The sequence below is a fragment of the Streptomyces sp. NPDC052109 genome (assembly GCF_040680195.1).
Classification (GTDB): domain Bacteria; phylum Actinomycetota; class Actinomycetes; order Streptomycetales; family Streptomycetaceae; genus Streptomyces.
Map to the genome: position 1 here is coordinate 1 of NZ_JBFAWF010000003.1, position 56826 is coordinate 56826.

A 56826-nucleotide genomic window follows, 5' to 3' on the forward strand; every position below is an offset into this window, starting at 1 on the left:
GGACCTGCTGTCCAACAACCCCGACAAGGCCGAGCAGCTGCGGGCTCTCGGCGTCACGGTCCGGGACCGGGTGCCGACCGGCGTCTTCACCACGGCCCACAACGTCCGCTACCTCCGTACCAAGGTGGTCCGCACTCAGCACACACTGCCGCTGACGGAACTGACGGCGGGCTGAAAGCCGATTCGGCCCTCGGCAGCGGGCGAGCACGGCAGGCGCTTCACGGCCGGTCGGTCGACGGACCGGGCGCCACGTCCACCGTGAGGTCCTCCTGGCCTCCGACCAAGCCGCGGAGGCCGACCTCGACGAGACCGAGACCGAGCGTCTCGCGGCCGACCCTGACGTCTCGGTCCTGAAGCGGGCGGACGAGATCGTCGTCTGCGTCCACCAAGGCGACGGGGTCGCAGCCGTGACGCGAACCCTTCAGGTAGGCCACCGCGACGAAGGCTTCCGGGGGAGAGTTCCCGGCACCCGCTCTCTGCCGGGGGAGTGGGGCGTCGACGCGGGTGACGCCGCCCTCGACGGCGACGACGGTATGGGCGACGCCGAGGGCGAGGCTGTGGGGGCGTATGCCGATTCGGGCGACGGCTGGAGGACGTAGCGGTCGGCGCGGACGCGCTCGCGTACCCCGTCCATGTGAGGCGGCCGTCGGAGTCGTTGACGTAGACGCGGTTCGCGCCGTCCGACTCCATGAGCGCGGCCTGCCGGGCGAGTTCGGCTCGTTGGGCCATGTGGGACGTCTTGCGGAAACCGGAGACGTCCATGCCCAGTTCACGGGCCGTGCCGATGTGCCGGGACGAGATGTCGGCCTCCGTGCAGTGCGTGGCGACGGGCACCGGGCGGATGCCGAGGGGTACCGGACAGTGAGCATTTTCAGCGTGGCCACTGATCGGGTGACGGTGGCAGGGTGAGAGCGAGGTCCGCGACGGACAGGGCTTCCATGCCGTTGAGCTGTCCGGCAGAGCGCTGAGGGTGTTCAGCGCTGCGGCAGCGTGCGGGGCCGGCAGTCGCCAGGCCGACCACGTCGGCGGGTCCTCGGGGGGCGCCGGTCTCCCCGGCGGCTTCTGCTGCGGCCTTCAGCAGGCGGGCGGCCAGTTCCGTACAAGCCGGCAGGTCCGGGCCAGGTGCCGGGCGGCTGATGTCGCGTACCAGCGAGTGCAGCCGCGCGACCGGCAGCGCGTCCAGCCCGGCCGCGTAGTGCCAAGTCAGCTCGGCACTTCCTCCCGTCGCCGGTCATGGCCGGCTGTGGCGGGGATGGCGTTGTCGATGAGGACGGCGGCGATGGCGGCGGCGGTGGGGAAGGCGTCGGCGTTGAGCACCCGCGTGCGGGCCGCGGCGCCGTCGAGGAGCAGCGCGAGCTGCTCGCCGAGTTGTTCAGGGTCGGCGGCGCCGGCTTCGCGGGCGGTATCGGCGAGCCGCGCGGCGACGGCTTTCTTGTATTCGCGTGCGTACTGGGATGCGGGGTGCTGGGGGTCGTGGAGTTCGACGGCGGCGGCGATGTAGGGGCACAGGGGAGTGGTGGGGGGGATGTCGAAGGCGGCGAGGAGCCGTTCGCGGGCCGTGAGGTCGGTGCGGTCGAACACGCCGGACAGAACGGAGGGGTCGAACCGGCGCAGGTATTCGGCGACGAGTTCGTCCTTGCCGGTGAAGTGCTGGTAGGCCGTGCGCTTGGACACCTCGGCCGCCGCGCAGAGCTGGTCCATGCCGGTGCGGTTGATGCCCTGCTCGCGGAACAGCTGCTGGGACGCGCTGAGGATGCGCTCGCGGGCGCCCCGGCCGCGGCGGCGGCCCGTGGGGCCCTTCTCCAACTCCGTCATGGGTCCATGCTACCCCGGCCGGGTAACGACCGGTGTACATAGTTTGCGCCCCGGCCGCCCGCCCCGTACGGTACGTACACAGGGCGGTGTACATAACACCGTCGTCCCAGGTGCACACGGCACCACCGACCCAAGGGAGCGACCATGGGAAAGCTCGACGGCAAGGTAGCGGTCATCACCGGCGGCACCACCGGCATGGCGCTGGCCGGCGCGAAGCTGTTCGTCGACGAGGGAGCGCACGTCTTCATCACCGGCCGCCGCCAGGACGCCCTGGACGAGGCCGTGAAGCAGATCGGCCGCAACGTCACCGGCGTCCGGGGCGACGCCGCCGACCTGGACGACCTGGACCGCCTGTACGACATCGTCAAGCGGGAGAAGGGCAGCCTTGACGTGCTGTGGGCCAGCGCCGGCGGCGGCGAGCCCGCCCCGCTCGGCGAGATCACCGAGGCCCAGTTCGACACCTGGTTCGGGCTCAACGCCCGCGGCACCCTGTTCACCGTCCAGAAGGCCCTTCCGCTCTTCAACGACGGCGGCTCCATCCTCATGACCGGCTCCAACGCCTCCCTCGGCGGCTTCCCCGGCTGGAGCGTCTACGCCGGCAGCAAGGCCGTCCAGCAGGCGTGGGCCCGCATCTGGCTCAACGAGCTCAAGGACCGCCGCATCCGCGTCAACGTCCTGACCCCCGGCCAGGTCGCCACCGCCAAGCAGGAAGAACTGTTCGACGAGGCCACCAAGCGCCAGTTCGAGTCCCTCATCCCCCGCGGCCAGATGGGCCGCCCCGACGAAATCGCCACCGCCGCCCTCTTCCTCGCCTCCGACGACTCCAGCTACGTCAACGGCATGGAACTGGTCGCCGACGGCGGCACCACCGCCATCTGAACCGGACGACACACAACCAGGGCAGGGCATCTCATGAGCAACATCAGCATCATCGGCACCGGAAACATGGCCCGCACCATCGGCGCGCGGGCCATAGCGGGCGGCAACACCGTCGAGGTCATGGGCCGCGATCAGTCCAAGGCCGTTGACCTGGCCAAGGCCCTCGGCGACGGCGCCACGACCGGAGAATGGGGCACCGCCCCGGCCGGGGACATCGTCATCGTGGCCCTGTTGTACAACGGTGTCGTGCCGGCCGTCGCCCAGTACGGAGACGCTCTCGCGGGCAAGGTCATCGTCGACATCAGCAATCCCTTCAATTCCGCGTTCGACGGGCTGGCCCACCGCGAGGAGACCTCGATCGCGCAGGAAGTCGCCAAAGCGGCCCCGGCCAGCGCCAGCGTGGTGAAGGCGTTCAACACGATCTTCCGTCATGTCCTGGCGAAAGGCCGGCCCGACGTCTTCATCGCTGGCGACAATGCGCAGGCCAAGGCACGTGTGGAGGCGTTCATCGAGAGCCTCGGGCTGCGCCCGCTGGACGTCGGCGGCCTGAAAATGGCGCACTGGCTCGAAGGAGCGGGCGTGGTCACGGTAGGCCTCGCCAACCACGGGGTGGGGAACTTGGACTTCGCCCTCAGCATCACCGAACTTCCTGTCTGAGCGAACGGTTGATGGCGCCTTTTCAGAGCGGCCACCGATCGGGGGACGGAGCCGGCGTGAGCCGGGGCGCAACGGACAGGGCTCCCGTGCTGTTGAGGGAGGTGTTCGAAGTCTCAACTCAGCAGCACAGGAGCCCTGTCGGTTCCCCATCCTGCCGCAATCGACCTCCCACACGCCTTGGCCGAGTGGACGATGCTCATCGTCACCCATGAGGGTGACCGGCGGTGCGAACTCGCGCCGCATTCCCGTGCGTTGGTGACACTCGTGTACCTGCGCCGCCACGACACCCTCGAGAGGATCGCCACGGCCTTCGGGATATCCGTCGGCACCGCCCACGCCTACGTCACCGCCGTCACCGGCCTGCTCGCCGACCGGGCCCCGGGCCTGCTGAAGACGCTGTGCGACCACGAGCCCGAGTTCGTCCTTCTGGACGGCACCCTGGCCGAGTGCGACCGCGTCGGCGACAGCCGCGCCGACTACTCCGCCAAGCACCGCCGCCACGGCGTGAACGTCCAGCTCGTCACCGATCCGACCGGCGAGGTTCTGTGGATCTCGCTCGCACTGCCAGGCCGCACCCACGACCTGACCGCGGCCCGCACCCACACGATCATCCGGATCTGCGAACGCCAGGGCGTCCCCGTCCTCGACGACCGCGCCCACACCGGTGCCGGCCCGCACGTCACCACTGGCCTGAGACGTCCGCCCGGCGGGGAACTCACCCCCACCCAGCGCACCGCGAACCGTGCCCTCGCCCAGGCCCGAGCTCCCGTCGAACGCGGCATGGCGCGACTGAAATCCTGGCAGATCTTCCGCAGATCCCGCATCAGCCCCAACCGCATGACCGTCATCGCCAAGGCCGTCCTCACCCTGGAGAGGCAACGCTGAAAACGCTCAGTCCGTCGCCGTGGGTGATTCCGATGGCGGCCACGTCCGCGGCGTCCAGTGCGCCGGCGACGGTGCGTGGCCTTTTCCGAACACACAGGTCGCTGCGGCCACCTGGCCACGCTCCCGATGCCCGACATCGCCGCCGCGACGGCCGAGGCAGCTCGCGCTCCGGACGGACTCGACGCAGGCGCCTCGATTTGCCGGCCGACAATAAGGGCAGCTACGTCGGCAGCGCCGGGCAGCCCGGACTGCGGCAGTGCTTCGACGAGCGCGGCAAGGAACCACGGCGTTCGCCGTTACCCCGGAATCCGGTTCGTCCTCAGCCGCGCCGGCGGTTTCGTCCCCAGCGCGTCTCACCGCACGGCCGTCGCCATTGCCGGTGAGACCGGCCGCAGCATGCTGGCCGTGGTGGACCCGCCACACGCCTCCGCCACTGCGCCCGGCGGACCGCCGTCCGCGCGGTCTTCAAGCTAGTCCAGCCGGGCTCGGCCGCGGCTTGCGCTGATTGCATGCCAGTTCCGAGACAACAAGATCACGGTGGTGGATCACCCGATGGGTCCTGCTGTTTCGCTACTGCCACTCCCGGGCGGGCGGGGCCTCAGTCCCGTGATCCAATTCGTCGCACGAGTGCCGACTTTCCGCGAGGGCTTCGAACCCTACGCCGCTCCGTTGTCATCAGGAATCGAGGTGATTCCATTCCGTGCGGCAACTCCCGCCTTCACTTTCCATACGACGTATGTTCTACTGGTGAGAGGTTCCATACGGCGTATGGAACCTTGGGGTGCAGTCGTACCGACAACGCGCGAGGCGGAGCCGCCACGTCAGCTCCTGATCGGCCTGATCGGCCTGATCGCTGATACGGAGATCGCCTTCGTCCGGTAATCGATGCTGTGGTCCCCGGACATCCCCTACCTCTGTCCAGCCTCTTCGATTTCGACGACAGCCCTTCCAGTGGCCGTTCGCGTATGACTCGAGGCACTAGGAGTAATACCGATGAAGTCATCGAAAACCGTGGCACGGGGGCTCCCTGTGCAGCTTGTCGTTTCGAGCGAGGCGTCGTTGTCACTGACCATGAGGCTCCGATATGACCCCAGTGATCCATACGTTGTCCGCGCCGCATTCACCATTCTCGACAGCGACGAGGCGGTGGAATGGATCATCGGGCGAGATCTTCTGGCTGATGGACTGACGGGACCGGTCGGTGAGGGAGACATACGGGTATGGCCCGTCGGCGACGGTGAGCTCTGTGACGTGTACATCCTGCTCAGCCCGCCCGCTGGTACGGCTTTGCTCCAAGCTCCGGCGCGGGAGGTCAGCGCATTCCTGCGGGAGACGGAGGAGCTGGTGCCCAGAGGGGCCGAGACCGGGCACGTCGACCTGGACGCTTCGCTGGCACAACTCCTCGGTGACGGATGAAGGGACCGGTTTCAATGCTTCCGCTGATGACCATGGCTCTTCGAAATCAGCCCTCGCCGATTTCGGACGCGGGAGCCATATCGCTCTGCGCACTGATCTTCACCATCTCGTCTTTCTGGTGGATCAACGCAAGGCAGGGGTGCCTGGAGTCGTGGGAGCCTCAATCGTTTGCGGCGATCGTCCATTGCTCCCTGACTCGCCTGCGGCTTCCGCTCGTCCTGCACAACACCGGTGCCAAACCGATAGTCGTGCAAGATCTCAGGATGACCTTTCCTGATGAGCCAGCTTCTCATCTGCCACTTCTGTGGATGTCCTCGCCGTCCCGCCTCCGGCCTGGGCTGGACGAGGAGCCGAAGTTGCCGGCAGGGTTCGCCGTGGCGGGCAGGGAAGCTCAGCAGCTCTTCATGGAGTTCGAGGCACCGTTTGCGGGCTTCGTTCTCGAGCCCCGTGACTACAGGGTCCAGATGCAAGTGAGAGTCGGTCATCGGAAAGGGTGGCGCCCACTACTGACGTTCACCTTGAGGGCCGCCAACATCATTGATCGCGACCGATACACCGTTTACAGCAACGCACCTGTCGAGCTGACGAGAGAGGACAGGCAGAAGGCGGACGCCGCCCTCCGGGAGCTGCTGGACGAGCAGGAGAACCTGCCCGCTCTCGGCGAGGGGAAGAGGTGGGACCCTTCGGACGACTGACCCTCGCCCCGCCACGGGTCCGCGACGGCGCGCTCGACGACACAGATCCGAACCGGATCGTCGCTGCGTTCGGCGTCACGTGTGAGCGTGTTCCGGCCCACCGGTGGGTGGACAGCGGGTCCGGATGGGCCGTGGTCCGGTTCGCTACCGTCCCGACCGCGATGGCCGGTTCGAGAGAGGCGCACCTTCGCCCCCGGCGCCGGTGTGCCTGAGGACCCCGCGCGCGGCAGCGTGAACGCGCCTCGGGCAGGGGCTCACCGTCACCGGCGCCGCGCCCTCCGCCTCACGGGTCTCCCGGGGTGCGCGTCGGGGACGGGACGCCACTGTCGAGATCACGGCCGATGCGGGCGGCACCGTCCGGGTCAGCGGCGCCGCCGGACTGCTCTGCAGCGCGTCAGGACCGTCGCGCGCCCGGGAGAGCAGCCGGGGCGGGCCCGGGGCCGTCATGTGGTGTCGGGGGAGAGCGTCTTCATCATGACGTAGCTGGTCACCGTGGCCACGCCGGGCAGGCCGGCCAACTGGTTGGCGTGGAAGTCCTCGTAGGCGGGCAGGTCGGCGACCTCGACCTGGAGCAGGTAGTCGTAGTTTCCGGTGACATGGTGGCTGTGGACCACCTCGGGCAGTCGGGTGACCGCACGCTCGAACGCGATCACCTCCGTGCGGGCGTGCCGCATCAGCCGCACCCCGGCGAACACGCGCAGGCCGCGGCCGACCGCGGCGGGATCGATCAGCGCCCGGTACCCGCGGATGACGCCGACTTCCTCCAGCCGGCGCACGCGCCGCAGGCAGGGTGACGGCGACAGGCCGACCCGGGCGGCGAGTTCGGCGTTGCTGATCCGACCGTGCTTTTCGAGCACGGCCAGGATCGAGCGGTCTACCTCGTCCCTCGCGGCAGATTATCGCTCGCTGACTTCTCCTATCACAATCATCTGCCTCGAATCCCCCGCAATTTGCTGCCAAAGTTGCTGGGATTCGCTCGCTTCGGCATGCCCGTCGGTCACGCTTCACGGCGTCACATCCCGATGATTCACGGAAGGGGAACCACCATGCCGGGCAGCACCACGGTCACCGTTCACTCCGATCGCGACGTCCGTCCCAGCCGCGCGGTGGCTCCGCCCATCCACCGGACGGCGGCGTTCCGGGCCGAGGAGGCGGAGACGTTCGCGCAGGTCGCGGTCGAACCGCGGGGCAAGGACTTCCACACCCGCTTCGGCAATCCGAACCACGCACAGGTCGCGGCCGTGGTCGCCGAACTGGAGCACACCGAGGCAGCCATGGTCACCGCATCCGGTATGGCCGCGCTCACCACCGCCGTACTGGCCCTGGTGTCTGCCGGTGACCACGTCATCGGGCAGAAGTCGACGTACGGGGGCACGGCATCGGTGCTGCCGAACCTGCTGCCGCGCCTCGGCGTGTCGACCACCCTGGTGGACCAGGCCGATCCGGAGGCGTTCGAGAAGGCGCTGACCCCGCAGACCCGCCTGATCCCGGTGGAGTCGCCGGGCAATCCGATGCTGCAGATCACCGACCTGCGCGCCGTCGCGGTCCTGGCCCGTGCGCACGACGCGCTGACCATGGCGGACAACACCTTGGCCACCCCGCTGAACCAGCGACCGGCGGACTTCGGCATCGATCTGGTCCGGCACAGCGCCACCAAGTACCTCAACGGCAATTCCGACGTGTCCGCCGGAGTGCCGGCCGGCCCGGCAGAGGTCCTGAACCGGATCTGGGGGCGTCGTCCTGCCCACCGGTGCCACGCTCGGCCCGATCGATGCGTGGTTGCTGCTGCGCGGCATGCGCACGCTGCCGCTGCGTGTGCCGCGGCACAACGCCAACGGTCAGGCGCTCGCGGAGGCGCTGCGGGACCGTCCGGCCGTGAGCCGGGTGTACTACCCCGGCCTGGCGACCGACCCGCAGCACAAGCTGGCGGCGAACCAGATGGGCGGTTTCGGCGGGGAGCTCGGCATCGAGTTCGCCGGCGGTTTCGAGATGGCGGACGCGTTCCTCGGCCGGCTGCGCTACCCCCGCCGCTCGGCCGGCCTCGGCGGCGTGGAATCCCTGGCCGTGCACCCGGCGCCCATGTGGCGGGGGATGCTCAGCGAGGATCAGATCGCCGCATCGGTTCCGCCGGGCCTGGTCCGGCTGGCCGCGGGCACGGAGGACACTGCCGACCTGGTTGCCGACACGCTCGCCGCGGCCGACGCGGTCCTCGTCCCGGCGACGACCGCCTGAGCGGCCGTACTCCGCCCGATTCCGACGGAGGCCGCAGCGTCCCGCTGCTGAGAGCGATTCCCTGCGGCGGCGGCAACGCCGGACAATTCAAGTGATGTTGGACCGATCGAGAGTCTTCGTGGAGGAACTCCCATGAGAACGCTGCTCACTGGCGGCACCGTGGTCAGCATGGACCGGACCGTCGGCGATCTCGACCGCGGCGACGTGCTGATCGAGGACGGCGTGATCGTCGGGGTCGCCGAACGGATCGACGCGCCGGACGCCGATGTGATCGACGCGGCCGACCGGATCGTGCTGCCCGGCTTCGTCGACACCCACCGGCACACCTGGCAGACGGCGTTCCGCGGCGTCGGCGCCGACTGGACGTTCGCCGAGTACCTCGCAGCGGTGCACGGAACGTTGAAGCCCCACTACCAGCCGGAGGACGTCTATCTGGGCAACCTGCTCGGCCGGCTGGAGGCCCTGCACTCCGGCGTGACCACGATGCTGGACTGGTTCCACTGCGCGCAGAGCCCCGACCACGCCGACGCCGCCGTCGCGGCCCTGCGGGACGCGCCGGGGCGGTCGATCTTCTGCTACGGCGCGGGATGGGGCACCACTGCCACGATCGACGCCGAGATCCGCCGTGTCCGGTCCGGACTTCACGAAGACGGCCTGGTCACCATGGCGCTCGGGCTGCGCGGGCCGGAACTGACCTCCATGGACACCGTTGCCGAGGAGCTGGGGCTGGCGACCGAGCTCGGGCTGCGGACCAGCGTGCACATCGACTCCGGCGCCACCCGCCGCACGATCGCCGAACTCCATGAGCACGGCCTGCTGCGGGACACCACGACCTTCGTGCACGCCAACAAAGCCGACGACGACGAGCTGTGGATGCTCGCAGACGCCGGCAGTTCGGTGTCGATCAGCCCGGACGTCGAGCTGAAGATGGGTATGGGCTGGCCGGAGACCGGCCGGATGCTCGCCGCCGGCCTGCGTCCGACGCTGTCCACGGACGACGCTCCGTCGGCCGGCGGCGACATGTTCTCCACCATGCGCACCGCCTACGCCGTACAGCGCGGCCTGGACGGTGGCCTGAGCTCACGGGACGTGCTGGAGTTCGCCACCCTCGACGGGGCCCGGGCATGCGGGCAGGTCACCCGAACGGGCAGCATCACGCCTGGCAGGGACGCCGACGTGATCCTGCTGCGCGCCGACGACCTGACCGCGTTCCCGGCCACCCGTCCGGCCGGCACGATCGTCACCGCCGGCCATCCCGGCCTGGTCGACACCGTTCTCGTCGCCGGCCGCGTGGTCAAACGCGACGGTGTCCTGGTGGACGTGGACCTGCCGGCGCTGCGGACCCGACTGCTCGAGTCACGCGACCGGATCGCGGCGGCCGCCGGCATCCCGCTCGACGGGACATGGCGTCCGCAGGCGGCGTCGCAGTGAGCGCATTCGGCTGCGAGGGCAGTCTGCGGCGCTTCCGCTCCACCACCGGTGGCGTAACGCGCCGCCCCTGGCCCGCCGGCGAACGCCGGCATCGCCGCGCAACGATGCGGGCAGCGGGGCCGCACGAAAACCCTGTGACCCCCAGGCCAAGATCATGAGGGATCCTCAGGCTGCGGGGGCGGGTGGGGTCCGTCCCGGCGTTGTCCTGCGGTCTTCGCCCCGGTGGTCGACCTGCCTGGTGAGCGTCTCACTGATCTCACGCAGCTGCTCCAGCTGCGCAGGGGACAGACGGTCAAGGAAGCGCGAGCGGACACACGCAAGCTGGAGCGGAGTTGCCGCTTGCAGGGCGTCTTTCCCCGCTTCGGTCAGTCTGGCGAGGACGATACGACGCTCCACAGGATCCGGTGCGCGCTCCACCCAACCGTGTTCCCGTGCGCGATCCACCAAGTGGGAGAGCCTGCTTGTCGATATCCCCATCCGCCGAGCCAACTTGGTCAGGCCCAGTTGCCCGTCGGGCGCTTCCGACAGCCAGGAAAGCATCTCGTAGTGGATCTGCCACATGCCGGTCCCACGTCGGAACTCATGCCCGACCTGCTCGGTGAGCCAGCGTGCCGCACTGCTGAAGGCGCGCGCAGACCGCTGCATGTCAAGGTTCGTCGCTGATTCCGTTCTCATCACAGGGACTCCCTGACTTCGAAGATGCGGACGAGGTTCAGCCCCCGTTGACCGCCCAACGCCCCCCGGTACTGCGGTCGCCTGGATCACTGGGCGAGCACACGTCAGGCCGCTCTACCGCTCGGGGACCAGGCCCGGCCGTGCGAGGAGCACTCGGGTCATCAGCCCGCTGAAGACGCCGAGGCCGACGGCTGCGGCTGTCCACCATGGGGCCCAGGGAAGCACTCCGACGGCCTGGTCGACCGACCAGCGGCCCGGCCCGGTGAGCGTCAGCACGGCCGGAAGGACCATCAGGACGAGCGGGTACTCGTAGCCGTCGTTCTGCACCCAGAGCCCGTTGCGCCACTTGACCGTGACCGCGACCGTCATGACCCCCGCGGCAGTGGTGGCCGCCAAAGGGGTGAGTGCCCCTGCGCTGAGCAGAAGACCCGCAGCGATCTGGCCGAGGCCCGCGGCGGCGGCAGTGAGCCGACCGCCGCGGAACCCGCCCGTACGGAACTCCGCCGCTCCGCCCTCGAGCCCGTGGCCGCCGAGGCGATGGCTGACTTTCTGGATCCCATGCCCGGCGAAAAGGAGTCCGACGACCAGCCTCAGGATGAGCAATCCGGTGTTCATCACACGCTCCTCGCGCGTTGGTGGGTGGTGCGGCAGTGGTTGGTTCCGTGCGTCACAGCACGAAACAGGTGTCGAAGATCTCGGTCGGGGCTTCCGGGGCGAAGCCGCGCTGGGCGCGCCAGTGCCGGTGCTGTTCGGACTCGGCGACGGCCTGGCCGAGGAGTTCGGCCTGTCGCGCGCCCGAGATGCTGGGCTTGACGGTGGCCTGGTAACCGCCGTAGTGGGCGACCGGGCTCCATGCCGGGCTGATCGCCGGTATCGCCTCGTCCAGGCCCTCGTACTCGGCACCGGCGTAGACGATGCGGCCGCCGGTGACGGTGAGAAGGGACTCGATGTGCGGGATGTCCTGCTCGGGGACGGTGAAGAAGTCGTCGGAGAGGACGGCGAGGTCGCCGTAGAAGCCGGGCTTGAGGATGCCCTTGACGTCCTGCTCTCCGGTGAGCTCGGCGCCGGCCCGGGTGTACATGGTCAGTGCGGTCTCCCGGCTGACGCGGGTTTCCGGCGGGTAGATCGTCAGGTCGCCGATGGTGCGGCCGGAGACCAGCCAGTGCAGCGCGACCCACGGGTCGTAGGAGGACACGCGGGTGGCGTCCGTGCCGGCACCGACGATCAGGCCGCGCTCCAGCATGGCGCGCACCGGCGGTGCCTCGGCGGCGGCCGCGGCGCCGTAGCGGCGCACGAATGCCTCGCCCTGGAAGGACATGCGGTTCTGGACCGACATGGCGCCGCCGAGGGCGACGATGCGGTCGAGGCTGTCACGAGAGACGGTCTCCGCGTGGTCGAACAGCCAGCGGTTCCCGGCGGGGAAGAGGCCCTCGGCGGCGAGCTTCTCGAAGACGGCGAGGTCGCGGCGGATCGTCTCGTCGTAGGTGGCGTGGAGGCGGAAGCCCCAGCCGTTCTCCATCAACAACCGTACGGCCGTCTCGAAGCCCTCCTCGTAGTCCGCGGCCAGTTCGGGCCTCGGCTCGGTGAAGTTCTCGAAGTCGGCCGCCGACCAGGTCAGGTTCTCCCCGGCGCCGTTGAGACGCAGCCATTCGTCGCCGTCCCCGGGACGGACCATACCGATCCAGCGCTTGAGGTCGTCGACCTCCTGTCCCGGGGTCTGCGGGAAGAGGTGGTACGCGATGCGCAGTGAGAGCTGGCCGGCCTTGGCCAGGTCGATGACGGTTCCGTAGTTGTCGGGGAAGTTCTGGAAGCCGCCGGCCGCGTCGATGGCCGAAGTAAGGCCGAACCGGTTCAGCTCGCGCAGGAAGTGCCGGGTCGAGGTCTTCAGGTCCTCGCCCTGCAGGGTCGGTGCCGCGGCGAGAGTGGAGTACAGGATCAGCGCGCTGGGGGCGGCCAGGAGCATGCCGGTCGGTTCCCCGTCACGGCCGCGCACGATCTGGCCGCCCTTGGGGTCGGGGGTGGCCTTGGTGTAGCCGGCCGCCTTCAGCGCCGCACGGTTCATCAGGGCGGACTGGTACAGATGCAGCACGAACACCGGGGTGTCCGGTGCGGCCGCGTTCAGCTCGGCGAGGGTCGGCAGGCGCTTCTCGGCGAACTGGTCCGCCGACCAACCGCCGACCACCCTGACCCACTGCCCCTTGGGCGTGCGGGCGGCTTGCTCGCGCAGCATCGCCAGTGCCTGGCGCAGCGTCGGCACGCCGTCCCAGCGCAGCTCGAGGACGTAGTTCAGGCCGCCGCGGATGACGTGCAGGTGGGAGTCGTTGAGGCCGGGGACGACCCGGCGGCCCAGCGCGTCGATCACTCGGGTCCGGACGCTGATCAGCGGCGCGACGTCGTTGTCGGCACCGACCACGGTGATCTTGCCGTCCTTGATGGCGACGGCGCCGGCCTGGGGGTTTGTCGGGTCGCCGGTGTAGATCCTGGCGTTGCGGACGACGAGGTCGGCGACGTGGTCGTCGTTGACGGCGGGGAGGCCGGCGACAGGCATAGTGGTCATGGAAATCATCTCCGGAGCAGGGAGTACTGAGAAGCTGTGTGGGGGACGAAGCGGCTGCTGGGGTCGCGGTAAGGGGGAGTGACCGGCCGGCGGCGTCAGCCGGAGGACGAGCTGGGGGGCACGGCCAGGGCGGCGGCGACGGCACCGCAGGTGCCGGCCAGCAGAGGCCAGCCCAGTCCCGTGTGTCGCACGAGCAGGGCTCCCCCGAGCGCGCCCGCCAGCATCGCCAGCACGGAGGCCAGTCGGCGGGCGGCGCGCGGATTCGTCCCGCCGGCCAGGGCCGAGTCGGAGGCCAGCCCGGTCAGCGTGAGTGTCAGCACCGTGGTGGTCACATCCGGCACGGAGAGCTTGCGGACTGTCCCGTTGCGTAGGCCCATGGCCAGTGCGATCAGGGCGATCAGCACATAGAACGCGTGGTCCGAGCCGAAGGCTACGGCTGTCGCCGTAGCCAGCAGCACGATTTCGAGCACCAGGGTCACGCGCAGTCGGCGGGGCGAAGGGTGGTGGCGCATCGCGCTTTCCAGACGGCCGGCCAGCGCCGCTCCGACCAGGAAGGCGGCAAGCGACACCAGCGAGCCGAGAACCGAGAAGCCGGGCGCGCCGCCGGCGGCGAAGCCGATGATGACCACGTTGCCGGTCATGTTCGCCGTGAAGACATGTCCCAGTCCCAGGTAGCTGATCGCGTCGATGAGGCCGCTTACGGCTGTCGCGGTCATGAGGGCCGGCAGCAGCGGCTCACGGCCGCCCGGCGCCTGCCGGGCCGGGGAATCGTTGGTAGTCACTGTTGTTTCCTTGGGTCACGGCCCGTCTTCGGTCCGGGGTCATCTGATGGAGACCTCGTACGCCGTGCCCGGTCCTGCACGCGGCCGTGCCTCCGAGGGGCAGCCCAACGGGCTGCCACCGGTGCGCAGTTCGGCACCGACCCGTGGTGGATGGTCTCTCTTCCGCCAGACGCCCGATGCCATGCACAGCGCGGTCCAGGGCAGCGGGGCGGCGCCGGGCCCGGGGCGATGTGCCCCGGGGCCGGGGGGTCGGGCGGTCAGCCCGCGGCGTGAGCGCCGATGACGGACTGGGCGTAAACGACGCCGAGACCGTAGGCGCCGCCGTGCTCCTTGACGATGTCCATGACGGGGAGGTACGTCTCGGCGCGGGCCCAGTCGCGCTGCAGCTCCAGCAGGACCTGGATCCAGGTCACAGGTACGGCACCGGCCTTGACCATGCGCTCGATGGCGTGTTCGTGAGCCTGCGGGGTGACACCGCCGGAGGCGTCGGCCACCACGTACACCTCGTAGCCCTGGCCGAGCGCGGACAGCGCGGGAAGCACGATGCACACCTCGGTCCACAGCCCCGAGATGATGATCTTCCTCCGGCCGGTGGCCTTGATCGCCTCGACGACGGCGTTGTCCTCCCAGGCGTTCATCGTGGTGCGGTCGATGATCTCCTCGGCCGGGAAGACCTCGGCCAGCTGCGGAAGGATCGGGCCGGAGAACGACTCGGCGGCCACGGTGGTCAGCGCCACCGGGACGTCGAACGCCTTGGCCGCCTTCGCCAGACCGACGGTGGCGTTGATGATCGCGTTGCGGTCGCCGCTGGCGGTTCCGAAGAACATCTGCGGCTGATGGTCGACGAACAGCATCACCGAGTTGTCGGGAGTCAGCAGGTCGGGGCTGGGAGCAGCCTTCACGTTGGTGACGTTGAACATGAGGGGTTCCTTTTCTTCCGGTCCAGGCAGGTGCGCAGACCTGGCGTGCCTGGCCGCAGGTCGGCCGAAGCGTGCCAGCAGTCCCTGCAGTCGGTTCTTGGATGCCGACATCGCGGCCTCCTTCGGGCGTCACGCCGGGCAGTGGTCCACCCCCCGAGGGGGGCACTCGCATCGATCAACCTTCGGAAGGAGCTGATCCTCCGCAAGAAGTTGAACGATGAACTAATGAGAGGAAACGGCATCAGGGAGACCGGTGTCCATGTTTCCGGCCACAGCGATCGGCCCCTTCGGCGGTGGCCGGACACAGCCGCCCGGCCGTTGCTTGCAGGACGGGGCGCATGCTGCCGTCCGCCGCCGTGACCATGCGACCAGGAGCCCCTCAACAGGAGCGCGCGCCACGTAGGTGGCGGCGAGCGCGACGTGGACGACGTTGCGGGTGACGGCAGCCGGGTGGCCCGTCGCCGAGGCCTACGCTTCCCGCCAACTCGCCTGGCAGGGCCCTCAGTTCACTCTCTGCACGTGCGGCGAGCGTGTCGTGCGGTGAGCTGAACCGCGACCGCGCGGGCAAGGCCCGGGCAAGGCCGTTGGCTCCGTACACGCAGGCCGAACCCCGCGCCACCGCCTCGGAGCCGTGAGGCGGAGACCACGTCGGCCGTATGCGCCGCGAGCAGGGTGCCGAATCGGCCGGTACCTGGTCCGTCGCATGATCGACTCTCGGCTCGGGGCCTGGCGAGGCGGCCGCTCCGCGCCGGTGCGGGCTGCCGCTCCGGCGGTACCGTGGAGGGAAGACCCCTGTTCGGTGAGTCGGAGAAGGCCTTGGCCGAGGAGGAGATCAGCGCCCTGGCGACCGCGTTGCTCGATCGTCTCGAGCAGCTGGCGAAGGAGATGGCGGAGCGGATCCGCGCCGGCTCGCGGGACCTCCAGTACGACGTGGTGTCCGAGGAGGAGCTGGAGGAGGCCTGCCGCACCCACATCGGCAACGCACTCCAGGCGCTGTCCGGACGCGTACCGGCGGACACGGAGACCGCGGCCCGCATCGGCCGCCGCCGCGCCCTGCAGCACGTGCCGCTGCCCACCGTGATGACGGCCTATCGCATCGGCGTGAAGTACCTCTGGGAGGTGGTGGTCGCTGAGGCCGCCACGACCCCTTCGGTGGGGAGCGACGGGCTGGTCGCAGTGGCCACGGCGATGAGCGAGCTCCAGGACAGCATCACCGGGGCCATGGTCTCCGGATACCACGAAGCGGTGGCCCGGCGCCTGCTCGACAGCGAGCACGAGCGTTCGGCGGTGGTGGAGGCACTGCTGCAGGGCAGCAGCATGGACGCCGATGCCGTATGGTCCGCGGCGGAGGTGCTGGGTGTGCCGCGCAACGGTCCGTTCACCGTCGTCGCCGCGGAAGTACCGCAGCTCGGCCGGCAGGCCCTGCCGGAGGCTCCGGCCCTCCTGAACCGGCGCGGCATCCGCTCCTCCTGGCGGCTGCGCCCCGATCTCCAGCTGGGCATCGTGTACCTGCGCACCCCGCGGGACCTGGACGAGCTGGTCGACGTGCTGCGGCACCACGCACGGCAGCGCATAGGGGTGAGCCCCTCCTACGACGACCTCTGCCGCACGGGGGACGCCCTGCGCTTCGCCCGGGTCGCCATGCGCGGCGGCGACGCGGAGAGCCGCACCGTGACCGTCTTCGACGACTCCCCGGTCGCGGTCGCGTCAGCCGGCGCACCCGACGTCATGGCCCGCGTCGCCACCAACGTCCTCGGCCCGATCGAGGACCTGCCCGCCGAAGAACGCGAAGTGCTGCTGGACACGCTGGACGCCTGGTTCGGCTGCGGCGGATCGGCGGACGAGGCCGCCAAGCGTCTGTACGTACACCCCAACACGGTGCGCGCTCGCCTGCGCCGTATCGCGGAACGTACCGGCCGCTCCGTGGCCGATCCCCGCGGTATCGCCGAACTCACCCTGGCCCTGCGAGCAGTGCGGCAGTCACCGGACCCCCCGTCCTGGGAGCGGACCGGCACCACGGAGACAACGGACGCGTGAGCCGATCCACGCCCCGGGCGAGCCTGTGCCCGCCGGCCCCCCGCGTGCGTGCCCGTTCGACCGAGCCGAGGAGCCGGGTCGCCTCCGGGCCGCTTGGTCGCCGAGGGATCCGGCGGCCCCGAACAGGAAGGCACAGGGCCCGCCGAGGCCCTCGGCTGCGACGGCCACCAGCAGGTTCGCCGCCCCGGTCGCCGCCGCGGCGAACCGCACGTGTGGATGTCGACTCGACCTCTTGTACAGCCCGGACGTCGTCGGCGACGCGGACTGTCCGCCGCTGCGGGGCTGACGCGGAGGGAAAACCGGGCGCCGGGTCGGACAGCCTTCGACTCCGGACCAGGCGCCGACCGGAGCCGCGACCGGGGCCCTCGTGCCGGTCCTCTTCGACCCGGGTGTCCGCACAGGGCCGACATCGTCACGGCCCTCGCCCTGGGCGGCCACCGCCGTCGGCCGCCCCCACGCATCCGGCCTCGCCCACGGCGGCGAGGCCGACGTCGTCCGTCCCGCGGGCCCTGCTCGCCGAGGCCGACCTGATCACGGCCGTCGACGGCCACCCCACGCTCGCCGACCTCCCCCCGGCTCCCTCCGCCGCCTCGCCTGACACGCTCACCGGCCGGGCAGGCCGCACCGGCCACCCCTCGCCCTGCGAGGGGTTCACTCTGGCCCACCGCCTCGGCGAACCGGGCCAGGCCCTGCAGGCCGTCACCGAACAGGCGATATTTCATGACAGGAGTGGCCTCCCCGGAGACGCCCAGGAAGGCATTCGAACGTTCACCGAGAAGCGCTCACCCCTCTCCCCGGCATGAAAGTCGACGGCAGCCATGACTGAGCAGTCCACCGTCCGCAGCGTGACCTACGACCTGCTGCGGACTCTGAATCTCACCACGGTCTTCGGTAATCCCGGCTCCACCGAAGAGCCCTTCCTCCAGGATTTCCCAGAGGACTTCACCTACGTCCTGGCGCTGCAGGAGGCATCCGTCATCGCGATGGCCGACACCTTCGCCCAGGTGACCGGCCGCCCGGCACTGGTCAACGTGCACTCCTCGGCCGGGATGGGCAACGCGGTGGGCAACCTGGTCGCGGCCTACCACGGCAACACTCCCCTGATCGTCACCTCCGGCCAGCAGCACCGGGAACTCGTGATCGGCGATCCCTACCTCGGCAACCGCGAGGCCACCACACTCCCGAAGCCGTGGGTGAAGTGGTCGTACGAGCCCGCCCGCGCCGAAGACGTCCCGGAAGCCTTCATGCGGGCCTATGCGGAGGCGTTGCAGCCGCCGACGGGACCGGTCTACCTGTCGATTCCCATGGACGACTGGAAGCGGCCCCTGTCCCGCTTCACCCGGGTGCGCACGGTGAGCGACCGTGTCGCCCCCGACACCGCGCGGCTGCGCACGTTCGCCGATCGCATCTCCGCAAGCCGCAACCCCGCGCTGGTCTTCGGACCGGAGGTCGACCGGGCCGGCGGCTGGGACGCGGCCGTGGCCCTGGCCGAGAAACTGCGCGCGGCCGTCTACGGCGCCCCACTGCAGGACCGCGCCTCCTTCCCCGAGGACCACCCCCTCTTCGGCGGCCCGCTCGGCATGTCGGTGAAGACCATCAGCGACCGGCTGACCGGGCACGACCTGGTGGTCGTGATCGGCGCGGAGGTGTTCCGCTACTACCCCTACGTGCCCGGCGACTACCTCCCCGAAGGCACCGACCTGCTGCAGATCACCGGGAACCCGGCGGTCGCCGCGGCGGCACGTTTGGGCGACAGCCTCCTGGGCGATCCCAGGACGGCGATCGAGCTGCTCCTGGACATGGTCACGGAGGGATCCGCGCGGACCGTTCCGGAACCGATGCCGCGCCCGCGTGAACTGCCCCGGACGCCGAACACCCCGCTCACCCCGCCGGAGGTGTACGCCACCCTCAGCAGGGTCCGGCCGTCGGACGCGGTCGTCGTCAACGAGTCGACCTCCACCATGGCGCAGCAGATCGAGTGGCTCCCCACCACCCGGACCGGATCGTTCTTCGCCACGGCCAGCGGGGGCATCGGCTGGGGCACCCCGGCCGCGGTGGGCGTCGCGCTCGGAGACCGGGACAGGGGCGTCGAGCGGCCGGTCGTCGGTCTGATCGGGGACGGCTCCTTCCAGTACTCCGTGCAGGCCATCTACACGGCGGCCCAGCACAACCTCCCGATCGTCTACGTGGTCATGCGCAACCAGGAGTACTCCATCCTCAAGTCGTTCGCGACGCTGGAGGAGACCCCGGGCGTGCCGGGCCTCGACCTGCCCGGACTCGACATCGCCTCCGTCGCCCGCGGCTTCGGATGCCGCGCGGTCGACGTGGAGACCACCGGGGACCTGGAGCGGGAGTTCAAGTCGGCCCTGGCCGCCGGCACCACCACCGTCATCGTCGTTCCCACGCAACCCCAGCAGGCGATGTTGTAGGCCGCGCGGCTCACACACATCGCGGAAACCCAGCGGAGAGGGAGAAGCACTCATGGACTTTGGGCTGGAGGACCGGGTGTACATAGTCACCGGCGGCACCCGGGGGCTGGGCATGGCCGCCGCGCGCGAACTGGTGGCCGACGGGGCGAGGGTGGTCGTCAGCGGTCGCAGCGAGAATTCGGTGGCCGCCGCCGTACCGGGGCTCGGCGGCCCGGGGCAGGCGGTCGGCGTCGTGGCCGACAACGCCGACCCCGACACCCCGGACCGGCTGATCGCCGCGGCCCGCGAGGCCTTCAAGCGGCTGGACGGGGTGCTCATCAGCGTCGGCGGCCCCCCGGCAGGCACCTCGGACAGCATCGACGACGACCAGTGGCGCGCCGCCTTCGAGTCGGTCTTCCTCGGCGCGGTACGGCTCTCCCGCGCCGTCGCCGCCGAGTTGGGCGAGGGCGGCGCCATCGGCTTCGTCCTCTCCAGCTCCGTCTACGAGCCGATCCCCGGCCTCGCGATCTCCAACGCCCTGCGGCCGGGCCTGGCCGGCTACGCGAAGAACCTCGCGAACGAGCTGGGGCCGAGAGGCATCCGCGTCGTCGGCCTCGTGCCCGCCCACATCGAGACCGACCGGGTACGCGAACTCGACGCGCGGCACGGCGACCCCGACGCCGCCCGCGAGCGTGCGACCGCAGGCGTCCCCCTGCGCCGCTACGGAACCCCGGACGAGTTCGGCCGGAGCGCCGCGTTCCTGCTCTCGCCCGCCGCGTCGTACCTGACGGGCGTGATGCTGTCGATCGATGGCGGCGTGCGCAAGGGCTTCTGACAGGTCCCGGGGTACTGCGCGTACCGAGCCCGTTGATGCAGGGACGTCGGGGGAGCGCCGAGCCCGGTGCGGCGGGGCCATCCGCAGAAGGAGTCGACGCATGGTCGTGCCGCAGGACGGTCCTGCCGGGGCCGCCGTCGAGGGCGGTCGTGTGCGTCCAAAAGCCCACAGACCGTCGTGCTCGCTGAGCACCGCATGCTCTACCGGTCCTACGGAGCCGTCAGCACGCCCCTGCGGAAAAGACGGCGCTGACGCGAAAGACGGCGCCCCCAGGGTGCTGGAAGGGTCGTGGACACATCGAGTCCGGCGCTTTCGAAGCGATCTTCTTGGGGGATCGACCGGCGGTCTCAGCTGCTCTGCTGTTCGGAGGGCACGCACTGCGCTCGTCGCACGCCGTCCTCCAGGAGGGCCAGATGGAGGCCCACCGGATACACGCTCCGGCCCGCATCCGAAGCCGGCAGCGGTGTCAGGCGTAGCCCTTGCGCTGTACGTCGTGCAGGGCCAGGGCGCCCAGCGGTACGTTCAGCCAGAAGGTGAGCAGCCGGTAGACGAGCACGGCGGAGGTGGCCGCGCCGGCCGCGACGCCGAGCGCGGTGAGACCGGCGATGAGGCCGGCTTCGAGGGCGCCCAGTCCGCCGGGGACGGGAGCGGCGTTGGCGACGAGGCGTGCCGCCATGTAGACGGCGCCGGCCTGGACGAAGGGAAGATCGCCGCCGAACGCGCGGACGCTCAGCGCGAGTCCGACGACCTGGATGAGGGGCAGGCCCAGCGCGCCGGTGACGAGGAGAGCCAGCTTGGCGGGGTCGGACGCGATCCCCGTCAGGGTCGACCCGGCCGCGTGCAGGAACGGCCACACCTTCTCGCGCAGGAAGCGCCGGCCGGCCGGGGTGACACCGAGCAGCCCTCCGGCCGCGAGGGTCAGGGCGATGGCCGGCAGCACATACCGGCCTGCGGGCAGGTGCAGGTGCACTCCCGCGTGGTGCCGTCCGGCCCAGGCGAAGAACCCGGCGGCGAGCACGGCGTTGGAGACGGCGCCGGCCAGGCTCTGCAGCCCGACGGAGGCCGTGGCGGCGCCGGTCTCGATCCCCGTCTTCTGCAGGTAGCGCAGATTGAGCGCCATGCCGCCGACGTTGTTCGGGGTGATCCGGTTCAGGAACGAACTGGCGAACTGCACCTCGTATGTGGGGCCGAAGGGCAGCCTGGCCGGAATGGTGCCCAATTGCAGGCAGGTGGAAAACACCTGGGAGATGAAGGTGACGGGTAGTACGGCGAGGATCCACCACCAGTTGGCGTGGCGCAACGCGGTGATGACCGCCGGGGCGTTGGCGAGCTGCGGCAGCACCAGGTGGAGGACGAGGAACGCGCCGACCAGTGCGAAGATGCTCCTCCAGGTGAAGCGCGCGAGGTGCGCGAGCGGAGCAGGCTCGGCACCGGTCGCCTCCACGACTTCGGCAGAGAGGTCACGCAGCAGGCTCGGGCGGCCGCCGGGGCGCACCGTGCGCCGTTTGGTACCCGTCCCGGCCGCCCGCGCGCGGGCCTGGTCGTACCGCGCGACCTCGTGCTGTGCGGGGCCGAGCAGCGCGAGCGGCTGCAGGTAGGGCAGTGCGGTCGCCAGCGGCCGCGGGCCGAGGCCGGCCAGCGCACACCGGGTGGCGCGGTGTGCCCCGACACGTGTGGCGGTGGTGGCGAGCAGCTCGGCGACGTCGCTGCCGAGCCCGTCGGGTGTGGCGCCCAGCCGGGCGCGTGCGAACGCGGTGAGCCGGGATGTGCCGTCCGGCTCGACGAGGATGTTTTGCGGGTGCAGCGCCCGGTGCGCCAGCCGGTGCTTCTGGAGGCGGGACACCGACGTCCATATCCCGGTGAGCATCTGGTCGGTGATCTCCTCGCCCGCGAACGCGGACAGCGGGCGGGCGGTGCGCTCGACCGTCACCAGCAGTGCGCCGCCCCTGGCCACCGGGTACGCGATCACCGGCTCGGCCACCCGGGCGCCGGTACGGCCTGCGAACACGAGCATGAGCAGTTCGTGCTCGACCGCGGCGAGTGGGGAATGCGCGCCCGTGTCGGCGGGGTGGCGCAGCAGGACCAGCCGGGCCAGCCGGTGGAAGACATCGCGGTTGCGGTCCTCGGGGCCGAGCACCTGTACCGTGAGCCGCGCACCGGCGGTGGTCTCGGCGCCGTAGCGGACCCCCTCCCCGGGGCGCCGATCGGTCGAAGGCGTCTCCCGCAGCGTGGCGAGCGGGATCCCGCACGCGACGAGTGCGTCGGCGACCGCCTGCGGGACCGGCCGGTCCGCCGGGCCTCCGGCCAGCAGCAGCACGGCGGATCCGGCCACACCTCCCACGGCGAGCGCGGCGACTGTCTCCAGCGGCACGATGGCGGCGGCCGCGACGCTCAGCCCGGCACACACGGCGATCAGCGTCCACCACGTCCGCCGCAGACGGTTGTCCAGCCAAGGCCCTGCCGCCACGACCGCCGCCGCGCAGGCGGCCAGGTACGTTGCCGACGGCCAGCCGGCCTGCACCAGTGCGCCCCGTCCCACCAGTACCTGCGGCCACAGGTGCGGTCTGCTGCGTGTAAGGGCAAGACGGGTGACCGCCCACGAAAGCAGCGCGCCCAGCGCCGCCGCGGGCACGATCCGCAGGATCGCGTCGCCCCGCCGCCGGGCGACCAGTACGCCGACGGCCACCACCGGCGCGACCACGGCGGCCACCTGCACCGCCCCCACGACACCATCGCGCAAGCCCGGCGGCAGCGCGGTCGCCGCGTCGAGCAGCCCCTGCTGCAGCCTGCGGGTGAACGCGAGCGCCGCGACGGCCGTCAGCACCGTCCCCACCAGCACGGCGCCGGACACCAGCAGCCGCGACACATCGGCCGCCCGGCGCACGTGGCGCGGCGGCGGGGCGTCGACCACCGGTGCCGCCGCGGCCTGAGCACCCTCGGCTGCGACGGAGAGCGGGACGATGCCAGGGCGTTCACTCACAGTCGGCCGCCCGAGGCGGATCGGCCTTGGTCATCTCGGCTCCTCGTCGCGGACGTGGCGCACAGTGTGCTTCGGCGGGCACCGCCCCTTCCTCCGACCAACTGATGCGGGCACTCGTTCTGGGAACTGCGCGGCGCCGTTCCTCCGGGCGCGGTTGTCGCCATCGAACCGACACCCGGCCTGGCCTGCAGGAGCGCTCGTCGGACTCGGCTTGGTCAGGTGTGGTGCTCCGAGGCTTTCGCGACCTGCTTGAGCGCCGATGCCGTGGCAGGGTCACCGACCTTCGCGGGTTGCTCGTGCGTGTGGTGTCCGGGACGGTCGTGGTGGGAGTGGGATGGTGCCAGCCGGCCGCCGGGACCGTAGCTCTCCATGTCTGTGGTTTCCGAGGGGGTGGGACCCCGGTCCGCCATAGCGGGCCGCGATCCGGTTTCCGCTGCGTCGTCCTGCGGGTTTCCAGCCTTGTTGTTCTCGGCTGTCTCGTCGCGTGCGTCTTGTCGGGGACGCGGCTGGGTCAGCCACGCGACGGCCGCACCGGTGAGAGCCAGGGGCCATTCCACCACCCCGGCGACGCCGAGCACCCCGGCTCCGGTGTAGACCGCCATCCGTCGGCCGCGCGGAGAGACAGCTCCGATCCAGTCCAGTGCGCTGTCGGCGGCCGTGCTCACCTGCTGGGCTCCGGGCAAGCGGCTGAGTACGGAGCCGACGGCCCGCAACGGCTCACGAAGATCCGATGAACCCGCTTTGACCTGGCTCATATGCGAACTCCCTCCGCGCGCCTGGCAGAGTTGCCAGTTTCGGAGTTCCCCGATGTCACGCCGTATAAGCCGGGTGCGGGCAGCCGTCGGGAGTTTCGGGTGGCCTGCTTCTGATGGCTCAGCTCGACACCGGCGTTTCGGTGTACCGGGGCCGGAGACCGGACGCCTCCGCGCTGCATGCGGACTGGGTCGTGCGGAGCCACATGGGCGCCTCCGCTCACGCGCCGCCGCGCCTGACGAGTCTCGTGCCGGTGCGGAGGCGCGGTGCCGGGTCACCTGCGGCTCATGCGTCGCAGGTGGCTATGTACGAGCCTGCGCATCGAACGCCATGAGGGCCGGGTCATGTGCGACGGGGCGGTGTCGGATCGGGCCAGTGGCGCTTCGGGCGTGGGACGCCGGCGTCCGGCGATCTGCAGCACACAGGTGGCGGCACGCTCGGCGGCCTCGCCGGTGCGGAGAGTGACGCCGAAAGGATGGGGCGGATCATCGGGCAACTCGGCGGCAAGTGTGGTCGTGGGGCCGCGGTGTCCCGGATCGTCGCCGACCACCGCTTCGAGCCGCAGAGTGGGTGGTGCGGTGATGGGGATGTCGGCCCTATGCGGCTGTGTGCGCACCCGACGGGCGGAGAGAGGCCACCGCGGCTGCCGGCGGTGCAGGTTCGGTTTCCCCGCTGTTCGGCTGCCCTTGCTGCTGGGCGGTGTGCAGCGCGGCGTGCAGCAGGAGGCGGGCGGGCAGTCCCAGGCCGCTGGCGTCGATTGCCATACCGAGGAGAGGTCCGGCCAGGGGAGCGAGGGTACGGGCAAGCGACTGCATCTGAGGAACCGGTGCGGTTCGGGGCAATTTGATGACGAGGGTGAGGGGCACGGCGGAGTCCTTGAGCCGATCAAGCCATGCGAAGGTGGCTCGTTTTGCCGGTTTTCCTCAGGACAATCCGTTTCCGAGGCGCGTCAGTGGCTCACGACCATCATTTCCGACAACAGATGGTGAACGGTGGGTGGCTTGAGCCGCTCGGACAGGGGTCGCCGGTTCGTGCGTCGGTCGGTCCTCGAGTGAGAGGGCGTTGGTCGAGCCTCGGTGGCCGACGCACGGGGGAGTGCTGCGTGTGGTGACGCCGGGAGTCCGCGAGGGTGGGTCTGTGGTCAGTAGCCGGGGGGCGAAGGCGGCGGCGAGGGTGGCTGTGGTGGCGCTCGCGGCGACGGTGGTCCAGGCGATGGGGCCCAGGGGGGTGCAGCCGAAGAAATGGCTCATTCCGGGAGTCTGCACGACAGTGAGCAGGGCTGTCGTGGAGAGGGCTGTGGTGGCCAGGACGAGGGGGCTGCGCCAGTCGGTGATGAGGGTCTGGCCGAGCTGAGCGGTGATCAGGGCGGCCAGTCCCATGGTGTCGGCTCGGCGGGCACGGCCGGTGAGCCGGCCGGTTTGCCATGCGAGGGTCGCGGCCAGGGCGGTGGCGGTACCGCGGATGGCCAGCAGTCGTGCCAGGGCGGATCCCATGAGGGCGGGGACGGGCCGGTCCGTGGTGGTGTGCGTGGCTCTGGTGCGGTGGGCGAGGGCGACGGCCAGGGCGGGGAGCATGTCGGTGAGGAGATTGACCAGCAGGAGCTGGCGGGTGCCGAGGGGGGCCCGGCCGGCGAGTGCGGTGCCGAGGATGGTGAAGGCGACTTCGCCGGCGTTGCCGCCGACGAGGATGGCGACGGCGTCGCGGACGCTGGCCCACAGGGCGCGGCCTTCGTGCAGGGCGTCGAGGATGCGGGTGAGGTCGGGGTCGGTCAGGACGAGGTCGGCGGCGGCGCGCGCGGCCGTTGAGCCGTGTGCGGCGATGCCGATGCCGATGTCGGCGAGGCGGATGGCGGCCGCGTCGTTGACGCCGTCGCCGGTCATGGCGACGACATGTCCGGCCTGCTGCAGAGCTTGGACGATGCGGACCTTGTGTTCGGGTGAGACGCGGGCGAAGAGGCTGGCTCCGTCGATGGCGGTGGCGCGGTCGGCGGCCGTGAGGGAGTCGAGCTCGGTGCCGGTGACCATGGTCCGGGTGCCGGGGATGCCCAGGTCGCGGGCGATGGCGGCGGCGGTGGCCGGATGGTCCCCGGTGATCATGACGATGCGTACACCCGCGTCGGTCAGCCGTTTGACGGCGTCGGCAGCCGAGGGCCGGGGGGCGTCGGCGATGGCCAGGAATCCCAGCAGCGTCAGATCGTGGACCAGGCGGTCCACCATGTCGGCTCGTCCGGTGGTGTTGCTTGCCTGGTCAGTGGACTGCCTCGGATCGCCGGTGGACGGTCCGGCCGTGGACACGTGGGCCTGGGCGACGGCAAGGACACGCAGGCCTTGATCGGCGAGCTGTCGCATCATGCGGTGAGCGGCGGCCAGCCGAAAGCCGTCGAGCGGAACCAGACGATGGTCGCCGGCGGCTTCGCCGTCCGGGCCCTCCCTGGTCTCGGTGGCAGGTTCAAGGGTGGTGGTGCAGCGCTGGAGGATGATCTCGGGTGCCCCCTTGACCGCGAGTGTGCGGCGGTCGTTGTCCGTTCCCACGGAGGCCGAGTAGCCGCGGCTGGCCTCAAAAGGCAGTTCCGCAACCCGGACCCAGTAGGGGTCTTGAATGCCGTGCTTGTCGGCGGCTTCCAATACGGCACGGTCGGTGGCGTGGGCCACGGGCGCGTCGGCGGCCGGGCAGGCGCGGGCTGCGGCGCGCAGCAGGCGGCGTGCCTCCTCTGTGTCGGGGGGAAGGATCTCCTCGGTGGAGGCCAGACGGGTCAGGGCCAGGCGGCCTTCGGTGAGGGTGCCCGTCTTGTCGAAGCAGATGACGTCGACGCGTCCGAGAGCTTCCAACGCGCGGGCGGAGCGGGGCAGGATGCCGTAGCGGGACAGCCGTCGTGCGGCCGCCGACTGAGCGACGGTGGCAACCAGCGGCAGGCCCTCGGGGACGGCAGCCACCGCGACCGCGACGCCGGAAGCCAGGGCCTGGCGTACCGGCAGGCCCCGCAGGAGTCCCAGGGCGGTGACCGTTGCCCCTCCGATGCCGACCACGGGCAGGGCTGCCTGGGTCAGCGCGGCGAGGTGTCCCGCGATGCCGGAGGCGCTGGTGGCGTTCCCGGCCAGGTCGCCGGCGCGGCCTGCCTCGGTCTGTCCACCGGTCGCGACGACAACGGCCACGCCGGTGCCTGCGAGCACCGTGCATCCCTGGTAGACCATGCAGGACCGCTCTGCCAGGTCCGCCCCCGGGGTGGCCCTGGGGTGCTTCGCCACCGGAGTGGGCTCGCCGGTCAGCGTCGCCTCGTCGATCTCGAGATCGATGCCGGCCAGCAGCCGGGCGTCCGCGGGCACCACGTCGGAGGGGCGGAGCGCGATGACGTCGCCCACCTGAAGGTCACTCGCGTCAACGGGATCGCAGGCGGCCGTCAGCATCCCGTGGAGGTCCTGGCCGGGGCCGTCCGGCCCCCGGCGCAGGCGGTGAGCGGTGATGCTCTCGCGCGCCAACAGGGCCTTCAGCGCCTGTTCGGCTCGCATGCGCTGGATGCCGCTGATCACGGCGTTGCCGGCCATCACCCCGCCCACCAGGAGCGAGTCGATGTTTGATCCGACGGCAGCGGACGCCGCGGCACCGAGGGCCAGCACCGGGGTCAGAGGGTCGCGCAGCTCCTCGCGCACCGCACGCAACAGCTCACCGGCATGCTGCGTCTGAGTGGCCAAGCCCAAGGACCTCACCACTGAAGTGGTGGCCCCGGCCAGCCGGTGCCGCGTCCGGCCGAGCGCTGTCGGTGCAGCGACATCAGACGTCGCGCGCACCGTGTCGGCATGTCGGCGCAACGGGTTCAGGAGCCGGAAGGCATCGTCCGCGTCCATGGCATGCCAGGCGCCACGGACATGACCGGAAGGGCAGGGTCGCCGGGCGAGGCGCATTGCCGCGCGGACACCGCCGACTTGAGCCAGAAACATGGCGCCGTGAACGGTCGACGTCGTCACACCCCACACACGGTGCCGCGCACCGGCAGCTGCGATCAACGCCCCCAGCGCGGACCCACCCGTGGACAGGCGCGCCGAGGCGGAGCTGACCTGGTGCGCTTCATCCACGGCGGACAACACACGCCACGCGTGCTCCAGCCCTGGGGCGCATACGAGGTCCGCCGACCACAGCGCCGCAGGATCCGGCCTTCCGAACTCCTCCGCAAGGGGAAGAGCCACTCCCACGTCCGCAGCTGCGAGCGCTTCGCCGTCGTAGCAGGTGATCAACGCGACAACGTGGCCGTCTTGCTGCAGGGTGCGTACCCGATCGGCCAGCGCCGTGGACGGGGGCACAGCGTGATCGGCCCACCGCAGCAACTCCGCCACGCTGGCGTGCCGGGTCATCTCCAGGCGGCGGCTACCGGAGCGGGCCGCGGCGATCACGGCGTCGGCCAGCGGATCGAGATCACATCCCACCACGACCCGCCCCAGCACCCGGCCATCCGTGTCATGCACCTCGAGATGAACGCCGGGACCGGCGTCAGCCCGCTGATCCAGGGCCTCCGGCCGGCGCCGCAGCCGCCAGTGGCCCGCTGCCCATGGACCGGGACCGGCCATGTCGTGCAGCGTCAGTCCGGTCAGCACTTTCTGCGCCGCCTGCCACAACTCTGCCTCGTCCTGCTTCCCACCGGCAGTCACCGACAGCAGCCGCACACGCGGCACGCACAAGGCACGGGAATCGATGACGACCGCGGATACCCGGTCCAGCAGGCGCAGCGCCGCCGGATTCATCGGGACCACCCCTGCCTGGGCGAGGTGACGGCCCAGCACTGAGCAGAACGCCTCACGCCCCGCTCCGGCGGCCTTGGGCGCCGTCGCCAGGATTGCCCGACCTGCCTGTTGCACGTTCCTGGTCCAGGCGGCCAGCCCGGCCCCTCCCAGTAGGGCGGCGAGCGACGTCTGCTCCGCGCACTTCTCCACCGGTCCCGCCGGCACCGCGACCGGCCGCGGCAGGGGCCTGGTCGGCTGACGCGGAAGACCGGCGCCGTCGGCCACCAGCTCGCCTTCCCGGCGCTCCCACACCGCCTGTCGGCTGCGTGCCTCCCCCAGCTTGAACCACTGCTGGAGCGCGTCCAGAGCCAGCGGCGTCATCCCGCCGGTGGCTGAGTACACCAGCGCGCCGGCGATGGCCGAGAGCGCGTCTGCGTGGGCACGGCCCACCTGTCGTACCAGCCACCGGCGCACCTGCGGCTGGGTTTCGGCCACGATAAGCGGCACCCGTACAGCGCCCGGCAACCGGGCGACCGAGGCCGTCCAGCCCACCAAGGTGCCGACCAGGCCCACGCAGTCGGAGACCAGAGCGACCTTGGCCAACACCTCCGGGACGTCATCAAATGCCGCACCCGGCCTATCCCGCGTGAACGGCTGCTCCGCGACATCATGTGCCTGCTCCATCGCACACACCGCATCCAGCAGCACCGGGAGATCGAAACCGTCCTCAGCCGCGTCGACCACCACGTGGCCCAGCGCGGCATTCACCTGTACCCAGCGCACCCCCGCGAGCTCGGCCAGCGCCGATTCCAGCCCTTCGACCAGCCGCTCCCGCTGTTTCCCCCCACCCACCAGGCCCCGCACCTCGATGTGCGCCCTGCCCGGCCGCGACCACACTCTCCTGCGGAGCCTGGCCGGACCCGCGTCCCGCATCACCTCGGCCGCCCGGACCACCTCACCGAGGACGGCATCCCCGACCCACGCAACTGCCCGCCGCCCCCGCTCCCGCGTCCGCGATACCTCTCCCGGCGCGCGCACCGCGTACGAGGCAAGCACCCCGGCAGACGCAGTCACCGCCGCGGGCGCCTCCGTCACCAACCAGCGGCCCAGCGACATCACCACACGACTTCGGAGCACCGGCGTGACTCCCTCACTCAGCCGGCGCCGTGAGGTGCGCTGTCCCCAGCCACCGTGGCCGCCGATCCCGGCAGGCGAATGTGACCTGAAATCTATATGAATCAGGCATAACGTAGGAAAATCGACGAGAGCATCGGAGTGATCAGATGGGCCCAGCGACGACTCAGAGCACCGCCGCAGCGAACACCGCCACCACAGGCGGGACAGCCCAGCACACGGCGAACGAACACGACGGACACACCATCACCATCCCGCTCGACAGCGTCGCCCACGCCGCACAAAAAGCAGTCGCTGTTCCCGTCGCCGCCGCCCAGCGCATCCTGCCCGCCAAAGGGGGACTCCCCCTCTACGTCGGACTCGGCGCCCTCGCCCTGGCAGGCGTCCTCGAATGGCCTGTTGCCGCCGGAATCGGCATCGGTTACGCGGTCCTTCGACGAGGGGGAGCCCTTCCGCCCCCGTCAGCGCAGCAGGCGCCCGCGCACCCAGTCACGATCGACGAACGCGCAACCATGAAATCCGACGCTGACAGCAGCCCCTGAAGCGATCACCCGCGCCCCGAGAACCGTGGGGACGGATTCCGCCGGCATGTCGGGGGGATCCGCGGCGTCGCGCCGATCTTGACCTCCCGGTAGGCGGCAGGATGTCTGCCTCCGGTGGTCTGGAAGCCGCGGTTCCCAACAACTCGGGCGCGGTGGGCGGATGGCGGGAGGAGGCAGGCCGCAACAGCAGCCGACCACGGGATCAGCTGTCGCGGGCTTCGTCGCGCGGCAGCGGGGAGCGGTGATGCAGTCGTGCGGCCAGTACCGCGACATCGTCCTCCGCGTGCCGGGCGTCGAGGCGGGCGAGCACCGTGTCAAGGACGTCCTCGACACCTGAGGCTGCCTTGAAGTCCACGCGGGTCAGCCGGTGCAGGGACTGGTCTATGTCCTCGCCGCGGCGCTCGACGAGCCCGTCGGTGAAGAGCAGCAGTGTCTGGGACGGGTCGAGTCGGCAGGTGGCCGGCTCATAGCCACCCAGACCGGTCCCCAGAGGGGGGCCGACCGGCACCGGCAGCAGCGAAGTGCCGGAATGACCCTCCACCACGACCGGGGGCAGATGGCCGGCGCTCGCGATGGTCACCCGGCCGCGATTGGGGTCGATCTGTGCGATGAGGCAGGTGGCGGGCCTTCGCTCTGGCTCTGCGGAGGCGAGATCGTCGAGCTGGCGCAGAACGCGGTGCGGCGGCAGGTCGGCGGAGGCGATGTAGCGCAGGGACGAGCGGTAGGCATTCATGTCGACGGCCGCTTCCAGACCGTGCCCCATGACGTCGCCGACCACCAGCAGCGTACGGCCGAAGTGCAGCCGGACGGTCTCGCACCAGTCTCCGCCGATCATGACGTTCTGCCCGACCGGGAGATAGCGAATGGCCACATCCAGATTGGGATGGGGCCGACCGGGTTCCGACAGCAGAGCGCGCTGCAGCTTGCCGACCATGCCGCTCACCGCGTCGTACTCCCGGGCGTGCCGAATGTGGGCGCCGGCGATGTCGGCGAGGCGAGCCAGTATTTCCGCCTCCGCGGGAGTGAACGGTGTCTCCTCCCGACCGCTCACCAGTACGCCGTAGGGGTGGCCGTTCGTGGCCAGCGGCACGCAGATCGCGAGCCCGCCGTCCCTGAGGACCGGATCCACAACCGGGTGCTCACCGCTGCCCGCGGCCTCCTGCGCCGCGGCCGCAACCCATCCAGCGGCGGGCAACACCGCCGGGTCACCGACGACGACCTCATACCGGGGAGGAGTCTCGACTCCGAGACGCAGAACGGCGGCCGCCCCTCCCATGAGCCCGGCGACCTCCCGGATCAGCTCAGCCCACGTGGTCTCCTCGTCGAGCGTGGTGCCGATCCGCGCCGCTGCGCGCATCGCGCTCGGCTGCGGTGGTGCGTGCCTGCCGGACACAGGCGCGCCGCCGGACTCGGACGAGCCCGGCAGCGTTGGTCTGGAAAACGACTTGGACCGTCCCGCCACGCTCACCACCCTAAACGCACGGCAATCGACATGGGTAACGTCAATGTATCGCGGTATCGAACACATTCGCGAACGTGGGGCTGGACGGTTTGCGCAATGGCGCGTGCAGAGGTCGGGATGGCGGTGGGGCCAGCCGATCGCGTCGTCACGCAGGCCCTCCTCGGCACCAGTGGGTACACACGGGCAGGCCCGCGCCGGGCGACCGCCCTCGTCTTCAGGACTGACTGCGGGGCATGTCGCTGCGTGCGGCATGGACACGGTGGTGGCATCGATCATCGACATTGCTCATTGGAGAGTGACCCGGCCGGTCGGCATCGGGCGGCTCTCGTGCCCGGCTGTGGCGAAGTGCTCTTCGGGCAGGGGCAGGGCGCGCTGCCGCAACTCGCCGGAGGCCGCCTCAGCGGCTTCGCGCAGATCGGCCAAGGTCCCGAGATCCGCCGCATCGTCGACGGCCTCCTGGACGGCATGAAGGGCAAGAACCGGATCGACGCCGTCGACGAGTTCGCCTATCCCCTGCCGGTGACGGTGATCTGCAAGCTTCTGGGCGTGCCGCTGGAGGACGAGTCACGCTTCCACCAGTGGATCGAGACCGCCCTGGACGCTTTGGACTTCGGTCCCGAGGCCGCCTCCGAAGAGATCCGGAGCCGGCAGGCCGGGGCGTGCCAGGCCGTGCAGGAGTTCGGGCAGTTCGCAGCCGGGCTGCTCGACAGGTACGCCCGGCAGCCCGGCCCGGGCATGCTCTCGGCGATGGTGAACGAGGACGGTACGGAGGGACGTATGCCCAAGGGCGTGCTCGTCAGCAACGCCCTGCTCCTGATCTTCGCGGGACACGAAACCACGGTCATCCTCATCGCCCACAGCGTGCTCACCCTGCTGCGGCACCCCGCCGCGCTCGAGAGACTGCGCCGCCGGCCGGAGCTGATCGTGCCCGCGGTGGAGGAGTTGCTGCGCTTCGAGTCGTCGGTCCAGTTCTGGCACACCCGCTCCGCCGTGGAAGACATAGACATCGCAGGCACCACCATCCCGAAGGGAGCACCGATCTTCCTGGCATACGGCTCGGCGAACCGCGACCCGAACCGGTTCGCCAACCCCGACGAACTCGACCTCGAACGCCGCGACAACCGGCACCTCGGGTTCAGCCAGGGCATCCACTTCTGCTTCGGCGCCCCGCTCGCGCGGCTCGAGGCCCAGGTCGCGGTCGGCGAGTTCGTCCGCCGGGTGGAAAACCCCCGGCTCGTCGAGGACTCGCCGCCGTACCGGCACAACCAGATCTTCCGAGGGCCGCGGCACCTGCTGGTCGACATCGACGGCATCCGCGACTGACCCGGCGTGCGTGAAGGATCACCATGAGGGCTGTTCGACTCGCCGGATGGCGGCGACCGCCCGAGCTGCGCGAGGAGCCGGTACCCGATCCCGGGCCGGGGCAGGTCCTGGTGAAAGTCGGGGGCGCCGGTGCGTGCCACTCCGATCTGCACATCATGGAGGCGCCCGCACCGCTACCCGGTTTCACGCAGATGCCCTTCACACTCGGCCATGAGAACGCGGGATGGGTGGAACGGCCGGGACCGGGCGTCACCGGGTTCTCGCCGGGAGCCCCTGTGATCGTCTATGGCTCCTGGGGCTGTCGGCTGTGCGCCAACTGCCGTCAGGGCCAGGAGAATTACTGCCAGAACCTCGGTGGTCAGGGCCCCGGCCTGCGAGGTGGTCACGACGGCGGCATGGCCGAGTACCTGCTGGGCCCGGCAGCGAGACACCTGATTCCGCTGGGCACCCTCGACCCCCGCCAGCCGCCCCGCTCAGCGACGCCGGACTCACCAGCTACCACGCCGTCAAACGGTCGCTGCACCTGCTGGGGCCGGACTCGACCGCGGTGGTGATCGGGGCCGGCGGTCTGGGTCAGACGACCATCCAGATCCTGCGCGCGCTCAGCGCGGCGACCACCGTCGTCGCCGTGGACACGGACGCCGGCAAGCTGGGCACCGCGACGCGCATGGGCGCCGACGAGGCACTTCTCTCGGGCGACGAGACGGTCACGCGCATGAAGGACATCACGGGGCGACAGGGCGCTCAGCTCGTCCTGGACATGGTCGGCGTGGCCCCGACCCTCGGATGGCTGCTCAGGTGGCCGGGATGCTCGGCCATCTGACCATCGTCGGCCTCGGCGGCGCAGCCCTGCCCGTCAACTTCTCCAGCCCGCCGCACGAGTGCTCGGTCGCCTCGCCCTACTGGGGCTCCCTCCCCGAACTGATGGAAGTGATCACCCTCGCCCAGCAGGAAAAGATCAAGATGCTGGTCGAACACTATCCCTTGGAACGCGCCGACGAGGCCTACCGGCTCTTGCGCGACGGCAGGATCGAAGGACGCGCCGTCATCACCCCCCATGCATGAGCGTCGGCATGTCGACCCGAACCGGACACCGCCACAATGTGCTGTGTCCGCCGGCGCCGGGGGCTCGGGGAAACCACACCTCAGACTCCCCCTCCGAGAGGCACGTGCCGGTGAGCGGACGGAGAAGGCTCATGGAAATCGCTCATACACCATGAACCCCTGCCCCCTCCACCGAGCAACATGAGGCTGATCGGGTGACGATGGAGATGCAAGGACGTGACGACGCTGCTCCGAGAAGGAGGCAGGTGCCATGACATCTCCTTCCGATTCCCCCGGCCCCGTGCCCCCGAGCGGCACCAAACCCCAAGGAGGCCCCCTGGCCGAAGGCATGTCCGCCGTTGCGAACATGGGCTGGCAGATCCTGCTCACCATGGGTCTCGCCACCATCGCCCTGGGCGTCATCGCCCTGGTCTGGCCAGGCGAGACACTACGCGTCGTCGGCATCCTCTTCGGCGTCTACCTGCTGGCCACCGGTGTCTTCCAACTCGCCGCCGCATTCGGCACCCACGTCGCCCGGCATCTTCGCGTACTGCACTTCATCACCGGCGCGGCCTCCATCCTGCTGGGGCTGATCTGCTTCCGGGGCACCCTGGAGTCGATTTTCCTGCTCGCCCTGTGGATCGGCTTCAGCTGGCTGATGCGAGGCACCCTGGAGACGGTCGCTGCGGCCTCCGATCAGGCCATGCCGGCGCGCGGCTGGCACGTGGCCTTCGGCATCATCGGCACCATGGCCGGCATCGTGATGATCATCATGCCGTTCGCCTCCATCGCGACACTCACCCTGGTAGTGGGCGTCATGGCCATAGTTCTGGGCCTCACCGAAGTGGTCCGCGCCATCACGACACGCGTCGAGATCGGTCACCTGGCCGCCGGCACGCCGACCCAGCGGCGCCCCCTGTTCCACGTACGTCCGCACCCCCAGCACTGATCGGCCGGACGCGGGAGGCGGTGATACTGCGCAACGGGTCATCGGCCGGCGACCGGACTTTCACGCTCCTCGAAGTGGGCGCGGTGGTGGCGATCCTGGCGCACCTGGCCAAGGCCGTGGGCGTCGATGAGGTTTCCGTCCGTGTGGCAGGGATTTGCGATCCTGAGCCGCGGTTGCGGGCGGACACTCTCATGGCGGCTTTTGCTGCCAGGCCCATCCCGTGAGGCGAGCGAACCGGCGAAGCCCTTCATGGCTTGCGGGGGTGACGCAAGCAGTCTTTGCCTGCCTGCAGGCCGCGAACTGGGCGGGGCAGGCTGTCCTTGGCTCTGCCGGCACACGCCTACCGAGCGAAACATGCCAGCTCAGCGCACTCGACCCCGCGCCTTCAGCGGCACCGGCGGCAGCTCCGGCGCAGGCAGCGGATCCCCGTCGTACCCCTTCACTTCCCCGAACCTCGACCCGCTCATCCAGTCCTCCCGGGCCTGCTCGATGTCGTGCTGCGTACGCCCGACGAAGTTCCACCACATGATCAGCTCCTCCGCGAACGGCTCCCCGCCCAGCAGCATGATTCCGGCGTCCGACTCGGCGCGCAGCGGAAGTTCGGAGCGTCCGCAGCCGAGGTAGAGCATCGAACCGGGGAGCACCGGCACGCCGTCGACGTGGACCTCGCCGGACATGGCGAGCACCCCGTACTCGAAGTCGGGCTCCAGCGGCAGGCGTACGTCGGCGCCCCGGGTGAGGGCGAGGTCCGCGCCGACGATCGGGGTGTACGTCGTACCGGGCGAGGCGGAACCGTCGAGGTCGCCGAGGATCACCGTGGCGGTCAGGCCGGGCGCGGTGACCGTGGGCAGGTCCGGGTGGTACTCGAACTTCGGCTCGGTGTGGCGGTGTTCGTCGGGCAGCGCGACCCACAGCTGGGCGCCGTGCAGGAAGCGGGCGTGCGGACGCGGGCTCTCCTCGGAGTGGCTGATCGCGCGGCCCGAGGTCATCAGCCCCAGCTGCCGGGGCCGGATCGTCTGCAGGCTGCCCGTCGAGTCGCGGTGCAGCACCTCGCCCTCGTGCAGCCAGCTGACCGTCTGCAGCCCGATGTGCGGATGCGGCGGGACCTGCATGCCCGGCTCGTCGGCGATGTCGTCCGGCCCGTAGTGGTCGACGAAGGCCCACGCGCCGATCATGCGACGGCCCAGGTTGGGCAGCAGCCGGCGCACCTCGGTCGACTCGCCCAGCTTCACCTGACGGGGGCTCAACAGTTCGCGCACGGGTTCGGCGACGACGAATCCGCGGCCGCCGCAGACGCTGGGCACGGGCGCGCGGTCAAGATTGCTCATGCCGCCCAACTTAGCGGGGCGGGCCTCGTACCGGTGAGTGCGGAAACGCGGATTTTCCTTGCTTAAGTCAATCAACTGACTTACGTTCGGGGGACGCCCACGGGTAGGAACACCTCGCGTCCCCGATGGAGGCTCGACCATGTCCCAAGCGCATCCCCGGCCCGCCGAGGCGGGGGAGTCCGCCGTGGCGCGCACGCATGTCGTCGTCGTCGTGCTGGCCCTCGGCGGGATCGTGGTCTCGCTGATGCAGACCCTGGTCATCCCGATCGTGCCCGAACTGCCCCATCTGCTGCGCGCCTCCGCCTCCGACGCGACCTGGGCGGTCACCGCGACCCTGCTCGCGGCGGCCGTCGCCACGCCTGTGATGGGCCGGCTCGGCGACATGTACGGCAAGCGCCTGATGCTGCTGAGCAGCCTGCTGATGCTGGTCGCGGGCTCGGTGACGGCGGCGCTCAGCGACGACCTCGGCCCGGTGATCGTCGGCCGGGCGCTGCAGGGCCTGGCCTCCGGAGTCATCCCGCTCGGCATCAGCATCATGCGCGACGAACTGCCCGCCGAACGCCTCGCCTCCGCCACCGCCCTGATGAGCGCCTCCCTCGGCATCGGTGGCGCGCTCGGCCTGCCCGCCGCCGCGCTGATCGCCGACCACTTCGACTGGCACATGCTGTTCTGGACCTCGGCCGCGCTCGGCGCCGTCACCGGCGTGCTGGTGCTGCTGCTCGTCCCCGAGTCGAAGGTGCGCACCGGCGGACGCTTCGACCTGCCCGGCGCGCTCGGCATGGCCGCCGGCCTGATCTGTCTGCTGCTCGCCGTCTCCAAGGGCGCCGACTGGGGCTGGCGCAGCGGCACGACGCTCGGCCTGTTCGGGGCGGCCGTCCTCGTCCTGCTCGTCTGGGGGCTGTTCGAACTGCGCACGTCCGAGCCGCTCGTCGACCTGCGGACCACCGCCCGCCGCCAGGTGCTGGTCACCAATCTCGCCTCGGTCGCCTTCGGCTTCTCCATGTTCGCGATGTCCCTCGTCCTTCCGCAGCTCCTGCAGTTGCCCAGGGCGACCGGCTACGGCCTCGGCAGGTCGCTGCTCGACGCCGGTCTGGTGATGGCACCGACCGGCCTGGTGATGATGGCCATGGCTCCGGTGTCCGCGCTCATCTCCCGCACGTGGGGGCCGAAGGTCACCCTGATGTGCGGCGCGGTGATCGTCGCCGCCGGGTACGGCCTCAACGTCGTGCTGATGCACGCCGTCTGGGAACTCCTCGTGGCCTCCTGCGTGATCGGCGCCGGTATCGGCTTCGCGTACGGCGCGATGCCCGCGCTCATCATGGGCGCGGTGGCCCCGTCCGAGACGGCCGCCGCCAACAGCCTCAACACCCTCATGCGGTCCATCGGCACCTCCACCGCCAGCGCGGTCGCCGGCGTGATCCTCGCCCGGATGACCACCACCTTCGGCACGTCACCGCTGCCCTCCGAGAACGGCTTCAAGGTGGTCATGGCCGTCGGCTCCGGCGCCGCGGTCCTGGCCCTGCTCGTCGCCGCGTTCATCCCGCGCCGGACGCTGCCGGGGGGTGCCGCGACCCGCGAGGCACCGGTGCGGGTGCCGGCCGAGGCGGAGGCACAGCCCGCCGTCACCTCAGTCGTGGACGGCGGCGCCGTACCGGCGGCCGGCAGCGCCGCCCTGGGCGGGACCCCGGTGCGCGGGCGGGTGCGCGGGGCCGGCGGCGCCGGTGTCGGCCGGGCCGCGGTCACGCTCGTCTCGCTCGGCGGCCGCCAACTCGGCCGCGCAGTCGCCGGGGACGACGGCGGCTATGCCGTCGAGGCGCCCGGGGAGGGGACGTACGTCCTCGTCGCCTCCGCCGACGGGCGCCGCCCGCAGGCCGCCACCGTGGTCGTGGGCGCCCGTCCGGTCTCGTACGACCTGCTGCTCGACGGCACCAGCCGGCTCACCGGCACGGTGCGGGCCGCGCACGACGGCGCGCCGGTCGCCGGGGCCGTGGTGGTCGTCACCGATGTGCGCGGCGAGGTACTGGCGACGGTACGGACCGACGGGCGGGGCGAGTTCGCCCTCACCGGTCTCGTCCCGGGCACGCTCACCCTCGCCGTCAGCGCACCCGGGCACCGGCCGCTCGCGCTGCCCGTGGAGATCGACGGCACCGACCTCACCCGCGTCGAGGTGGAACTGCGGCCGGGCGCCCGTGTGCGCGGCACCGTGCGTGGCGCCGGCGGGCCGCTCGGCGACGCCCGGGTGACCCTGCTGGACGCCGCGGGGAACGTCGTCGCCACGACCACCACCGGTGACGACGGGGCGTACGCCTTCTCCGACCTCGACGGCGGCCCGTACACGCTCATCGCGGCCGGCTATCCGCCCCGGGCCGGCGGAGTGACCGTCTCGGGCGCCGACGTCGAGCACCACGACATCGAACTCGCGCACCCGGGGGCGTAGTCCGGACCCGCCGGCTCAGGGGTGCGGCGCGCTCGGGGACGGCTCCGCCGCGGAGGGCGTGACCGCGCTCGGGACCGGGGAGGGCGTGAGGGTCGTCGGGTGCGGGCGGCGGGCCGGCTCGGTCGGGTGCGACGGCCCGCCGCGCACCGCGAAGAACACCAGCGCGGCCACCGCGGCCAGCGCCACCGCGCCCGCCACGGCCCGGCGCACCAGCACCCGGCGGGGCCGCAGCACAGCCGTCGGCGGGCGCAGAGGGCGCAGGTCGGCGGGGCCGACGGAACGGGCCCGCGCGGCGAGGGCGGCCCGCAGCCGCTCCTCGACCGGCGGTCGCGCGGTTCCGGTGCCGGACTCGTTCATCGCAGTCCCTCCAGACGTCGGCCGAGAGCGTCCAGGGCCCGGCTGGCCGTGGACTTGACGGCACCCCGCGACAGGCCGAGCGTCGCCGCGATCTCGGCCTCGCTCAGATGCGACCAGTACCGCAGCACCAGTACCTCGCGCTGCCGCCGGGTCAGCGTGCGCAGTGCGGTCAGCACCTCCCGGTGGTCCTCGTGCAGCAGCACGTCCTCCTCCGCGGCGGGCGCGTGCGGTTCGGGGGCGGGGGTGTGCGCCCGCACGGTCCTGCGCCGGCGCAGCACCGAGCGGGCGGCGTTGACGACGCTCGTCCTGAGGTACGCCTCCGGGTCGTCGAGTGCGGCGAGCCGGTGGCCGTGCCGCCGGAACAGCGCGGTGAAGGCGTCCTGGACGACGTCCTCGGCCGTGGGCAGGTCGTCCACGAGCAGCACCGCCAGCCGGACCAGGGCGAGCCGGCGGTGGTGGTACAACTTCTCGAAGCCCGGCGGCTGTTCGACGCCAGGGAACGCACCGGGACCGGGAGGTGCCGGATCGGCGGGGACGTCCGTGCGGGCGCGGGCGAGGACACCGCTGAGCAGCGTGCGCGTGAACCGCCGCCAAGGCGTGGGGCGTTGCGGGATGCCGGACGCCCGGTCCCAGGGCAGGGCCGCCGGTGGTGTGGCTGTCGTCATGGATCTCCCGGAGCCGGAAGCGGGGTGCCGCCGGGCGACGTACCGCTTCCGGCCCCTGCCTAGGTGGTGCTGCTCAGCGGTGCTGCGGGACGGGCGCCGGGACGGCGGTGCCGCGGTGCGGACCGTGCCCGTGCCGCGCCGGTGCGGGCACGGCGCGCGGGGTGGCGTGGGCGGGAGACGACGGTACGGGACTCGGGGCGGCCCGCGTCGGCGCCGGCACCGGGGTCGCGGTGGCGGGCACGGGGGAGGGCGTCGCGGTGTGGACCGGGGACGGTACGGGGGAGGGCGTCGCGGTGTGGACCGGGGACGGTACGGGGGAGGGCGTCGCGGTGTGGACCGGGGACGGTACGGGGGACGGTGTCGCGGTGTGGACCGGGGACGGTACGGGGGACGGTGTCGCGGTGCGCGCCGGCGCAGGAGCGGGGCTCGCGTGGCTGCCGTTCTGGGACGCCTGGGCGGTCACGGTGCCGGCGACGGCCAGGGCCGCGCCTACGGCGGAGACCCCCAGGGCGGCACGCAGCCTGCGGGTACGGCCGGAGCGGGATGCACGGTGTGCGGACATGGGTTCCTTCGGTCGTTCGGGATCGGACATCTGGTCGAAGTGGAGGCCTCCACCCGGACAGACGCCCGACCCCGAACGAGGTTGCAGGCGACGACCGACAAATTTTCCGCACCGCCGCGCGGGGCCGGCTCGGCCGCCTCAGCCCAGCTTCTTCAGCAGCTCCGCGGCGACCGGCCCCGCGGAGGCCGGGTTCTGGCCGGTGATCAGATTGCGGTCGGTCACCACGTGCGGCGCCCACGGCTCGCCCGCCCGGACGTCCACGCCCGCCTCGGTCAGCCGGTCCTGGAGCAGCCACGGGGCCCGCTCGGCGAATCCGGCCTGGCCCTCCTCCTCGTTGGTGAAGGCGGTGGCCCGGTAGCCGGCGAAGGCGTTGGCGCCGTCGGCCCGGACCGCGGCGAGCAGCGCGGCCGGTCCATGGCAGACCACGGCCAGCGGCTTGCCCGAGTCGAGGGCCGCGACGAGCAGCCGGCCCGAGCCGGCGTCCACCGCCAGGTCCTCCATCGGGCCGTGCCCGCCGGGGTAGAAGACCGCGGCGTAGTCGTCGAGGTCGACCTCGACGAGCTTGACCGGGGTGCGCAGCTCGGTCATCTCCTCCAGACCGCGCCTGATCTCGTCGGCGTTCTCCTGACCGCCGTTGACCTCGGGGGCCAGGCTCGCCTCGTCGACGTGCGGCACCACACCGCCGGGTGTGGCGACCACGATCTCGTGACCGGCGGCCTTGAGGGCGCGGTACGGGACCAGGGCCTCGTCGGCCCAGAAGCCGGTCGGGTGCAGGGTGCCGTCGGCGAGCCTCCAGTGGTCGGCGCCGGTCAGCACGAACAGGATCTTCGACATGGTTCCTTCTCCCGGAGCTGGGGTTTCCGACAGAGAAGGTAGGCGAGCCGACCCATAGGCAGCCAATGAAACGCTAAATACCTGACATCGGATCTCCTATGGGTGCCGGGGGGCACCGGCCGGTGAATACTCGGACGCGTGGAGACCGCTTCCCTCGATCTGAACCTGCTGCGCACCTTCCTCGCGGTCTACCGCTCCGGCTCCTTCACCGGCGCCTCCCGCCTGCTGGGACTGTCCCAGCCGACGGTGACGACGCAGATGCGCGCGCTGGAACGGCAGACCGGCCGGGAGCTGTTCGAACGGCTGCCGCGCGGGGTCGCGCCGACCCCGGTCGCCGACGAGCTCGCCGCCCGGATCGCCGCGCCCCTGGACGAACTGGCCGCCGTCGCCGGACCGACGGCGCCGGCCGGCGCGCGCCGCGAACCGGTGCACCTGGCCGGTCCGGCCGAAATGCTCTGCACCACCGTCCTGCCCGCCCTGGCGCCCCTGGTCGCCGAGGGCGTACGACTGCGGGTGTCCACCGGACTGACCGATCCGCTGCTGGAGGAGCTGCGCGTCGGCCGCCACGACCTGGTGATCGCCACCACCCGCCCCCGGGGCCGTACCCTGCACGCCGTTCCGCTCAGCGACGAGGAGTTCGTGCTCGTGGCCGCGCCGGGGTGGGCCGCACGGCTGGCGGACCGGCCGGCCACCGAGGGGCCCGCAGCCCTGCACGACGTGCCGCTCGTCACGTACGCCGAGGACCTGCCGATCGCCCGCCGCTACTGGCGGCACGTCTTCGGCCGCCGGCTGTCCCGCACCGCCGACGTGACCGTGCCGGACCTGCGCGGCGTCCTCGCCGTGGTGGCCGCCGGGGCCGGATTCGCGGTGCTGCCCCGCTATCTGTGCCGGGACCTGCTGGGGACCGGCGCGCTCGTGGCACTGCTGGAGCCGGAGGACCCGCCGATCAACACCGGCTTCCTGGTCCAGCGCCCCGGCGTCTGCGACAACCCGGACGTGCCGCGCGTCCGCGCGCTCCTGCTCCGGGAGGCACGCACCTGGTAGCGGTACGGCCGCGACCCTCCCAGACCGCCGGCCCGCGGACCGCCGGTCCACTCCGATGCCGGGACCGCCCAGATCTCCTCCTCGTGCCGCTCAACCCGGTAGGGGCGACGTTCTCGCAGAACCGCCTCCTTGCTCATGCCGAGCCGGCGGGCGACCGCGACGCTCGGTGCCGTTCCCCATCGGCACCCACCACTCCACCCGCTGGACGCCCCGCTCCCGGATCGCCCGGTCGACGAGCAGCCGCGCGGCCCGGGTGATCAGTGCCGCCAGGTCCGTGACGTGCCGGCGAATCGGCCGAGACGGTCGGGAACCACCTGCGCGAGCAGCAACTGCCGCCCTGCCTCCTCGTGTTCGGCGCCGGGGCCGGACGGCTCGGCCCGGTGCACGGCCTTGCCGACGTCGTGCGTGGCGGCACCGAACAGTGCCGCCCCGGCGTCGAACTCCGGCTGAGGGCAGTGCCGTCGGACCCACGGGACGAGCCGCGCCGCCACGTCGTGCACCGCTCTGGGGTGGGCCACCAGCCGGGGCGGGGCGTCCACCCGTACCAGCAGGGCGACGGCCCGCTCGGGCAGCGCGCGCAGGGGCGGGCCGCCTGTGGCGTCCGTCGCGGTGGACGCTGTGACGGGGGCTGTCACCGTGTCAGAGTAGTCATCGACGCGCAGCGGGCGGTCGGTTGACGGGGGATCCATGCACACGGTGTTCTTGCTCGGCACGGGAGCGTTCTGGACCGCGGCCTATGCGCTGCTGATCCGCACGGGCCTGCGGGAGCGCACCTTCGGGATGCCCGTCGTCGCCTTCGCCACCAACATCAGCTGGGAGTTCATGTTCGCGTTCGTGCGGCCTCCGTCCGGGGTGATGCACGTCGTCAACATCGTCTGGTTCTGCTTCGACCTCGCCGTCGGCTACACGCTCGTACGCTTCGGGCGGTCCGAATTCCCGTACCTGCCCGCCCGGTTGTTCCTGCCCGCGCTCGCCGTGCTGCTCGCCTTCGCCTACCCGGGCATGAACTACGCCTCGGAGCAGTTCGACGCGGGCGGCGGGACCATCACCGCGTTCGGCAGCAACCTGGCGATGTCCGGCATGTTCCTCGCCATGCTCGCCGCCCGGCGCGGCACGCGGGGTCAGTCACCGGGCATCGCACTGACCAAGCTCCTCGGCACGGCCTGCGCCTCCCTGTCGATGCTCACCGATCCCGACCCGGTGCCCCGCCACGACAGCGCCCTCATGTACTACCTGTACGTCGGCTGCTTCCTGCTCGACCTCGCCTATGCCGGGGCCCTGTTCGCCGTACGCCGCACCGAGCGCGCCGCACCGGTCACCACCCGGGCGTGAGGGCGCGGACGTGCAAGGTGACGCCGGGGCGGGTTCGTTCGCCGAAGCGGCCGTCCCCCGCCCTCCCCTGCGGCCAAGCGGCCGGGGGCCCGTCGCCTCCCCCGTCGAACGAGCCGTCACCCGTCGAAGCCCGTCACCCCCTCCTCCGCGAACGCGACCGCGTCCGTGTGGCCGAACAGGCCGGGCAGTCCGCCGGTGTGCACGAACACCGTCTTCTCGCCCGGCCGGACCTCACCGTCCTGGACGGCTGCGCGGAGCCCGGCCAGGGCCCGGCCCGTGTAGACCGGGTCCAGGACCAGCCCCTCGGTGCGCGCGGCGAGCCGGAGCGCCTGCCGCACGGGCTCGGTCAGCGTCGCGTACCCGGCGCCCACCTGGTCCCGGCGCACCCGCAGCTCCTGCGCCGTGACCGTCTGCGTCGCCAGCGGTGCCGCGAACCGGGCGACCGCCGCTGCCGGGTCGGCCATCGCGCCCACGTCGACGCCGAGCACCGCACCGGTGCCCAGGGCCGCGACCAGTCCGGCCATGGTGCCACCGGAGCCGAGCGCGACCACCACCGTGCGCGGCCGAGGCACCTGCTCGTGCAACTCCTCGCCGCAGCGCACATAGCCCCGTGCGCCCAGCGCGCTCGACCCGCCGAACGGGATCAGGGCGGGCCGGGCACCGCCCGCCCGCAGCCGGGCGCACACCTCGGCCGCCGCCGCGTCCAGTCCCACCTGGTCCACCTCGCCCGCCCAGGCCAGCCGCGCCCCGAACAGCCCGTCCAGCGCGAGGTTCCCGGACCGCGCGGCGCCAGGTGTGCCGCGCAGCACCAGGACGACGTCCAGGTTCAGCCGGGCGGCCGCGGCGGCGGTCAGCCGGGCGTGGTTGCTCTGCGGGGCGCCCGTGGTCACGAGCGTGTCCGCGCCCTCGGCGAGGGCCGCGCCCACCGTCCACTCCAGCTTGCGGATCTTGTTCCCGCCGCCGCCCAGACCGGTGAGGTCGTCCCGCTTGATCCACAGGTCCTCGGGTCCGAGCCCGAGCGCGGCGGCCAGCCGGGGCGCCGGTTCGACGGGAGTGGGGAAGGTGCCGAGTGGTACGGCGGGATGGCTCATCGCATACGTCCTTCGCTGCGGATCAGGCGCCGATCGCGGTCGTTCGGGAACAGTCGATCACACGGGCAGCAGCCGGGCGATCAGCGCGCTGAGCTGACGGGCCGTACGGCACTCGTGCATCTCGACCAGCTCGGCGTAGGCGGGCGCGGCCGAGTCGCCCGTGCCCCACTGGCCGCGCGGCTCGGGGTTCAGCCAGTACACGCGGCGGGCCCGCCGGGCGACCTCCCGTACGGCGGCCAGGTTCGGGTCGCTCATGTTCGTCCGGGCGTCGCCGAGCACGAACACGGTCGTGCGCGGGCCCACCGCGTCGCCGTACCGCTCGGCGAACTCGCCCAGCGCCACGCCGTAGTCGCTGCTGCCGTGCCAGCCGGTCAGCGTGGCCTCGGCGCGGATGCGGGCGCTGAGCCCGTCGGGGGCGGCGCGGCCGTGGTCGAGCAGACCGGTGACCTCGTCCAGCCGGTTGACGAAGGCGAACACCCGGATCTTGCTGAACTGGTCGTGCAGCGCCTGCACCAGCAGCATCGTGAAGTCCGAGAAGCCGGAGACGGATCCGGACACGTCGCAGAGGAGCACCAGTTCGGGGCGGACCGGGCGGCGCCGGCGCAGCACCGGGCGCATCGGTACCCCGCCCGTGGACAGCGAGGAGCGCAGGGTGCGGCGCAGGTCGACCGTGCCGCGCGCGGCCCGGCGGCGGCGTGCGGCCAGCCGGGTGGCCAGCTTGCGCGCGAGCGGCTGAACCGCCCTGCGCAGCTCGGTCAGCTGGTCCCGGTTCGCGAAGAGGAAGTCCACGCGGTCCGCGGTCGGTGCGACGCCGCGCCGGGCGATCCCGTCCCGCCCGCGCCGCTCGGCGACCCGGCGCCGCGCCTCCGCCCCGACCATCCGCCGGAACTCCGCGATCCGGCGCCGGATCTCGTCGTCCAGCAGCCGGTCGGCGAAGCCGGCACCGCTCCCGTCCCGGCCGCCGACGTCCGAGCGCACCCGGGCCAACAGGGTCTGCGGGCGCAGCCGGTCGAGCGTCTGGTACGCCGAGAAGCCGTCGGAACCCGGTGAACCGCCGTATCCTCCCAGGGCGTCGACCGCGTCGGCCGCCAACCGGGCCATGAGAGCCCGGTCGTCGGCGGCCAGCGCCCCGGCCAGCCGGTCGCGCAGCTCCTCCCGGTCCGCGCCGGGGCCGTGCGGGTCCCCGACCGTGCGGGGGAAGTACAGGTCGAAGACCGGGTCGAACACCGCCCGCTGGGCAGGGCCGTGCAGGAGCGTCGCGGCCAGCCCCTCGCGCAGCAGCTCCCGGTCCGTGAGCCCCAGCGCCTCCACCGCGCGGGCCGCGTCCACGGTCTCGCCGGTGCCGATCCGTACGCCGTGCGCGCGCAGTGCCCCGACCAGTCCGGTGATCCGCTCGGCGACCGCGGTCACAGCGCGTCCAGGTCGAGCTTCGCCGCCGCCTTCTGGATGTCGTCCTGGTGCTTGAGGATCACGCCGAGGCTGTCCCGGACGACCGTCCCGTCGAGGGTGTCGGCGCCGAGGGCCAGCAGGGTGCGGGCCCAGTCGATGGTCTCGGCGACGGACGGCGTCTTGCGCAGGTCCATCGCGCGCAGCGCCCCCACCACCCGCACCACCGACTCGGTCAGCGCCGGGCCGAGGCCGGGCACCTTCAGCCGTACGATCCGCCGCTCCAGCTCCTCCTCGGGGAAGCCGATGTGCAGGAACAGGCAGCGCCGGCGCAGCGCCTCGGACAGCTCCCGGCCGGCGTTGGAGGTCAGGACGACGAACGGGCGGCGGGTGGCGGCGACCGTGCCCAGTTCCGGGACCGTGATCTGGAAGTCGCTGAGGACCTCCAGCAGCAGGCCCTCCATCTCCACGTCGGCCTTGTCGGTCTCGTCGATCAGCAGCACCGTCGGTTCGTCGCCCCGGATGGCGGTGAGCAGCGGGCGGGGGAGCAGGAACTCCTCGCTGAAGATGTCGGTGCGGGTCTCGTCCCAGCTCTCCTCGCGTCCGGCGCTGATCCGCAGCAGTTGCTTGGCGTGGTTCCACTCGTACAGCGCCCGGGACTCGTCCACGCCCTCGTAGCACTGCAGCCGGACCAGCCGGGCCCCGGCGACCTGGGCGACGGCCTTGGCCAGCTCCGTCTTGCCGACGCCGGCGGGGCCCTCCACCAGCAGCGGCTTGCCCAGCCGGTCGGCGAGGAAGACGGTCGTGGCGACGGCGGGCGAGGCGAGGTAGCCGGTCTCGGCGAGGCGGGCGGAGACGTCGTCGACGGACGTGAACAACGGGGCCTCCGGCGGGTCGGGGAGTGGTGTCCGGGCAGCACTATCTAAGCGCTTGTTCAGGACCTCTGTCCAGAGATATACACCGATCGGTTTCCGCTCCTCCCCGGATGCGGTTAACCTCGCTGCATGGCCTCCACAGACAAGGTGTCCCCGCGCGACCGGCTGCTCGACGCGGCGGCCCGCCTCTCCTACCGCGACGGCGTCTGCGTCGGCATCGAGGCGCTGTGCCGGGAGGCCGGCGTCTCCAAGCGGTCGATGTACCAGCTCTTCGACAGCAAGGACGCGATGCTGGCCGCGAGCCTGGAGCGGCGCATCCCGTGGTTCGACGCCCAGCTGACGCACCCCGACCCGGAGTCCGCGACCCCGCGCGAGCGCATCCTGTACGTCTTCGAACGCCTGCAGCGGGCCTCGGTGGACGCCGACTACCGCGGCTGCCCCTACCTGGCCGTCCTGGTGGAGGTGAAGGACCCGGAGCACCCGGCGACCGTCGTCGCCCGCGCGGTCAAGCAGCGGCTGGCCGAGACCTTCCGGGCCGAGGCGCAGCGCGGGGGCGCCCGCGACCCCGAGCTGCTCGCGCGCCAGCTCGTGCTGGTCTTCGACGGTGCCAGCGCCCGGGCCGGCGCGAAGGTGGAGCGCCTGGACGACGGGCTGGCCACGACCACGGTGACGGCGCTGCTGGACGCGGCGGGGATGGAGTAGCGCCCCCGAGAGCACGGCCGAAGGAGCGCGGGGCCGGGTCCGACGTGCGGCCACCGCCGCGCGGGCGCTACCGGCCACGTCGGCGCCGCACCCGGCCGACGGGCACCCCGCGGCCCCGCCCCTCGCGGCCCCTGGGGCGGACCGCACCCGGACGGGGCAGCCCAACGCGCCGCCCCCGCGCCCCGCCCGGTCCAATGAAACCGTGACCGCGCCCCCCGACGACTGCCTCGCGCGCAACGAATGGATCTGCGGCGCCTACCTGAGCAGCCGCCGCCAGATCCTCCTCGACGCCGTCGTCCAGCACCTCGAACTGACCTCCCTGTCCGTCCTCATCGGGCTGGCCGTCGCGCTTCCGCTCGCGGTGACGGCCCGCCGCTGGGGCTGGGCGGCCGGGCCCGTCCTCGCCGTGACGACGATCCTCTACACGATCCCGTCCCTGGCGATGTTCTCCCTCCTCCTGCCCCTGTACGGACTCTCGGCCACACTCGTGGTCGCCGGACTGGTGCTGTACTCGCTGACCCTGCTCGTCCGGAACATCCTCGCGGGCCTGCGCGCGGTCCCGGAGGAGACCCGGCAGGCCGCCCGCGGCCTGGGCTACGGCCCGATCCGACTGCTGCTCACCGTCGAACTGCCGCTCGCCCTGCCCGCCGCGATGGCCGGCCTGCGCATCGCCACCGTCTCCGCGGTCTCCCTGGTCACGGTGGGCGCGATCGTCGGCTTCGGCGGCCTCGGCAACCTCATCTACGCGGGCATGAACACCTACTTCAAGGCCCAGGTGCTCACCGCGTCCGTGCTGTGCGTGCTGATCGCCGTCGCCGCCGACCTGCTCCTGCTGGGCGTACAGCGGCTGATCACGCCGTGGACGAGGGCGGGCCGTGCACGAGCGCCCGCGGGACGCGGGCGGTCACGCTTCGGGGTCCCCGGGACCAAGGCGGGGCGCGCATGAGTGCTCCTGGGGCAGGTGCGGGGCGCGTATGAGCACACTCACCGCGACCTGGCACTGGCTCACCGACCCCGCCCACTGGTCGGGCGACGACGGCGTCTGGCACCGGCTGTTCCAGCACCTGGCGCTCACCGTCGTCTGCCTGGTCCTCAGCTGCCTGATCGCACTGCCCGTCGCACTCAGCCTCGGCCACCTCGGCAGGGGCGGTGCGCTCGCCGTCAACATCTCCAACATCGGCCGGGCCGTGCCCACCTTCGCCGTCCTGGTCCTGCTGCTCCTGACCCCGGTCGGCAGGTGGGGCGAGGGGCCCACGGTGGTCGCTCTGGTGCTGTTCGCCGTCCCCCCGCTGCTCACCAACGCCTACGTCGGCGTGCGCGAGGTCGACCGCGGCGTCGTCCAGGCGGCCCGGGGCATGGGCATGACCGGACGGCAGATGCTGCTGCGGGTGGAGCTGCCCCTCGCGCTGCCGCTGGTCATGAACGGGGTGCGGATCGCCGCCGTCCAGCTCGTCGCGACCGCCACCATCGCCGCGCTCGCGGGCGGCGGCGGGCTCGGCCGGATCATCACCGCCGGCTTCAACCTCGCCAGTACGCCCCAGGTGGTCGCGGGCGCCCTGCTCGTCGCCGGGTTCGCGCTCGTCGTCGAGGGCGTCTTCGAGATCGCCGAGCGGCTGGCACCGGTGTGGGCGCGGGGCGGCCGATGAGACGAGCCCTCACAGCGGTCACGCTGCTCATCCTCACCGCCTGCTCCACCGGACCCTCCCTGGAGAACCGCGGCCAGGTCACCGCACCGCCCGGCGACAGCCACCACCTGACCATCGGCTCCGCCGGCTTCACCGAGAGCGATCTGCTGGCCCAGATGTACGCCCAGTTGCTGGACCAGGCCGGCTACAAGACCTCGATCCTCACCGTCGCCAACCGGGAGCTGTACGAACCCGCGCTGGAATCCGGCCAGATCGATGTCGTGCCCGAGTACGCGGCCACCTTCGCCGACTGGCTGAACGCCAGGACCCACGGCGCCGACGCGCACCCCGTCGGCTCGCCCGACCTCGGCGCCACGATGAAGGCCCTGCGCGCGCTCGCCACGCCCCGCGGACTCACCGTGCTCCCGCCCGGCCGGGCCGTCGACCAGAACGCCTTCGCGGTGAGCGCCGCCTACGCCCGGCAGCACGACCTCAAGACGCTCGGCGACCTCGGCGCCGCGAAGCTGAAAGTACGGATCGCCGCGGGTGACGAGTGCGTCCAACGGCCGTACTGCGAACCGGGGCTGAAAAAGGTGTACGGCATCGACGTCACCGGCGTCGATCCCAAGGGCGTCGGCACCACCCAGGCCAAACGGGCCGTGCAGGAGGGCCGGGACCAGATGGTGCTGACCACCACCACGGACGCCACGCTCGACTCCTTCGGCCTGGTCCTGCTCGCCGACGACAGACACCTCCAGAACGCCGACTACGTCGTCCCGGTCGTCAACCGGTCCCGCGCGGGCAGCGAGCGCGTCGCGAAGGCGCTGGGCGAGCTCAACGACGTCCTCACCACCCAGGACCTGGCGGCGCTCGGCCGGCAGGTGGACAGCTGGCGGCGGCTGCCCGCCGAGGTGGCCCGTACCTATCTGAAGGACAAGGGCCTGCTGAGTCCCTGATGGGCGTGACGCGAGGGGCCGCGGACCGGGTCGCCCCGCAACGAGTGGGCGGCATGGCGGTGACGACCCGGCGTCACCTCGGCGTGCCGCAGTCCGTGGCGTCGGGGAACCTGAGCGACGGTGACCCACGCGCCTTCGACCGCCAGCCGGCCACGACGTGCGGTCACGCGTCCGCCACCGAGTCGAACGCCACCTGCCCGCGCGCCACCCCCCGCGCCTCCGCGTCCACCGAACGGCGCAGCGCCTCGTGCAGCTTGGCCGGGGTGAGCACCCCGAGGAAGCGCGCGCCGTCCAGCACCGCGACCCATCCGGCGTCGTACTGGAGCATCATCCCGAACGCCTGTTTCAGCGGCGCGCCCACCGGCACCCACGCGGTCATCCGGTGGGTGCGGTCCCCGACCGTGCCGCCCCTGGCCAGCTCGTCCATGCCGGCCCAGCCGTGCAGATCGCCGTGCGGGTCGAGGACGACGGCCCACCGCGCGCCCTCGGACCGCAGCCGCTCCAGGGCCCCTGCGGCGGGCTCGTCCGGCCTGGCCACGGGCGGCTGTTCCAGGTCGTCCGGCTCGATCGCGGTGACCGACAGCCGCTTCAGCCCGCGGTCGGCGCCCACGAAGGAGGCGACGTACGGGGTCGCCGGCGCGCCGAGCACCGCGCCCGGCGTGTCGAACTGCTCGATCCGGCCCTCGCCGTAGACGGCGATGCGGTCGCCGAGCCGGACGGCCTCCTCGATGTCGTGCGTGACCAGCAGCACGGTCTTGCGCACGGCGGCCTGCATCCGCAGGAACTCGTCCTGCAACTGCTCGCGCACCACCGGGTCGACGGCGCCGAACGGCTCGTCCATCAGCAGCACCGGCGGATCCGCCGCGAGCGCCCGCGCCACTCCGACCCGCTGCCGCTGCCCGCCGGACAGCTGCTCCGGGTAGCGCGGCCCGTACGTCTCCGGGTCCAGCCCCACCAGATCGAGCAGCTCGGCGGCCCGCGCCCGGGCCTTGGCCCGCTTCCAGCCGAGCAGCGCGGGCACGGTCGCGGTGTTGTCCAGGACGGTGCGGTGCGGGAAGAGGCCCACCTGCTGGATGACGTACCCGATGCGGCGGCGCAGCCGCACCGGGTCGACGGCGGTGACGTCCTCGCCGTCGACGTAGATCCGCCCGGCGCTCGGCTCGATCAGCCGGTTGACCATCATCATGGTCGTCGTCTTGCCACAGCCCGAGGGGCCGACGAGCGTGACCAGCTCACCCTCGGCCACCTCGAAGGACAGGTCGCGCACAGCCGTCGTACCGTCCGGGTACCGCTTGGTGACCTGCTCGAACCGGATCATTCCCTCACGCTAACGGGGCCGCTCACGCGGCGCGCGGCGGTGACCTCCGCCGGGTGGCGCGGGGCGGCCCCGGTCGGGGGACCGCCCGTCCGGCGGACAGTGACACACCCGCGTCCAGGCGGTCCCGTCAGCCGAGCAGGATCACCTCCAGTTTCCGTGGACCGTGCACGCCCTCCACCCGGTCCAGTTCGATGTCACTGGTGGCCGACGGACCGGAGATCCAGGTCAAGGGGCGGGTCGGGTCGAGGCGTTCGAGGGCCTGGGGGACCGAGGAGACGACCTGGCCGGGGACCTGGACGACACAGATGTGATGGTCCGGGACGAGGGAGATCCGGCGCCGGCCCTGGTCGGGGGAACCGTCCAGGACGATCGTGCCGGTCTCGGCGATGGCCACGGCACAGCCCGTCACCACGCTGTCCACCCGGTCCAGCTCCTGCGGGGTGCTCTCCGGCCGGTCGTCGATCCGCACGGGGGCCGAGGCGGCCAGCCACTCCGGCGGCAGCCCGGGCGGCACCAGCACCTCCCGGGAGCCGTGCGCGGCCAGCAGCCGCATGACGAGGAGCGGCATCTCCTCGACGTCGCTGCGGTGGACGACGGCCCGGTAGTCCGCCAGGTTCTCGGCCAGCAACTCCACCGTCTGCTCGGTCGTGCGCTGCCCGTGCTCGCGCAGATAGGTACGGGGCAGCGCCTGCGCGTAGGCCCTCTCGTCCGGTGCCGTGTCGGCGAGCGCCCGTCGCACGCGGCCCAGAATCCTCTCCCTGCTGCTCACTCGGCAGCCCCCTTCTCGCCGTTGTCGCCGTGTGCGCGCCGCCACCAGTCCCGGAAGGGGGCCGGCGGTACGGCCGGCAGGTCCCGCGTGCCGCTCCACGCCCTGCCCGGGCCCGGCAGGCTACGGGGATGCAGGCGGCGGGTGCGGGAGGCGAGCCGTTGGCCGGTGCGCAGGGCGGCCGGGTGGCTGAACGTCCAGCGTGCCGCGCGCATGGCCGCCCGTTCGGCCGCGTGCCCCTTGGCGGGCTTGAGGACGACCTTGTTGCCCCCGCGTGTCGCCGGACCGCCCTGGACGACCCGCTCGCGCAGGTGGACCAGGACTTCGGGGATGTCGATGGCGACCGGGCACACCTCGTAGCAGGCCCCGCACAGACTCGACGCGTACGGCAGCGAGGCGTCGATCTCGCTTTCCGTGCCCCGGAGTTGGGGGCTGAGGATCGCGCCGATCGGACCCGGGTAGACCGAGCCGTAGGCGTGTCCGCCGGCGCGTTCGTAGACGGGGCAGACGTTGAGGCAGGCCGAGCAGCGGATGCAGCGCAGGGCCTGGCGGCCGACCTGGTCGGCGAGGGTGTCGGTGCGGCCGTTGTCGAGCAGCACCAGATGGAAGGTGCGGGGCCCGTCGTCGTCCGTCGTGCCGGTCCACATGCTCGTGTACGGGTTCATGCGCTCGGCGGTGGAGGAGCGGGGGAGCGTCTGCAGGAAGACCTCCAGGTCCCGCCACGTCGGCACGATCTTCTCGATGCCCACGACCGAGATGAGCGTCTCCGGCAGGGTGAGGCACATCCGCCCGTTGCCCTCGGACTCGACGACCACGAGGGTGCCGGTCTCGGCGACCATGAAGTTGGCGCCGGAGACGCCGACCTTGGCCCGCAGGAACTTCTCCCGCAGATGCAGCCGGGCGGCCTCGGCGAGCTCGGCGGGTGTGTCGGTCAGCCCCTCGGGAGCCGGACGTCCCCATGCGCCCATCTCCGAGCGGAAGATGTCCCGGATCTCCCCCCTGTTGCGGTGGATGGCGGGGACGAGGATGTGCGAGGGCCGGTCCTTGCCCAACTGCACGATCAGCTCGGCGAGATCGGTCTCGTAGGCGTGGATGCCCTCCTTCTCGAGGGCCTCGTTGAGCCCGATCTCCTGCGTGGCCATCGACTTGACCTTGACGACCTCCGACTCACCGGTCTCCTTGACGAGACCGGCGACGATCCGGTTGGCCTCGTCGGCGTCCGCCGCCCAGTGGACCGTACCGCCCGCCGCGGTGACCGACTCCTCCAACCGCACCAGGTACCGGTCGAGATGGCGCAGCGTGTGGTCCTTGATCAGGCGGCCCGCCTCACGCAGCGCCGCCCAGTCGTCCAACTCCGCCACCGCACGGGCCCGCTTGGCGCGGATGGTGTGGGTGGCGTGCCGCAGATTGCCGCGCAGAGTGGGGTCGGCCAGGGCGACGTGCGCCGCCTCCGGGAAAGCCGGCATGCCCACGAACGTACCGCTCATACGGCGGGCTCCTCCTCCGTGCTCGCCAGGATCTCCGCGATGTGCACCGGCCGCATGTCCGTACCCAGCCGGCTCATCATGCCGCCGATGTGCATCAGACACGAGTTGTCGGCCGCGCACAGCACCGACGCGCCCGTCGACTCGGCGCTGCGTACCTTGTCCGTGCCCATCGCCGCCGACACCTCGGCGTTCTTCACCGCGAACGTGCCGCCGAACCCGCAGCACTCCTCGGCACCCGGCAACTCCACCAGCTCCAGGCCCTTGACCGCCCGGAGCAGCCGGCGCGGCCGGTCGCCCAGACCGAGCGAGCGCAGGCCGTGACAGGTCGGGTGGTAGGTCACCGTGTGCGGATAGGAGGCGCCGACGTCCGTCACCCCGAGCACATCCACCAGGAACTCGGTGAGTTCGTACGTCTTCGGCACCACCGGTGCCAGCGTGCGCGCGAGCGAGTCTCCGCGCCCCTCGGCACGCGCCCGCTCGCCCATCCGTGGATACAGTTCCCGCACCATCGCCCCACAGGACCCGGACGGGGTCACGATCGCCTCGTAGGAGCCGAAGACATCGGAGAAATGCCGGGCCAGCGGCTCGGCCTCGTGCCGGTAACCGGTGTTGTAGTGCGCCTGCCCGCAGCAGCTCTGCCGCATCGGGAAGTCGACGTCGACACCCAGTCTGGTCAGCAGTTTCACCACGGCACGGCCGGTGTCCGGATAGAGCGTGTCGTTGACACAGGTCAGGAACAGGGCGACACGCATCGCGGCTCCTCGGGATCGGTCATCGGACGAGTGCAGGGTAGTAGGCGGACACCGCCGACGGGAGAGGGCGGCTCACCGCGTGGCGAGCCGCGCCTCGGCCGACCGCCAGCGGCCGCCGTCGCCACGGGGCGCGTACCGGGTCAGCGGCTGGGTACGGGTGAGCAGCCCGCGCATCTCGGCCAGGTCGCCGCCCAGCCCCTGGGCACGGGCCTGGACCAGCACGTTGCCGAGGGCCGCCGCCTCCGTCGCTCCGGCCACCACGGACAGCCCGCAGGCGTCGGCGGTCGGCTGGCACAGCAGCGCGTTGCGGGTGCCGCCCCCGACCACGTACACCACGTCCACCGGACGGTCGGCCAGCCGCTGCGCGTCCGCCACGGCCCGCCGGTGGGCCAGGGCCAGCGAGTCCAGGAGGCACCGCGTGACCTCGGCCCACGCTGAGCCCCGCCTTCCGCGGGGCTGACCCGGAGTTCAGTAACAATCCATGATCCCGGGGGTCGGCGGAGGCCCGGTCATGTGCTGAACTGGGACCCGTCCGTCCCATCCGTCCCGGGAGACCCGTTGAGCCTCAGCTACCGCCAGCCCGGCGTCATCCTCACCGACCGCCGTTTCACCGTGCCCCTCGACCACACCGACCCGGACGGCGAGACGATCGAGCTGTACGCCCGTGAGGCGGTCGCGAGCGACAAGGCCGGGCGGGAGCTGCCGTGGCTGCTGTATCTCCAGGGTGGTCCCGGCTTCGGGGCGAATCGTTTCGTCGGACGTCAGGCCTGGCTCGACCGGGCCTTGAAGGACTACCGGGTCCTCCTCCTCGACCAGCGCGGCACCGGCAGCTCCACTCCCGCCACCCGGCAGACGCTCCCGCTGCGCGGCGGCCCCGCCGACCAGGCCGAGTACCTCACCCGCTTCCGCGCCGACGCGATCGTCCGGGACTGCGAGGCCATCCGCCCGCAGGTCACGGGGGGCGCGCCGTGGACCGTGCTCGGCCAGAGCTTCGGCGGTTTCTGCACGGTGTCGTACCTCTCCCTCGCCCCCGAGGGCCTGGACACCGCGGTCATCACCGGAGGCTTGCCCTCCCTGCACGCCCACGCCGACGACGTCTACCGCGCGGCCTACCCGCGCATCGAACGCAAGGTCACCGCGCACTACGCCCGCTACCCGCAGGACATCGAGCGGGCCCGCCGTGTCGCCGACCACCTTCTCACCCACGACGTGGTCCTCCCCAACGGCTACCGGTTCACCGTCGAGGCCTTCCAGTCCCTGGGCCTGATGCTGGGCACGAGCGACGGCAGCCACCGGCTGCACCACCTCCTGGAGGACGCCTTCGTGCGCACCCCGGGTGGCCCGGAGCTGTCCGACGCCTTCCAGGAACAGGCCCAGTCCCTGCTGTCGCACGCCGCCCATCCCCTCTACGCGCTCGTCCACGAGTCGATCTACGGCCAGGGCGCCCGCCCCACCGCCTGGGCCGCCGAGCGGATCCGCGCCGAGTTCCCGCAGTTCGACGCGGCCAAGGCGCTCGCGGGTGACACGCCGGTGCTGTTCACCGGCGAGACCGTCCATCCCTGGATGTTCGAGACCGACCCGGCGCTGCGCCCGCTGCGCGAGACGGCCGACCTGCTCGCCGCCCGCACCGACTGGCAGTCCCTGTACGACCCCGCCCGACTCGGCGCGAACGAGGTCCCGGTCGTGGCGGCCGTCTACCACGACGACATGTACGTCGACACCGGGCACTCCCTGGAGACTGCCCGCGCCGTCCGCGGTCTGCGCACCTGGGTCACCGACGAGTTCGAGCACGACGGCCTGCGCGCGGGCGCACCGCGCGTCCTGGACCGCCTGCTCGCCCTGGCCCGCGACGAGGCGTGAGGCCGGGGGGGCGGCGGGAACGGCACGGGGAGCTTCGACGACAGTACGTCGTCATGAACCGCCCGTCGACGAGCGGCGTGCGGGCCGGTGTCCACCGGGCTCGGCCCGCCCGCGTGCCTGTGCCGGTATCCCGACCGCCGACACGGCCCGGCCCGGGGTGCGGTGGCCGCCCTGCGTCGCGCGCGCTGCGACCCCCTGTCTTCACCGGTGCGCTGCCCGTGGTCGGCGCCGCACGCGCCGTCGTGACGCAACGAGTCGCCCGGTCAGAGGAGTTGCCATCGGGACGCGACGGCATAGTCTGCGGCCATGAGCGAGCCGAAGATCAC

The 56826-nt window shown here is 71.7% G+C and carries 45 protein-coding genes and 6 pseudogenes (1 of these 51 only partly in view); 25 read left to right on the forward strand and 26 right to left on the reverse strand.

Annotation, left to right across the window (positions count from 1 at the left end):
- Window positions 1-175: pseudogene (locus AB0L59_RS08680) on the forward strand (GTP cyclohydrolase); the annotation flags it as partial.
- A gap of 43 nt (window positions 176-218) precedes the next feature.
- Here the strand turns inward: AB0L59_RS08680 and AB0L59_RS08685 are convergent.
- A pseudogene (locus tag AB0L59_RS08685) lies at window positions 219-849 on the reverse strand (4-hydroxy-2-oxovalerate aldolase); the annotation flags it as partial.
- Between the two features lie 354 nt (window positions 850-1203).
- A complete protein-coding gene (locus AB0L59_RS08690) occupies window positions 1204-1815 on the reverse strand; it encodes a helix-turn-helix domain-containing protein (protein WP_365580981.1) in 612 nt (203 codons plus the stop codon).
- A gap of 144 nt (window positions 1816-1959) precedes the next feature.
- On the opposite strand from AB0L59_RS08690, the gene AB0L59_RS08695 reads away from it, so the two are divergent.
- The 5 genes from AB0L59_RS08695 (at window position 1960) to AB0L59_RS08715 (ending at window position 6347) form a co-directional block, all read left to right on the forward strand.
- Window positions 1960-2694: an SDR family oxidoreductase gene (locus AB0L59_RS08695; RefSeq protein ID WP_365580983.1), complete on the forward strand. Its 735-nt coding sequence runs from the start codon at window positions 1960-1962 to the stop codon at window positions 2692-2694.
- A 33-nt stretch (window positions 2695-2727) separates the two neighbouring features.
- Window positions 2728-3351 carry an NAD(P)-binding domain-containing protein gene (locus AB0L59_RS08700; protein WP_365580985.1) on the forward strand — a complete coding sequence of 208 codons (624 nt, stop codon included), beginning with the start codon at window positions 2728-2730 and terminating at the stop codon, window positions 3349-3351.
- 192 nt (window positions 3352-3543) lie between these two features.
- A complete protein-coding gene (locus AB0L59_RS08705) occupies window positions 3544-4236 on the forward strand; it encodes a transposase family protein (RefSeq protein ID WP_365581595.1) in 693 nt (230 codons plus the stop codon).
- A 993-nt stretch (window positions 4237-5229) separates the two neighbouring features.
- Entirely contained in the window at window positions 5230-5652 is a 423-nt protein-coding gene (locus AB0L59_RS08710) for an SsgA family sporulation/cell division regulator (RefSeq protein ID WP_365580987.1), read from the forward strand.
- Between the two features lie 26 nt (window positions 5653-5678).
- Window positions 5679-6347: a hypothetical protein gene (locus AB0L59_RS08715; RefSeq protein ID WP_365580989.1), complete on the forward strand. Its 669-nt coding sequence runs from the start codon at window positions 5679-5681 to the stop codon at window positions 6345-6347.
- A 443-nt stretch (window positions 6348-6790) separates the two neighbouring features.
- Here AB0L59_RS08715 and AB0L59_RS08720 read toward each other — a convergent pair.
- Window positions 6791-7231: pseudogene (locus tag AB0L59_RS08720) on the reverse strand (Lrp/AsnC family transcriptional regulator); the annotation flags it as partial.
- Between the two features lie 162 nt (window positions 7232-7393).
- Here AB0L59_RS08720 and AB0L59_RS08725 point away from each other — a divergent pair.
- The 3 genes and pseudogenes from AB0L59_RS08725 to AB0L59_RS08735 all read left to right on the forward strand — a co-directional run.
- Window positions 7394-7984, forward strand: a pseudogene (locus AB0L59_RS08725) (PLP-dependent transferase); the annotation flags it as partial.
- Window positions 7985-8141: 157 nt separating this feature from the next.
- The gene (locus AB0L59_RS08730; protein WP_365580990.1) at window positions 8142-8579 is read left to right on the forward strand and encodes a PLP-dependent transferase; all 438 of its coding nucleotides are present in this window, start codon (window positions 8142-8144) and stop codon (window positions 8577-8579) included.
- A gap of 132 nt (window positions 8580-8711) precedes the next feature.
- On the forward strand, window positions 8712-10010 hold the full coding sequence (locus AB0L59_RS08735) for an amidohydrolase family protein (RefSeq protein WP_365580992.1): 1299 nt from the start codon (window positions 8712-8714) through the stop codon (window positions 10008-10010).
- Window positions 10011-10175: 165 nt separating this feature from the next.
- Here the strand turns inward: AB0L59_RS08735 and AB0L59_RS08740 are convergent, their stop codons facing one another.
- From AB0L59_RS08740 to AB0L59_RS08760, 5 genes are all read right to left on the reverse strand, one after another.
- The gene (locus tag AB0L59_RS08740; RefSeq protein WP_365580993.1) at window positions 10176-10685 is read right to left on the reverse strand and encodes a MarR family transcriptional regulator; all 510 of its coding nucleotides are present in this window, start codon (window positions 10683-10685) and stop codon (window positions 10176-10178) included.
- Window positions 10686-10799: 114 nt separating this feature from the next.
- Window positions 10800-11300: a DoxX family protein gene (locus AB0L59_RS08745; protein ID WP_365580994.1), complete on the reverse strand. Its 501-nt coding sequence runs from the start codon at window positions 11298-11300 to the stop codon at window positions 10800-10802.
- 52 nt (window positions 11301-11352) lie between these two features.
- Window positions 11353-13242 carry an amidohydrolase gene (locus tag AB0L59_RS08750; RefSeq protein ID WP_365580996.1) on the reverse strand — a complete coding sequence of 630 codons (1890 nt, stop codon included), beginning with the start codon at window positions 13240-13242 and terminating at the stop codon, window positions 11353-11355.
- A gap of 95 nt (window positions 13243-13337) precedes the next feature.
- Window positions 13338-13958: a YoaK family protein gene (locus AB0L59_RS08755; protein ID WP_365581597.1), complete on the reverse strand. Its 621-nt coding sequence runs from the start codon at window positions 13956-13958 to the stop codon at window positions 13338-13340.
- Window positions 13959-14281: 323 nt separating this feature from the next.
- Window positions 14282-14944 carry a hydrolase gene (locus AB0L59_RS08760; protein WP_365580997.1) on the reverse strand — a complete coding sequence of 221 codons (663 nt, stop codon included), beginning with the start codon at window positions 14942-14944 and terminating at the stop codon, window positions 14282-14284.
- A gap of 777 nt (window positions 14945-15721) precedes the next feature.
- Between AB0L59_RS08760 and AB0L59_RS08765 the strand changes: the two genes are divergently transcribed.
- From AB0L59_RS08765 to AB0L59_RS08775, 3 genes are all read left to right on the forward strand, one after another.
- Window positions 15722-16981 (forward strand): helix-turn-helix domain-containing protein, encoded by a 1260-nt coding sequence (locus AB0L59_RS08765; protein WP_365580999.1) that lies wholly within the window; start codon window positions 15722-15724, stop codon window positions 16979-16981.
- Between the two features lie 818 nt (window positions 16982-17799).
- A complete protein-coding gene (mdlC, locus tag AB0L59_RS08770) occupies window positions 17800-19410 on the forward strand; it encodes a benzoylformate decarboxylase (RefSeq protein WP_365581001.1) in 1611 nt (536 codons plus the stop codon).
- A 52-nt stretch (window positions 19411-19462) separates the two neighbouring features.
- On the forward strand, window positions 19463-20224 hold the full coding sequence (locus AB0L59_RS08775; protein ID WP_365581003.1) for an SDR family oxidoreductase: 762 nt from the start codon (window positions 19463-19465) through the stop codon (window positions 20222-20224).
- A gap of 466 nt (window positions 20225-20690) precedes the next feature.
- Here the strand turns inward: AB0L59_RS08775 and AB0L59_RS08780 are convergent, their stop codons facing one another.
- The 3 genes from AB0L59_RS08780 to AB0L59_RS08790 all read right to left on the reverse strand — a co-directional run bounded on the left by AB0L59_RS08780 (window position 20691) and on the right by AB0L59_RS08790 (window position 29521).
- Window positions 20691-23204 carry a lysylphosphatidylglycerol synthase transmembrane domain-containing protein gene (locus tag AB0L59_RS08780; RefSeq protein ID WP_365581005.1) on the reverse strand — a complete coding sequence of 838 codons (2514 nt, stop codon included), beginning with the start codon at window positions 23202-23204 and terminating at the stop codon, window positions 20691-20693.
- A gap of 215 nt (window positions 23205-23419) precedes the next feature.
- Window positions 23420-23959, reverse strand: a complete 540-nt coding sequence (locus tag AB0L59_RS08785; RefSeq protein ID WP_365581006.1) for a hypothetical protein — start codon at window positions 23957-23959, stop codon at window positions 23420-23422.
- A gap of 921 nt (window positions 23960-24880) precedes the next feature.
- A complete protein-coding gene (locus tag AB0L59_RS08790) occupies window positions 24881-29521 on the reverse strand; it encodes a cation-translocating P-type ATPase (RefSeq protein ID WP_365581008.1) in 4641 nt (1546 codons plus the stop codon).
- Window positions 29522-29952: 431 nt separating this feature from the next.
- Between AB0L59_RS08790 and AB0L59_RS08795 the strand changes: the two genes are divergently transcribed.
- Window positions 29953-30345 carry a hypothetical protein gene (locus AB0L59_RS08795; RefSeq protein ID WP_365581010.1) on the forward strand — a complete coding sequence of 131 codons (393 nt, stop codon included), beginning with the start codon at window positions 29953-29955 and terminating at the stop codon, window positions 30343-30345.
- A gap of 202 nt (window positions 30346-30547) precedes the next feature.
- On the opposite strand, the gene AB0L59_RS08800 is transcribed toward AB0L59_RS08795, so the two are convergent.
- On the reverse strand, window positions 30548-31702 hold the full coding sequence (locus AB0L59_RS08800; protein WP_365581012.1) for a GAF domain-containing SpoIIE family protein phosphatase: 1155 nt from the start codon (window positions 31700-31702) through the stop codon (window positions 30548-30550).
- A 450-nt stretch (window positions 31703-32152) separates the two neighbouring features.
- Between AB0L59_RS08800 and AB0L59_RS08805 the strand changes: the two genes are divergently transcribed.
- The 3 genes and pseudogenes from AB0L59_RS08805 to AB0L59_RS08815 all read left to right on the forward strand — a co-directional run bounded on the left by AB0L59_RS08805 (window position 32153) and on the right by AB0L59_RS08815 (window position 35123).
- A complete protein-coding gene (locus AB0L59_RS08805) occupies window positions 32153-33130 on the forward strand; it encodes a cytochrome P450 (RefSeq protein WP_365581013.1) in 978 nt (325 codons plus the stop codon).
- Between the two features lie 23 nt (window positions 33131-33153).
- A pseudogene (locus AB0L59_RS08810) lies at window positions 33154-34195 on the forward strand (NAD(P)-dependent alcohol dehydrogenase).
- A gap of 250 nt (window positions 34196-34445) precedes the next feature.
- Entirely contained in the window at window positions 34446-35123 is a 678-nt protein-coding gene (locus AB0L59_RS08815) for an HdeD family acid-resistance protein (RefSeq protein ID WP_365581015.1), read from the forward strand.
- A gap of 362 nt (window positions 35124-35485) precedes the next feature.
- On the opposite strand, the gene AB0L59_RS08820 is transcribed toward AB0L59_RS08815, so the two are convergent.
- The gene (locus tag AB0L59_RS08820) at window positions 35486-36451 is read right to left on the reverse strand and encodes a pirin family protein (protein WP_365581016.1); all 966 of its coding nucleotides are present in this window, start codon (window positions 36449-36451) and stop codon (window positions 35486-35488) included.
- 139 nt (window positions 36452-36590) lie between these two features.
- Between AB0L59_RS08820 and AB0L59_RS08825 the strand changes: the two genes are divergently transcribed.
- Window positions 36591-38888: an MFS transporter gene (locus AB0L59_RS08825; RefSeq protein ID WP_365581017.1), complete on the forward strand. Its 2298-nt coding sequence runs from the start codon at window positions 36591-36593 to the stop codon at window positions 38886-38888.
- A 15-nt stretch (window positions 38889-38903) separates the two neighbouring features.
- On the opposite strand, the gene AB0L59_RS08830 is transcribed toward AB0L59_RS08825, so the two are convergent.
- The 4 genes from AB0L59_RS08830 to AB0L59_RS08845 all read right to left on the reverse strand — a co-directional run bounded on the left by AB0L59_RS08830 (window position 38904) and on the right by AB0L59_RS08845 (window position 41306).
- The gene (locus tag AB0L59_RS08830) at window positions 38904-39245 is read right to left on the reverse strand and encodes a hypothetical protein (protein WP_365581018.1); all 342 of its coding nucleotides are present in this window, start codon (window positions 39243-39245) and stop codon (window positions 38904-38906) included.
- On the reverse strand, window positions 39242-39910 hold the full coding sequence (locus tag AB0L59_RS08835) for a SigE family RNA polymerase sigma factor (RefSeq protein WP_365581019.1): 669 nt from the start codon (window positions 39908-39910) through the stop codon (window positions 39242-39244). The genes AB0L59_RS08830 and AB0L59_RS08835 overlap by 4 nt, the downstream gene beginning before the upstream one ends.
- A gap of 73 nt (window positions 39911-39983) precedes the next feature.
- Window positions 39984-40472, reverse strand: coding sequence for a hypothetical protein (locus AB0L59_RS08840; RefSeq protein WP_365581021.1), 489 nt, complete (start codon window positions 40470-40472; stop codon window positions 39984-39986).
- A gap of 138 nt (window positions 40473-40610) precedes the next feature.
- Complete coding sequence (locus tag AB0L59_RS08845; RefSeq protein WP_365581022.1) at window positions 40611-41306, reverse strand: type 1 glutamine amidotransferase domain-containing protein; 696 nt, start codon at window positions 41304-41306, stop codon at window positions 40611-40613.
- 138 nt (window positions 41307-41444) lie between these two features.
- Between AB0L59_RS08845 and AB0L59_RS08850 the strand changes: the two genes are divergently transcribed.
- Window positions 41445-42350, forward strand: coding sequence for a LysR family transcriptional regulator (locus AB0L59_RS08850; RefSeq protein ID WP_365581024.1), 906 nt, complete (start codon window positions 41445-41447; stop codon window positions 42348-42350).
- A gap of 257 nt (window positions 42351-42607) precedes the next feature.
- On the opposite strand, the gene AB0L59_RS08855 is transcribed toward AB0L59_RS08850, so the two are convergent.
- Complete coding sequence (locus AB0L59_RS08855) at window positions 42608-42985, reverse strand: hypothetical protein (protein ID WP_365581026.1); 378 nt, start codon at window positions 42983-42985, stop codon at window positions 42608-42610.
- Between the two features lie 52 nt (window positions 42986-43037).
- Here AB0L59_RS08855 and AB0L59_RS08860 point away from each other — a divergent pair, with 52 nt between their 5' ends.
- The gene (locus AB0L59_RS08860) at window positions 43038-43682 is read left to right on the forward strand and encodes a hypothetical protein (RefSeq protein ID WP_365581027.1); all 645 of its coding nucleotides are present in this window, start codon (window positions 43038-43040) and stop codon (window positions 43680-43682) included.
- Between the two features lie 116 nt (window positions 43683-43798).
- Here AB0L59_RS08860 and AB0L59_RS08865 read toward each other — a convergent pair whose 3' ends face one another.
- From AB0L59_RS08865 to AB0L59_RS08875, 3 genes are read right to left on the reverse strand one after another with little or no spacing between them, the layout of a single operon-like run.
- A complete protein-coding gene (locus tag AB0L59_RS08865) occupies window positions 43799-44773 on the reverse strand; it encodes a pyridoxal-phosphate dependent enzyme (RefSeq protein ID WP_365581029.1) in 975 nt (324 codons plus the stop codon).
- 57 nt (window positions 44774-44830) lie between these two features.
- Window positions 44831-46183 (reverse strand): VWA domain-containing protein, encoded by a 1353-nt coding sequence (locus tag AB0L59_RS08870; RefSeq protein ID WP_365581031.1) that lies wholly within the window; start codon window positions 46181-46183, stop codon window positions 44831-44833.
- Window positions 46180-47037, reverse strand: coding sequence for a MoxR family ATPase (locus AB0L59_RS08875; RefSeq protein ID WP_365581033.1), 858 nt, complete (start codon window positions 47035-47037; stop codon window positions 46180-46182). Before AB0L59_RS08875 ends, AB0L59_RS08870 begins: the two co-directional genes overlap by 4 nt.
- 126 nt (window positions 47038-47163) lie before the next feature.
- On the opposite strand from AB0L59_RS08875, the gene AB0L59_RS08880 reads away from it, so the two are divergent.
- From AB0L59_RS08880 to AB0L59_RS08895, 4 genes are all read left to right on the forward strand, one after another.
- Window positions 47164-47736, forward strand: a complete 573-nt coding sequence (locus AB0L59_RS08880; RefSeq protein ID WP_365581034.1) for a TetR/AcrR family transcriptional regulator — start codon at window positions 47164-47166, stop codon at window positions 47734-47736.
- A 202-nt stretch (window positions 47737-47938) separates the two neighbouring features.
- Complete coding sequence (locus tag AB0L59_RS08885; RefSeq protein WP_365581036.1) at window positions 47939-48682, forward strand: ABC transporter permease; 744 nt, start codon at window positions 47939-47941, stop codon at window positions 48680-48682.
- A 28-nt stretch (window positions 48683-48710) separates the two neighbouring features.
- The gene (locus AB0L59_RS08890; protein WP_365581038.1) at window positions 48711-49382 is read left to right on the forward strand and encodes an ABC transporter permease; all 672 of its coding nucleotides are present in this window, start codon (window positions 48711-48713) and stop codon (window positions 49380-49382) included.
- Window positions 49379-50317: an ABC transporter substrate-binding protein gene (locus tag AB0L59_RS08895; RefSeq protein ID WP_365581040.1), complete on the forward strand. Its 939-nt coding sequence runs from the start codon at window positions 49379-49381 to the stop codon at window positions 50315-50317. Before AB0L59_RS08890 ends, AB0L59_RS08895 begins: the two co-directional genes overlap by 4 nt.
- A 163-nt stretch (window positions 50318-50480) precedes the next feature.
- Here AB0L59_RS08895 and AB0L59_RS08900 read toward each other — a convergent pair whose 3' ends face one another.
- The 5 genes and pseudogenes from AB0L59_RS08900 to AB0L59_RS08920 all read right to left on the reverse strand — a co-directional run.
- Window positions 50481-51635 carry a betaine/proline/choline family ABC transporter ATP-binding protein gene (locus AB0L59_RS08900; RefSeq protein WP_365581042.1) on the reverse strand — a complete coding sequence of 385 codons (1155 nt, stop codon included), beginning with the start codon at window positions 51633-51635 and terminating at the stop codon, window positions 50481-50483.
- A 127-nt stretch (window positions 51636-51762) separates the two neighbouring features.
- Window positions 51763-52404: a lactate utilization protein C gene (locus AB0L59_RS08905; RefSeq protein WP_365581043.1), complete on the reverse strand. Its 642-nt coding sequence runs from the start codon at window positions 52402-52404 to the stop codon at window positions 51763-51765.
- Window positions 52401-53888: a LutB/LldF family L-lactate oxidation iron-sulfur protein gene (locus AB0L59_RS08910; protein ID WP_365581045.1), complete on the reverse strand. Its 1488-nt coding sequence runs from the start codon at window positions 53886-53888 to the stop codon at window positions 52401-52403. The genes AB0L59_RS08905 and AB0L59_RS08910 overlap by 4 nt, the downstream gene beginning before the upstream one ends.
- Window positions 53885-54640, reverse strand: coding sequence for a (Fe-S)-binding protein (locus AB0L59_RS08915; RefSeq protein ID WP_365581046.1), 756 nt, complete (start codon window positions 54638-54640; stop codon window positions 53885-53887). The genes AB0L59_RS08910 and AB0L59_RS08915 overlap by 4 nt, the downstream gene beginning before the upstream one ends.
- Window positions 54641-54712: 72 nt before the next feature.
- Window positions 54713-55069: pseudogene (locus AB0L59_RS08920) on the reverse strand (FGGY-family carbohydrate kinase); the annotation flags it as partial.
- A gap of 129 nt (window positions 55070-55198) precedes the next feature.
- On the opposite strand from AB0L59_RS08920, the gene AB0L59_RS08925 reads away from it, so the two are divergent.
- Together AB0L59_RS08925 and AB0L59_RS08930 are read left to right on the forward strand one after the other, a co-directional pair.
- Entirely contained in the window at window positions 55199-56500 is a 1302-nt protein-coding gene (locus AB0L59_RS08925) for an alpha/beta fold hydrolase (RefSeq protein ID WP_365581047.1), read from the forward strand.
- A gap of 306 nt (window positions 56501-56806) precedes the next feature.
- A protein-coding gene (locus AB0L59_RS08930) for a PIG-L deacetylase family protein (RefSeq protein WP_365581048.1) crosses the window boundary here: on the forward strand, window positions 56807-56826 show its 5' end (the start). It continues 724 nt past the right edge of the window; 20 of the gene's 744 nt are visible here — the first part of the coding sequence; its start codon is at window positions 56807-56809; its stop codon lies off the right edge, out of view.

What these genes read in the sequence shown, in the direction of transcription:
- AB0L59_RS08690 (WP_365580981.1), bottom strand. Translation starts at nt 1,815, where the DNA reads ATGACGGAGTTGGAGAAGGGCCCCACGGGCCGCCGCCGCGGCCGGGGC.
- AB0L59_RS08695 (WP_365580983.1), top strand. Translation starts at nt 1,960, where the DNA reads ATGGGAAAGCTCGACGGCAAGGTAGCGGTCATCACCGGCGGCACCACC.
- AB0L59_RS08700 (WP_365580985.1), top strand. Translation starts at nt 2,728, where the DNA reads ATGAGCAACATCAGCATCATCGGCACCGGAAACATGGCCCGCACCATC.
- AB0L59_RS08705 (WP_365581595.1), top strand. Translation starts at nt 3,544, where the DNA reads ATGCTCATCGTCACCCATGAGGGTGACCGGCGGTGCGAACTCGCGCCG.
- AB0L59_RS08710 (WP_365580987.1), top strand. Translation starts at nt 5,230, where the DNA reads ATGAAGTCATCGAAAACCGTGGCACGGGGGCTCCCTGTGCAGCTTGTC.
- AB0L59_RS08715 (WP_365580989.1), top strand. Translation starts at nt 5,679, where the DNA reads ATGACCATGGCTCTTCGAAATCAGCCCTCGCCGATTTCGGACGCGGGA.
- AB0L59_RS08730 (WP_365580990.1), top strand. Translation starts at nt 8,142, where the DNA reads ATGCGCACGCTGCCGCTGCGTGTGCCGCGGCACAACGCCAACGGTCAG.
- AB0L59_RS08735 (WP_365580992.1), top strand. Translation starts at nt 8,712, where the DNA reads ATGAGAACGCTGCTCACTGGCGGCACCGTGGTCAGCATGGACCGGACC.
- AB0L59_RS08740 (WP_365580993.1), bottom strand. Translation starts at nt 10,685, where the DNA reads ATGAGAACGGAATCAGCGACGAACCTTGACATGCAGCGGTCTGCGCGC.
- AB0L59_RS08745 (WP_365580994.1), bottom strand. Translation starts at nt 11,300, where the DNA reads ATGAACACCGGATTGCTCATCCTGAGGCTGGTCGTCGGACTCCTTTTC.
- AB0L59_RS08750 (WP_365580996.1), bottom strand. Translation starts at nt 13,242, where the DNA reads ATGACCACTATGCCTGTCGCCGGCCTCCCCGCCGTCAACGACGACCAC.
- AB0L59_RS08755 (WP_365581597.1), bottom strand. Translation starts at nt 13,958, where the DNA reads ATGACCGCGACAGCCGTAAGCGGCCTCATCGACGCGATCAGCTACCTG.
- AB0L59_RS08760 (WP_365580997.1), bottom strand. Translation starts at nt 14,944, where the DNA reads ATGTTCAACGTCACCAACGTGAAGGCTGCTCCCAGCCCCGACCTGCTG.
- mdlC (WP_365581001.1), top strand. Translation starts at nt 17,800, where the DNA reads ATGACTGAGCAGTCCACCGTCCGCAGCGTGACCTACGACCTGCTGCGG.
- AB0L59_RS08775 (WP_365581003.1), top strand. Translation starts at nt 19,463, where the DNA reads ATGGACTTTGGGCTGGAGGACCGGGTGTACATAGTCACCGGCGGCACC.
- AB0L59_RS08785 (WP_365581006.1), bottom strand. Translation starts at nt 23,959, where the DNA reads ATGAGCCAGGTCAAAGCGGGTTCATCGGATCTTCGTGAGCCGTTGCGG.
- AB0L59_RS08795 (WP_365581010.1), top strand. Translation starts at nt 29,953, where the DNA reads ATGGGCCCAGCGACGACTCAGAGCACCGCCGCAGCGAACACCGCCACC.
- AB0L59_RS08800 (WP_365581012.1), bottom strand. Translation starts at nt 31,702, where the DNA reads ATGCGCGCAGCGGCGCGGATCGGCACCACGCTCGACGAGGAGACCACG.
- AB0L59_RS08815 (WP_365581015.1), top strand. Translation starts at nt 34,446, where the DNA reads ATGACATCTCCTTCCGATTCCCCCGGCCCCGTGCCCCCGAGCGGCACC.
- AB0L59_RS08820 (WP_365581016.1), bottom strand. Translation starts at nt 36,451, where the DNA reads ATGAGCAATCTTGACCGCGCGCCCGTGCCCAGCGTCTGCGGCGGCCGC.
- AB0L59_RS08825 (WP_365581017.1), top strand. Translation starts at nt 36,591, where the DNA reads ATGTCCCAAGCGCATCCCCGGCCCGCCGAGGCGGGGGAGTCCGCCGTG.
- AB0L59_RS08830 (WP_365581018.1), bottom strand. Translation starts at nt 39,245, where the DNA reads ATGAACGAGTCCGGCACCGGAACCGCGCGACCGCCGGTCGAGGAGCGG.
- AB0L59_RS08835 (WP_365581019.1), bottom strand. Translation starts at nt 39,910, where the DNA reads ATGACGACAGCCACACCACCGGCGGCCCTGCCCTGGGACCGGGCGTCC.
- AB0L59_RS08840 (WP_365581021.1), bottom strand. Translation starts at nt 40,472, where the DNA reads ATGTCCGCACACCGTGCATCCCGCTCCGGCCGTACCCGCAGGCTGCGT.
- AB0L59_RS08845 (WP_365581022.1), bottom strand. Translation starts at nt 41,306, where the DNA reads ATGTCGAAGATCCTGTTCGTGCTGACCGGCGCCGACCACTGGAGGCTC.
- AB0L59_RS08860 (WP_365581027.1), top strand. Translation starts at nt 43,038, where the DNA reads ATGCACACGGTGTTCTTGCTCGGCACGGGAGCGTTCTGGACCGCGGCC.
- AB0L59_RS08865 (WP_365581029.1), bottom strand. Translation starts at nt 44,773, where the DNA reads ATGAGCCATCCCGCCGTACCACTCGGCACCTTCCCCACTCCCGTCGAA.
- AB0L59_RS08880 (WP_365581034.1), top strand. Translation starts at nt 47,164, where the DNA reads ATGGCCTCCACAGACAAGGTGTCCCCGCGCGACCGGCTGCTCGACGCG.
- AB0L59_RS08890 (WP_365581038.1), top strand. Translation starts at nt 48,711, where the DNA reads ATGAGCACACTCACCGCGACCTGGCACTGGCTCACCGACCCCGCCCAC.
- AB0L59_RS08895 (WP_365581040.1), top strand. Translation starts at nt 49,379, where the DNA reads ATGAGACGAGCCCTCACAGCGGTCACGCTGCTCATCCTCACCGCCTGC.
- AB0L59_RS08900 (WP_365581042.1), bottom strand. Translation starts at nt 51,635, where the DNA reads ATGATCCGGTTCGAGCAGGTCACCAAGCGGTACCCGGACGGTACGACG.
- AB0L59_RS08910 (WP_365581045.1), bottom strand. Translation starts at nt 53,888, where the DNA reads ATGAGCGGTACGTTCGTGGGCATGCCGGCTTTCCCGGAGGCGGCGCAC.
- AB0L59_RS08915 (WP_365581046.1), bottom strand. Translation starts at nt 54,640, where the DNA reads ATGCGTGTCGCCCTGTTCCTGACCTGTGTCAACGACACGCTCTATCCG.